The sequence below is a fragment of the Streptococcus sp. 27098_8_82 genome (assembly GCF_041431615.1).
Classification (GTDB): Bacteria; Bacillota; Bacilli; order Lactobacillales; family Streptococcaceae; genus Streptococcus; species Streptococcus sanguinis_K.
Map to the genome: position 1 here is coordinate 517,370 of NZ_JAPVYB010000002.1, position 57,209 is coordinate 574,578.

Genomic DNA, 57,209 nt, shown 5'->3' on the forward strand with positions numbered 1-57,209 from the left:
TGATCGAGCTCATCCATTTTCGTTACCAAACTAGTTGGTAGATCTTGTGTCGCTAACTTGACATTCACGGTTGTACTAGCTGAAAACATGAGGTTCATCAACCACATAATAAATACCGGCGCTACAAACATCATAGCCAAGGTTCGTTTGTCACGAAGTAATTCTTTGATAACTTTTTTAGCAATAGCAATGGTTCTCATCTTACTCTCCTTCTGCTTTCAAAAATACTTCTTCAATACTTGAAACATTGTAACTCTCTTTGAGATTCTTCGGTGTATCAAAAGCAATGATTTCTCCTCCTAAGAGTAAGCCTACCTTATCCGTCAACTCCGCTTCATCCATGACGTGAGTTGTCACCAAGATTCCTACTCCTTTGTCTCTTAGAGTGATTAACTCTTTCCAAATTTTCTTACGCAGAGAAGGATCAATCCCAACTGTTGGCTCATCTAAAATCAAGAGCTGAGGATTCCCCAGAAGTGCGATGGCCAGAGATAAACGTCGTTTCATTCCTCCAGAATAACCGAATACTGTTTTATTCAAATGCTCTGTCAAATCCACAACTTGAGCCACATGGGCAATTTCAACTGTCAGATCTCTTTTGGGTAGCCCTTTTAGCTGACCAAAAAATTCCAGATTTTCTTGACCTGACAAAGCCTCATATAATGCATCTGACTGGGCCATATAACCAATATCTCCTAAAATATGACGATTGGGCATAGTATGATCCAATACCAAAGCAACCCCTCCATCAGCTTTTTCCATCCCTAACATGGTCTTAATCATAGTTGATTTACCAGCACCAGACGGACCAATTAAGCCTATAATTTCTCCTGGCTGCAACTCAAAGCTGACATGATTCAAAACCATTTGACGACCAAAAGACTTATCCAAATCTTGTAAATGTAGCAATTTTTTCATATGCTTCCTCCTAGGTGAGTGTATACTCACTTTTTAAATCACAAGAGCTATTATAGTGAGTGTTCACTCACTTGTCAAGAAAAAAGTTGAAATTCTTTAAAAAAATAAAAACACCAGATGATATTATCTGATGCTTATAAAAAATATCTCTGATTTTAGGAGTGTTTCTGAATCTCTTCTCGATACTCCGATATCGTCTTTCCTGTCCACTTTTTAAAGGCTCGTGAGAAGGAAGATACTTCCGAATAACCAAGCAAATAGGCTACATCATCCGTTGTCATGTCAGGATTTTTGAAGTAACCAAAGGCTAGAATCTTCTGCACATTTTGCAATTCCTGGTTAAACTTGGTCCCTTCTGCCGTCAGATTTCGTTGCAAGGTTCGGCTGCTAATGCCAAGGGTCGCTGCAATATCCTCAATACCAAAGGCACCACTTGGGATGGCCTGGTAGAGTTTTTGCTGGACAAGTCCTGTGAAACTTTCACTCGTCGTAGCTTCTGCCAAACGCTCCTTAAGTTGGGGCTCTAGGTAGTCCAACATGACATTATTGGCTGTCAGGAATGGCTTCTTCAAATCTGACTTTTTAAAGACAACTTCATTGCCCTCCATTTGTTCGACGTGACAGCCAAATACCGTAAGACTCGCTTCTCCATAAGTATAAGGAGTGCCCACGTGTACGGGAACGATGTTTTCTCCCGCCCCTGTACGAATCAAATCCACCAATAAAAGCTGTTCATTGAGAACGGCGAAACAAGGCAAGTCAAGCTCTGGATAATCATAGCGATAGCTGACACGGACTAAATCCTCAGAGGTCTCAATGCTGACGATAATAGGACCTGTGATTTTCTTGTATTTGGCAAAATGCTCAATCGCTGCGAGGCCATTTTTCGATGAAAGAGCCGCAAAGAAAGGCGGCATAAACATCTGAATGTCCTTGATACGGCTCATGGCGATAATCTGCTCATCATTAGCGACTTTGTCAAAAGCCATCAAAAGATGGTAATAGTCCAGAGTTGAGAGATTCATCTCTTCCTTCCAGGTGGTATCTGGAAGATTAGCCAGTTCCAAAATCATATTCAGATCTAAGCCAATCAATTTCAAATTATCAATATATTGCTGACTGAGATTCAGACGCATAGGGTTTCTCCTTTTTCTCTTAAGAAGCCCGCTTCATGAGGGCATCAAACCAACGATCTGGCAAGATAGCATGCAAGAATACCAAAGGTTTAGCTCCCATACCTACTAAGTAGCGGGTTTTAGGGCGATGGCTGTTGACTGCTTTTGAAATAGCGTTTGAAATAACTTTAGGATTTGACATCATATTGCCAGAGTATTGTTTACGCATCCCTTCTGCTGCCTTGGTGGCTGCTACTTCATAAGCACCACCTTTAGCTGATTCGGCCAGTTTGTCAGCAGCGATGAAGCCCCAGTCCGTTTTAATACCGCCTGGTTCGATGATAGAGACATCAATGCCATAATCAGCCACTTCCATACGAAGACCATCTGAAAAAGCTTCGAGAGCATATTTGGTCGCATGATAACAAGCACCAAAGTAGGATGTCAAACGACCACCCATTGAGCCCACATTAATAATGCGACCTGATTTTTGGTTACGCATATAAGGAAGAACGAGTTGTGTCAAGCGAGCTAGACCAAAGATATTGACTTCGAACTGCATCTTAGCTTCTTCAATCGTTACATCTTCAACTGCACCATAGGATCCGTAACCAGCATTATTGACTAAGACATCGATACGATTTTCTTTCTTGATGATGAGATTGAGAGCTTCTTTAATGCTAACTTCATCTGTAATATCCAAACGAACTGGTGTCACGCCAAAGGCTTCAAGTGGTTTCATGGCATCCACACGGCGGGCAGCGCCATAGACAATATGACCTTCTTTAGCAAGTTGTTCAGCAGTTTGGTAGCCGATACCTGATGAAGCGCCTGTGACTAAGATAACTTTTTTGTTTGACATGTTTATTTCCTCTTTTGTTTCATTTGATTGATGAGGCTATTATACGATACAGGAAGCGACAAGTAAATGATAAATTATGACAACGGAATGACAATTTACGACATAAGCAAGAGTATTTCTTCTACTATATCATTTTTAACCGGTCAAATACTCGAATTGCAATATCTTGTAAAATTTTTAAAAAAATCATTGACATGGAACGCGTTCCACAGGATATACTTTAGAAAAACACCAAACGGAGGTTCATAATATGACAATCAAACGTATTTTTTGCGATATGGATGGAACGCTATTGAATAGCCAAGGCAGACTGACTGACAGTAATGCTAAACTTATTTCTCAGGCCAATCTTCCCTTCACCTTGGTTTCCGCACGTGCACCTATGGAAATGAAAGAGGCCATTAATAAATTAGAACTGAATGGCCCCCAGATTGGTTTCAATGGTGGATTGATTTATACCTACAAGCAAAATCAAATCAAGATCCTGCATCAGCAAGCTTTAGAAAGAAATGATTCCACTTATTTAGTCAACTTTATCAACCAGCATTTTCCTCACTTAAGTCAATCTTACTATGACTTAGAAAACTGGTATACCTATAAAATGGACAATGGAATCGACTATGAGCAACAATTGACCAGACTAGAGGCAACTATTATCGGGGAGGAGCAATACCTAAAAGTTCAAACAAGCATTTTTAAAATTATGCTCATCACTTTTGATGGAAACGAAATGAGAGCATTAAAAGCTAAACTCGAAGAATTAAATCTTCCAAATGTTTCTATACAGCAAGCTGGTGACTTCTATCTAGAAATTACTCACAAAAAAGCTAAAAAATCAGTTGGAATTGACTATATAATCAAAGAAGAAAAGCTACATAAAAAAGAACTAGTCGCCTTCGGCGATGGTCACAACGATCTCCCTATGTTTGAACGGGTTGGACTGAGTATTGCAATGGAAAATGCTAGTCAAGCAATCAAAGACAAAGTCAGTCTCATTACCAAAACTAACGATGAAGATGGCGTTGGCTATGGTATCCATCACTTTCTCCTGTAAGTACAAGCTTGCCAACAACTCCTATCATTTGGTATAGTGTATAAAGAAAGGGGGCACTATGGTTTCCATACGCGACATCGCCAAACAATCTGGCTATTCTATCTCAACTGTTTCTCGCTACATCAACAAATCAGGTTATGTCTCACAAGAAGCTGCCGAAACAATTTCAGCTATTATAAAAGAACTAGATTATAGCCCTAGTCAGATTGCTAGAGACTTAAGTGCCGGCCATACTCGAAAAATCGGTGTTGTAGTGCCTCATGTTCGGCATACCTACTTTACTGAATTGATAAAGGGGTTGCTAGACGCAGCCCTAGAGAGTCATTACCAGCTCCTATTTTTGCCATCAGACTACAGCATAGAAGCTGAGAAAGCCTATCTGGAACAGCTACGGAGCAATGCTTTTGATGCACTAATCTTTACTTCTCGGGCTATTGATATACAGACCATCGCTAGATACCGAAAATATGGCTCCATTGTTTGTCTGGAAGAAACAGACTTACCTGAGTTAATTTCTATCTCAGTGGATCGAAAACCTGGATATCAAGCTCTCTTTAAATGGATTCAGAAGCATAATCCCCAGAAAATAGCTTTGTTATTCTCTCGAAACAGTCCAATCAGTCCCACTTTTCGTGAAACCCTATCAGTCTTTGAGGAAATTTTCAAGGGCGTGGAGTATGTAACTTTTGGGGGATTAATGAGATATGAGGATGCAGGATGGATTTTTGAAAAGCTGTGTATGCAAAAAGGTTTAGACTGCATTGTTTCTAATAGCGATGACTTAGCAGTCGGACTACTAGAATTCTATAAAAAAGCTGGTATAGAACCGCCACTCATTGTCAGTCAAACCAGTCAGTTGTCCGGGAAACTGCTCAATATCCCCAGCATTGACAACTATTCTTACCAACTTGGCACACTTGCTTTTAAAGCGGCTATTGCAAAAAATTCCCAGTCAATCTGTTTGCCATCAAAATTTCTAATCAAAAGATAATAAAAGTGGTTTAGGCCACTTTTTTAGTTTTGCTAGTTTACTTGTATCTCTTGATACCCATTTTCTGTTATAATAAATTGTTAGAAATTAGCACGAAAGGTCTTACAATGACAAATCTCATCAAACACAAACGGGTGGAATTTAGCGAGCTTTTTTATGACTTGGTTTTTGTCTATGCGATTTCCAAAACAACTGCCCTCATCCATCATCTTCATCATGGGGTTCTATCCCCAGATGCTATCTTCGGCTTCCTGATGTCACTTCTAGTTCTGGTCAATTCTTGGATGATTCAGACCGTCTACACGAATCGTTACGGAAAGAATTCTCTTTTCAATATGGTCGTCATGTTCGTCAATATGGCCATGCTGCTCTTGATATCAAACATGATTACCAATGACTGGCAGTCCTATTTCCATACCTTCTGCTGGACGATTGGGACACTGACCTTGACCTTATTTTTCCAATATCTGGTTGAATATCTTCGAAAATCTACAAGCTCTGCCAATCGTAAAAGTATCAAAGGATTTCTTTGGATGACCGGTCTCAGAACCGTCCTAGTCTATCTGGCTGCTCTCTTACCAATTCATCTTGGGATTCATGTCTACATGACTGGGATTTTCCTGACCTTTATCATGCCCGTCCTATTGACTCGAAAAGTTTCCCATTTTCAAATCAACCTGCCCCACCTGATTGAACGCATTTCGCTTTTAGTTATCATCACTTTTGGTGAGATGATTATGGGACTAGCTGATTTCTTTACCCTTGAACATTTCTCCATCCATTCTATCCTTTACTTCATCATCATGGTGAACCTCTTTATGAACTACTTTGGTCAGTTTGACCATGCCATTGATGAGAAAGGGGAGAATAAAGGAATCTTCCTAATTTATAGCCACTATCCGATTTTTATCGGCTTAATTATGGTCACTGTGTCTATGAGTTTCTTGGTAAACCCTGAAGCCCATCACCTCTTTGCGACTAGCTTCTTCTATACTGGTATCGGGCTCTTCCAAGCTGCGGTCTTGTCAAATGGTCGCTTCAACAAGAGTTACCTCCGCTATAACAAGTCCTTTTATGGGTTCCAAGCAGGAATCTTCCTTCTCGGATTGGCCTTTTCATCCCTTTTTTCAGCCAGCCCAACCATCGTCATTGCTATCGCAACTCTGATGACCTTAGCAATGGAAATTCATTTTACTCATTTTTATATGAAACAGACTAAGAAATTCTCAAGACCTAATTGGGAATTGTTCTAACAAAAGACCTTGAGAGAATTTTCTCAAGGTCTTCTTTGTATTTGATAGCAATAGCATTTGTTGTCTAATGCAGACTTGATTGAAATCTCCTGCAAATGCAATAAACAAACTGATTATTTCACAACGATATTAACAAGTTTATTTGGTACGCTAATGACTTTTACAACTTCTTTGTCGGCGATTTCAGACTTGATTTTCTCATCTGCCAGGGCGATTTCCTGCAGTTCCTCTCGGCTCAGGTCCTTCGCTACGACTAACTTAGCACGAACTTTACCCTTGATTTGAACTACGATTTCAACCTCTGCCTCGACCAGCTTGCTTTCGTCATAAGTTGGCCAAGCTACATAGGAAATGCTCTGGTCTGTTTGAGCTACTACCTGCCAGAGTTCTTCAGCCAAGTGCGGTGCAAAAGGTGCCAGCAATTGGATAAAGCCTTTGGCATATTCGACATAGAGCTTTTCTTCCTTGTTGGCTGCATTGACAAAGATCATGAGCTGGGCAATGGCTGTGTTAAACTTGAGCTCCTCAATCTGCTCTGTGACAGACTTGACTGTTTCATGGTAGACCTTGTCTAAAGCTCCGCTATTTTCAGAGACAAGCTCCTTTGAGTTAAGAAGACGATAGACCCGATCCAGGAACTTGCGGCTGCCTTCTAACCCTTCCTCGCTCCAAGCGATAGACGCATCCAGCGGCCCCATGAACATTTCATAGACACGCAATGTATCGGCACCATATTGCTCCACTACATCGTCTGGGTTGACCACATTCTTCAGAGACTTAGACATCTTAGCAGGCGCCTGCTCCAGCTCTTCTCCAGTTTCGATGTTGAAGAAAGAACCATCGCGTTTTTCCACCTTGTCTGTCGCCACTAGAGCACCGCGACTATCACGGTAGCTAGTCCCCAGAATCATCCCTTGGTTAAAGAGTTTTTGGAAAGGCTCTTTGGTCGGAACCACTCCAATATCATAGAGGAACTTGTGCCAGAAACGAGCGTAGAGAAGATGGAGCACAGCATGCTCTGCACCACCGATGTAAATGTCTACTGGCAGCCAGGCCTTGAGCAAGTCTTCGTCTGCTAACTTCTCATTATTGTGCGGGTCGATGTAACGCAGGTAATACCAGCTGGAACCAGCCCATTGAGGCATGGTGTTGGTTTCACGGCGTCCTTTGACACCATCTTCCCGAGTCACTTCCAGCCAGTCAGTCAGATTGGCCAGAGGGCTTTCACCGGTACCAGAAGGGCGGATATCCTTGGTTACAGGCAGAACAAGTGGCAGTTCATTTTCAGGGACAGCAGTTGAAGTCCCATCTTCCCAATGAATGATTGGAATCGGCTCACCCCAGTAGCGCTGACGGCTAAAGAGCCAGTCGCGCAGACGATAGGTGACTTTTTCGTTTCCGACACCTTCTGCTTCCAGCCAAGCAACCATCTTTTCAATAGCGGCAGCCTTGTCTAAGCCATCTAGGAAGCCAGAGTTAATATGCGGACCGTCCTCTGTATAAGCAGCGTCAGCAACATTGCCCCCCTCTAAAACAGGAATAATCTCCAAATTAAATTGCTTAGCAAACTCCCAGTCGCGCTCGTCATGCGCAGGAACGGCCATGATAGCACCTGTTCCGTAGCTTGCAAGCACATAGTCGGCAATCCAGATTGGGATTTCCTTGCCATTGACAGGATTGATGGCATAAGCTCCTGTCCAGACACCAGTTTTATCCTTAGCCAAATCAGTCCGAGCAAGGTCAGATTTGAGACTGGCTGCGTGTTTGTAGTCTGCAACTGCTTGGGCTTGTTCTGCACTTGTAATGGCATCAACGAGAGCATGCTCCGGAGCCAAAACAGCATAGGTCGCACCAAAAAGGGTATCCGGACGAGTCGTAAAGACAGTGAAGTCCTTGTCTGTACCCTTAATCTTGAAGGTTACATTGGCACCGGTTGACTTACCAATCCAGTTGCGCTGCATATCCTTGATAGACTCAGGCCAATCCAGCTCCTCCAAGTCATTGAGCAGACGTTCTGCATAGGCTGTGATTTTCAGCATCCACTGACGCATAGGTTTACGAACGACTGGGTAGCCGCCGCGCTCAGATGTGCCGTCTGGCAGAACTTCCTCATTGGCAATAGCCGTTCCCAGCTCTTCCACCCAGTTTACTGGCACCTCAGCTTCATAAGCCAGGCCTTTTTCGTAAAGCTTGGTGAAAATCCACTGGGTCCACTTGTAATAATTAGGGTCAGTTGTATTGACCTCCCGGTCCCAGTCATAGGAGAAGCCAAGAGCGCTGATTTGACGCTTAAAGTTGGCAATGTTTTCCGCTGTAAAATCAGCTGGGTCATTGCCTGTATCCATGGCGTATTGCTCAGCCGGCAGACCAAAGGCATCCCAGCCCATAGGATGCAGGACATTATAGCCCTGAGCTCGCTTGTAGCGGCTGAGGATATCTGTCGCCGTGTAGCCCTCCGGATGCCCTACATGGAGCCCCGCTCCTGATGGGTAAGGAAACATGTCCAGCGCATAAAAGTTAGGCTTGTCCTTATCCGTACCTGTCTTAAATGTATGGTGCTCTGCCCAATATTTCTGCCACTTGGGTTCGATTTCTTTGTGATTATAATAAGCCATTCTTTTCTCCATTTTTTGTACTGTTTCTATTATACCATTTTCAAGGGATTTTGAAAGACGGAATTTCATAACTGCCAGACACATCAGCCAAAGGGACTCTCCACCAAAAAACAAGCCACGCTGTCAACCCTGCGGTTGGAAGGTGGCTTGTTTTGTATTTTGCTTTTATTTATCCAAATCCCTGACATATTGGTCGACTGCTAGGATGGCACCTGCAATGTCAGAAGCTGAAATCTCAAATGGCATCTGATGGATGGTTTCGCCCTCAATCGTCGCTTGCTGACCAACTTTGAGCAAATCTTCATAGCTGGCATTTTCTAAATGCATTTCTTTCAGAGTTGTCGGCATACCAATCTTTTGATAGAAGCGAATATATTTTTCCAATTCTTCTTTAGGTCGGTTTTCTAATAAGAGCTGGGTCAAAGTTCCATAGGCAACTTTTTCGCCGTGGGTCAAGTGATGAATATCGCCTGTAAGAGCTGTAAAGCCGTTGTGGATAGCATGGGCTGCCGCTAAACCGCCGCTCTCAAAGCCGACGCCGCTGAGAAGGGTATTGGCTTCAATGATATTTTCCAGAGCTGGGGTCACGACTTTCGCTTCGCAGGCTGCGATAGCCTGCAGGCCATCTGCAAACAGTGTTTCTTCACACTTCTTCGCAATTGCCACACCAGCTAAGCTCTGTCTTTGTCCCAGCATGGTAGTGCCATTTTTCTGCTGGACAGCACGCGCCTCTACCCAAGTCGCTAAACCATCTGCAATCCCAGAAGCCAGAAGCCGTTTTGGCGCTCCAGCAATCACTTTCGTATCCACCAAGACGAGTTCAGGGTTTTTACTATAGAAAATATACTTTTCAAAGGCGCCATCTTCTGTATAGATAACAGAAAGTGCTGAGGTTGGAGCATCTGTAGAGGCAATGGTTGGCGCAATGACCACAGGACATCCTAGTATGTCCGCAATGGCCTTCGCACTGTCAATGGTTTTTCCACCGCCTAGACCAATAACCAGGTCTGCTCCGTCTTTTTCAGCCAAAGCAACGACCCGTTCTATTTCAGCGTCAGAAGCTTCTCCGTTAAAAGCGACATGCAGCACATGAAAGCCATAACGTGTAAGGTAGTCATTGAATTTCTCCCCAACAATCTGGTAAACCACATCATCACAAAGCAAGACTGGATGGCTTCCTAATTGAAGAATCTGTTTCGCATTTTCAAACAGGGCATTTTCTCCCTGAATATAACGAGACGGGCTTGCAAAAATTCTCATAGAACACCTCTTTCATTTATTCATAAATAGAGCATTAAATATGCCTTTTAAATGTATTCCTGACTGTGAATTGCTGACCAGTCAGCAGCAAAGTCATCTACCGCCTTAGCGATAGACGGCATGGCAAAGGCTGCTGCAAAGATATCTGGTCCTGCTGTAATAGCTTGAGCCCCATCAGCAAAAGCACGATTGATTTGTCCAACATTCTTAAAGGAAGCTGCCAATATTTTGCTGGCGGAATGATCCCGCTCAATCGCCTGAGCCAACTGGCTGATGACAGCATCTGAATCAATATTGAGATTTTCCATGCGGTTATAGTAAGGAGCAAGATAGTCAGCCCCTGCTTCAATGGCTAATAGCCCTTGAAAGGTTGTATAAATGGCTGTCGCTGTAATCTTGTAACCTTCTGGTTTAAGAGTTTTGATAGCTGCCAGTCCAGCCGGTGTGACCGGAACTTTAATGTAGACAGCATCGCCGCATTTTTTTCGAATTTCAGCAGCATCTTTCAAGATTCCCTCATAATCCTTGGCAACAACCTGCACATGGATAGATGGACCTTCTCCTATGATTTCCCGAACAGCGCGAATCCGTTCGAAGAAGTCTATTTTTCCTTCTTTTTTTGCGATGGTCGGATTGGAAGTCACTCCCGCCAAAGGGAGGACTTCCGACCATTTTTTTATCTCCTCTAAATTTAAGGTATCAAGCATGAATTCCATAAATTGGACCTCTTTTACAATGTGTGCTCCGTACGTCCAATAATATCATCTTGCGTCGCCTTGGAAAGCACATTGAAGAAAGCAGAGTAGCCTGCAACGCGAACAATCAAATCGCGGTGTTTTTCAGGATGCTTCTGAGCATCAATCAAGGTTTCCCGAGAAACGACATTGTATTGGATATGATAGCCATGCAGACGGTTAAAGAATGTACGAAGCAAGGCAATAAGTTTCACTTTATCTTCTTCCTTAGACAGGGTCTGAGGATTGACTTTTTGATTGAGCAGAACGCCTCCTACGATTTCATCTGTCGGCAATTTGGAAACAGATTTTAATACAGAGGTCGGGCCATTCTTGTCCATATTGTGGGATGGAGAGCAGCCTTCAGCGAGCGGTGTTCCGGCATTGCGGCCATCTGGTGTCGCCAAAGTACCGCGACCTTGACCAACATTGGCTGAAATAGAAGATGTTCCTGAGTAGCGGATACCGCCAATTGGACCGCGGCCATAGCGGGTATTTGGATATTTAGCGATTTCATCCACATAAATATCGTAAGCATCTGTCACTAGCTTATCTGCGTAATCATCATCATTACCATATTTCGGTGCATCATGAATCAGCATCTCTTGAATTTCTTTACCACGCTCACCTGCATAGTCCGTTTCAAGTGCATGCCAGAGTTCAGCCGGAGTCAGCCTGCCTTCTTCAAAGACCAGCTTTTTGATAGCCGCCAGTGAGTCTGATAGATTGGCAATACCGACTTGAAGACCGGAAATATAGTCATAGACAGCTCCGCCCTCTTTCAAATGCTTACCGCGTCCGATACAGTCATCTGTCAAAGCTGAGCAGAGGATATCCGGCACTTCTCTTTCAAGAGACAGGTCGATAGAATTTTCCACGATAACACTCATGCGGGTCAAATGGCGCAAGGTCTTGTCCCAAGCCGTTTGCAGCTCAGCAAAGCTCTTCATATCTTTAAAGTGACCGAAGCTTGGCGCAAAGCGCTTGCCAGATGCTGGATCAATCCCATCGTTCATAGTAATCAGGAGCACCTTAGGGAAGTTCATATAGCTCATGCCTGTACAACGGTAGCCCCATTTACCAGGCACAGCAGTTTCCACACAGCCGATAGCACTGTAGTCGTAAGCATCTTCTTCTAAAACGCCTTTGGCGATAAAGGACGGAATGATGATTTCATCATTATTGAAAGCCGGCATACCGAAACCAAGCTTCATGACTTCGATACACTCATTCATAAAGCGAGCATCTAAGCCTGCATGATAGCGAACAGTCAGATTCGGCTGAGGAAGATGAGTTTGAGCTACAGATTTCAACACAAGGTAGGAAAGTGGGTTGACTGCATCTCTCTTATCTCTCGTTTGGCCACCGATTGTCACATTTTGATAAAGGGGACTGCCCGCAGATGAGAATGTGTGAGCCTGGCTGCGCACTTTATTAATGGTAATCGTCTTAATCCAGAGATTGGTTAAGCGTTCTACAATGCTAGCCTCTGTCTCACGACCAGCTTCCAAATCTGCCTTGACATAAGGATACATGTACTGGTCAAAGCGTCCATAAGAGAGTGAATGTCCGTTGGACTCGATCTGAAGGATACACTGGATAAACCAAACAGACTGAACAGCTTCAGCAAAGGTTGATGCTGGCTCGTATGGCACTTTAGAACAGATTCTAGCGATTTCTAAGAGCTCCTGACGGCGCTTAGGCTCTGCTTTTTCAGCCAGCTGATTGGCCAAAGCAACAAAACGCTCCGCATAAGCTTTCACAGCATCTACTACGATGAAAATGGAATCATAGAAGTGGTATTTGTCAAGACTAGCCGGATCGGTCAAATCCAAGGATTCCTTAGCTGCGCGAGCTTTTTCTTCAAAACCTTTCAGTCCATAGGCCAAGAGTTTTTGATAGTTGACCGCCAAGTGGGCGTCCCCAGAGTTCATCTTTCCTTCCATGCCAAAGAAGCCAGTTTCCATATAAACCTGAACTTCTTCTGGAAGTAGAGCCCCTGCTCGAGCACGGAGGTTATTGTTTTCCCAGAAAGGAGCAATACTGCGGAGCTGCTCTTTGGTTTCCTCTGTGATGTAGAAGACGTCTCCGTCCCGCTTCTCAAAAAGATCTAGTTCATTGAGTACAAACTCTAAAGTGTACTCTGGGAAAATAGGCGCATCTTTATTAGATGAAGCCTGATTGCCGACAATCATCGTTTCATCTTCGATATAAAGCGTCATATTTTCCAAAATCTCTTTGAGCATGTAAGCACGTTTCAACACATTTGGTTTTTCCTTATGCTTATCATAAGCCTTGGTAGCTAAGACAGCACGCTCTGCATCAATATAGGGCTTTTTATTTAAAACATCTTCCCGATATTTATTCATACGTTCTGTTAAGCTGCCAAAATAGTCTGTTTTTATTGTTGTTTTTTCTACTTCTTTTACTTGGATCATTTGGTCACGACCTTTCTTATGAAATTTAATTTATTTCTTTCGTAACTATTGTAACATGCAAAATCCTAGAATTCAATCATTTATAGGCGATTACTGAATTAAAGATTTTTTGCACATTTGTGCCATCTGAGCCAAGAAACTTTTGTGTTTTTATCCATCAAAATCAGATTATTCTTCATTTTTCAACTCGTTATTGTAGGCAATCTTATCCTGAAACTTCACAAATGGGAAATAGACAAAGGCGGACATGGCTAAGATGACAATTTGAATGACTGCCCCTTGCCAGCCAGCGACCATAAATCCAGAAATGATAGCCGGTGTACTCCAAGGCAAAGTCACACCTGCGAATGGTTGCATAAAGCCGACTGCAATCGCCATGTAGACAATCAAAGCAGCCAGAACCGGAACCAAAACAAAGGGCAGGAACATGACCGGATTCATCACAATCGGAAAACCAAAGACAACTGGCTCGTTGACATTAAAGATTGCCGGGAAAGCAGCAACTTTCCCCAGAGCCTTATACTGTTTGGACTTGGCAGCAAAGAGCATGGCTACGACCACTCCAAAAGTGATACCGGATCCCGATAAGATAAGAAAACTATCCAAAAATTGCTGGGTCACAATATGAGCGCCTTGACTGACAGACAACTTATCTGCAGCAAGCAGGGCCTTATTGGCATCTAGATTTGACAGTAGCAAAGCTGTTACGACACCATTGACAACAGACTGCCCATGAACGCCAAACCACCATAAGAAAGAAATGAAGAAAGCAATACCGATAGCTCCATACAGAGAGCCCGTCAGACCTTGCAAAGGCACCTGAATGACATCGTAAATCATCTCAATAAAGGTACCGCCACCAGTCGCTATCTTGGCAATAATGTAAACAACCATTGATAGCAAGAAAATAACGAAAGCTGGAATCATGGCTTCAAACTGCTTGGCAATCGCTTGCGGAACCTGCTCTGGCATTTTGATGACAATATGCTTTTGAATAAAAATCGTATAGATACTGCCAACTGCCAGACCAATGAGAATGGCTCCAATGATTCCTTGTCCGCCAAACCAGACCTTGGCAATCGCATCTGCAATCGCCTCACCCTTTTCTGGTATGTAGGAGGATTTCAAAAGGATAAAGAAAGAAGAAAGAGACAGCACCCCTGCCGGCAGAGGCTCTACACCGCTGTTCTTGGCATAAGAATAGCCGATTGAAAAACAAGAAATCAGCCCCATAATGGCAAAGGTTCCTGAATAAACCTGCATAAACGGTTCTGTCCAGTCAGCCCCAAACACACCAGCAATGGCTTGATTTAGACCTTCAAACGGCAATTGCCCTACAATCAAGAATAGACTTCCCACAACTGTAAGAGGCAAAATTGCCAACATACCGTCTTTTAAGGCGATAATCCCGCGCATATTGACAAACTTCATAATCGGCGCAATGATTTTTTGAGTATCCACTTTAGACATAACGAAGCTCCTTGATTTTAATGTTTATCCAACAAACTCAAAGCGAGGTTTAACACTTTTTCGCCATCTAGCATACCGTAATCAGCCATCGGAATAACTGCAATCGGAGTATGGCAGCTTTCGCAAATAGCTGTAGATTTGTCCAGAGTATAGGCTACCTGCGGGCCCAATAAAGCGACATCCAGATCCGCTGCATAATCAGCCAACTTAGCCTGAGAGTAAGCTTCAATCTCAGCTTCCATCCCTTTTTCAGCTGCAGCTATCTTCATATTGTTGACCAACATGCCTGTTGAAAAACCTGCCGCGCAAAATAAACCAATCTTAACCATCTTTTCATCCTCCTGATGATTCATTTTTTCCCTTGTAATTCTCTTCTCAAGTCGATGATTTCCTTGATGAGATTAATCTCCGTAATGCTGGTCATCAAATGATCTTGAGAATGAACAAACAGCGCTGTAATCTCTGTTTTCGTTCCTCCAGCTTCCTGAGCTAGGAACTTGGTCTGCAAGTTATGGGCCTCTAACAGCGCCTTATCTGCCAGCTCAATCTGCTCATCGCATTCTGAAAACTTACCATCTTTAGCTAGTGATAAAGCTTTATAAATATGCTGCTTGGCATCACCAGCGTCTAAGATAAGACCCATGATAATTTGATCTGCTACAATCATTTCCATATGTTACATTCGCTCCTATCTTTATAATTAACAAAAACCTGTTCTTTTGTTTGAAAGTGATTTATTTTTGTTTGTAACTAGAATGTATCACCTTTATCTCAGTCCGTCAATACATTATAGAACAAATTAGCTTATTTAAATTATTTTGCACATTTGTGCAGAATAAAAACTCCCCCCATAAAGGACAGTTCTGTACAGCTGTATTCATCTGCGATTCAAAGGCATTCTATTAGATTAATAACGATAAGCAGATTCGGCACAAAAAAAGAAGCAGCAGCTATTTGCTTCTACTTCCTCATATATGCTATTTTAAGAAACCGAAACTTATCTTTTTATACGGCCTTCTCAATTTCCTTTGCTATTTTACTTTTCCGCAATTTCCTCTGGAGGATGTATTTCAATAAAACAGCAAGATTCAGACTGTAGGATAATTGCCATTTAAAATAATTAATCCACTCGATGACAGCAAAAAACCAAATTGCTAAAAAGATTATGGATGTGGGAAATTCACTGTAATTTAACATAATTATCAGGGCCCCTACACCTAGTAAAATAAGGTCTAAGATCTTTAGTATTCTGTAAATCTTGCCTGTATATCTTTCAGCAAATCGTGGATTGGAAATCCTTTTTATCAAAATCCACCAGAAAACCGAGCCCTGTATCAAAATAAAACTCAGTACAAACAAGGAGAAAAAAATAGAAATTAAAGCTCCAGTAGTAAGAATCCATTTTTTGAGAAGGAAAAAATTCATCCAAAATACTAGCACAGCGACTAGCTCCCCTGTGGCTAAACTAGTCAATTTTCGTTTCATTGGCTTTTTCAAATCAAGAATCCACCTCCATACATAAGTGCTAATTCAGTATTAAAAAATAGGATTCCTAAATTTAGTTTTGGAAATCTCTTGCACCTGAGATGCCGCTACTATCAAGAAGTGAGGAAACTCCTTTCTCCGTCCAAGTCTAGCATTTTTAGAATCGTCGCTTCATCCGTAACCAAATGATTGACATAGCCAGCTCGCAACACCGCTAAGATAGCAGCAGATTTTTGACTGCCATAGGCAAAGGCCAAACTAAGCGGCACTTTTTTCAAATTTTCCAAAGAGATGGCAATCGTTCTATTTTGCAAATGCTGGTAGACCATCTCCCCTTTTTTATTAAAGAAGCGACAGCAGATTTCTCCGACAGCATCCTGACTCTCTAGAGCAAGAAAATCCTCTGAAGTCAGCATGTCCAGCCATTGACGATTTCTCGTGTCAACCTGCCCGCCAATACCAACCACAGCCACATCCAGCTCCTGCCAGCTGCTTTTCAGATCTTCAAAATATTTAGACGCCAATATTCCATTTGTCAGTTGCTCATTCTCCTGAATAATCGTGGAATTCATAAAACGGCAGTCCCCATGGTATTTTCCAGCCATGCTATAGATGAGGGTATTCACATGGTAGCGTGCATGGATATGACTGGGACCACCAGCCAAAGGAAAGAAATGGACATTTGTCAAATGCTTGCTGCTAGAGTGCTCTACTAAAAGGCTCAAGCTCTTGCCCCAAGAAAATCCCACTTTATCATTGTCTTTAATCAGGCTGCGCAGTATACCCGCAGCAGCTTGAGCCAACCTCTCTTCCAGGTCTGCTGGAGATTCATCTACTAAGTTACTGACAATTTCGATTCCCTTGAGCCCGTATTTTTCTTTTACATAGTTTTCCAAATGGAACAAGCGGGTATCGAAGTCTTCAATCTCAATCTTTACAATGCCCTCTTTTTTCGCTTCTGCCAGCATTCGGCTGATGGTGGTGCGATAAATCCCTGTCTCAGCCGCAATGTCAGACTGGCTTCTTTCTTCGATATAGTAGAGATAAGCAATTTTTGCCAATAGTTTTTTTCTTTCATTTTTCATCTTATCTCCTTCTCTGCTAGATCAGAGTCAGCTTGATATCGGCAGCTTTCAAGCGCTCAACAGCCTCTTTCGGAATCGCCTTGTCAGTCACCACTTGAGCAATCTGCTTGAAGCCAAATCTCTTAATCGTACCTTTTCTGGTAAACTTACTTGAGTCCGTCAAGACAATCATCCGGTCAGATGCCTCTGACATATACTGCACAACCTCACTCCGCATCAGATCCTTGCCTGTAAAGCCTAGATTTTCATCATAGCCATCTGTTCCGACAAAAGCATGTTCTACGTGGAAAAACCGAATCATTTCCTTGAGAAGAGGCCCTACTGTCACTTGAGAATCTTTCTGAAATTCTCCGCCCAGTAAGATAATTTTACAAGAATCAGTTTGTTTTATATAATCCGCAATAAAATAAGAATTGGTAATAATCTTGACATTCTTCTTCGTCCGGCAGATTTCCTCAGCTAGCAAGGCACAGGTCGAACCTGATTCAATCATAATGGTTTCATTATCCTGAACGATTTTTGCTGCTTCCTGGGCAATTCGGCGCTTGGTATCATAATGAAAGGAAAGCCTGACATTCAGATCATCGCCGCTATTTAAAACAGCATAGCCATGCTCTCTGCGCAACAGACCTTTGGTTTCCAGCTTATCCAAGTCCTTGCGAATCGTTACTTTGGACACTTTTAAGCGGTCAGACAAAGTATTGACATCGATTCGTTCAAATTCAGATACTAATTTAACAATTTCATCTAAACGTTCCATTCTATCACCTCTGCTATTATTGTAACAAAAGGCGCCTTAAAAATAAAATAAAAATAACTTTCATTCGTAATTGTTTTTCTTTCTAAAATAAGTTATAATGATTGTATCCAAAGGAGGCCTGAGTATGGAAACAACAAAAGGAATTATTTTCAACATCCAACATTTCAGTATTCATGATGGACCAGGGATTCGTACAACGGTTTTCCTCAAGGGCTGTCCTCTACGCTGCCCTTGGTGCTCTAATCCAGAATCACAGCAATTCAGACCCGAGCCTATGCTGGATGCTACTACCAAAAAAAGCATCACTATGGGGGAGGAAAGAAGTGTCGAGGAGATTATCAACGAAGTCCTAAAGGACAGAGATTTTTATGAAGAATCTGGCGGTGGCCTAACCTTATCTGGCGGAGAGATTTTCGCCCAGTTTGAATTTGCCAAGGCCATTCTCAAAGCGGCTAAGGAAAAAGGGATTCATACCGCTATCGAAACAACTGCCTTTGTAGAACATGAAAAATTCGTGGATCTCATCCAGTACGTTGATTTTATCTATACAGACCTGAAACATTATAACTCTGTCAACCACCGCAAGGTGACTGGAGTAAAAAACGAATTAATTGTTCAGAATATCCACTACGCCTTTACTCATCAAAAGACGATTGTTCTGCGCATTCCTGTCATTCCAGATTTTAATGACTCTTTAGAAGATGCAGAGCGGTTTGCGACTTTGTTTAATGAACTATCCATCAATCAAGTCCAGCTGTTGCCTTTCCATCAATTTGGCGAAAATAAATACAAATTACTCGGTCGAAAGTATGCCATGGAAGATGTCAAGGCCCTGCATCCTGAAGACTTATTTGAATACCAAGATGTCTTTTTGAAGCATGACATTAATTGTTATTTTTAGTCTTTAATTTTCAAACACTAAAAAAAAACAAGCCGCACTCTTAGCCCTGCGGTTGAAAGGTGGCTTGTTTTATTTATTCTCCAAATAGTTTGAGTTTGCTTTCAATTTCCTGATAGACCAGACTGGACTGCATACCGACGGCTGCAGCGCTGTCGCGACAATACTGGAGCAGGAAGGTGTAGTATTTGTAGTAGAAGCTCAGGTCATAGCCTAGCTTACCTAGAATAGCTAGCTGCTCCTCAAAACCTACAATCAGGTCTCGGAACCACTGCTCATTCCAAGTCATGGAGATGCTATTTGGACGCAAGCGATAGTAATAGAGCGGTTCATTGAGGTAGATAATCTTCTCTGACTGAAGGTAAAGCTTATAAGTCGTGAAGGCATCTTCAGCCACTCGGCCGACTGGATAGCGCACTGTATCAAAGAGCTTACGTTTATAGAGCTTGGCCCAGGCACAGAGAAAGACACCGTCTAGCATGCGCCGTCTAGGGTACTCCTCGATTATTTCTTCTCGCGTATAGAGGGTTTCAAAATGCTCTGTCGAATAGTAGAGGAAGGCTGAATCCTCAGCACGGAAACTACAGTGGTGACCAATGGCAATGTCCGCATCATACTCCTTGAGCTTTTCATAGAGGCGGGCAACATGCTGCTCAGGCAGCCAGTCATCCGAATCCACAAAAATCAAATAGTCTGCACTGGAGTGCTCAATCCCTGTGTTGCGGGCACCGGACAAACCTTGATTGTCCTGATAAATGAGACGAATCCTCGCATCCTGATCAGCTAGCTCTTGGCAAATCTGACCAGAAGCATCTGTTGAACCATCATTGACTAGAATAATTTCCAGATTTTTATAGGTCTGACGACAGACGCTGTTCACACATTCTGCTAAATACTGCTCAACATTGTAAACAGGGATGATAACACTGATTAATTCCTGAGACATGATAACTCCTATTCTTTTCCTGTCTTTTTATTATACATGATTTTTTAGGTTTGTGAGGTGTTTTTGGAAAATAAGTTTTTAAAGGGTAGTTTCCGTTTTTTAGACACATTTATAACCATTGTTTAATTATCTTGTTTTTACACTTATAAAAATCTTCCGTCCTTTATTTTGTGCTATACTCGAATTAGGGATTTTAAGGGAGATTAGGAAATGTTTGGATTCTTTTTCGTTGCATTTGTGGCTGTCTTTGGCATCGTCTTTTTTATCAGTTATAAGCTACTCGAAGACCGAGAAGATACGGACTCGGATTGGTCGTCCAGCCAAAGCCCAGAGCCTGACTATTTCCAGCAAACCCAGACTGCCCCTTGGGAACTCAAATACAACAAGGGAAAACAGGGAGAGTACCAGCTTGGTCAGGTCTTGAACCAACTCTATGGCTACAAAAAGATTTTGTACAATCTCTATATCTTCAAAGAAGATGGCACTACCATTGAGATTGATGCCCTGCTGATTCATCCATCTGGAATTTACATTTTTGAGTCCAAAAACTACAAGGGCTGGATTTTCGGCTCAGAAAATCAGCAATACTGGACTCAGGTTCTTTCTGGTGGCCGCGGAAAATCTTACAAGCATTCTTTTTTCAATCCCATTATTCAAAATAAAGTCCATCTCAGATGGCTCAGCTACTATCTCAACCAATACACGCCAAATCTATATTCCTATATCGTCTTTGGCAATGACTGTCAGCTTAAGGAAATCCATCTAAAGAGTGACAGGCATAAGGTTATTCAGACCTGGCAAGTGATTGGGGCAATCAACCAGCAGGCCTGCCAAAGTCAAGTCTGCCTGTCGCCCGAGCAGATTGACGACCTCTATCGTATGCTCCTGCCCCTGACTAAGCGAAAGCAGGTCATCAAAGAGCGCCATATTAACAGCATTGCTCAGAATAAACAACGTAGAGAAGCAGAAAAGATCTGCCCTCGCTGCCAGCATGGATTGGTGCTCCGTACAGCATCCAAAGGTTCTAGGGTTGGTCAGAAATTTTGGGGCTGCTCCAACTTCCCAAGATGCCGCTTTACTCAAAAATACCAAGAGCCTGTCTGCAGTCCGCTTGCCGAGCAGGTTGCGCAAGTACCTAATTTCGAACAGCCTGTCGTGCAAAACCTAAACCAAACACAAAGCAACAGCTAGAATCTGCTGTTGCTTTTTTGTAGATTATTTTTTTCTCTAGCTTGCAAAACTAAGATTTTTTCTTCAGGCCAAGGAAGCCAGCTCCCAGTCCTAAGAGCCCGAGTCCAAGCAGATTGGCCAATAGACTGCTTTGGCTGCCGGTCTTAGGCAGTTGTTTGGAAGAAGCTTGCTGAAGAGTTGGCTCTTGAGACGTTGCTTGAGGGTCCCTCTGGCCGCTTGCTTTGTAGGTCAGATTTTCCGCTTGGCTACCCTTTGGATCAGGCCTTGCAGGGGTTGGCTGCTGAGCTTGATTTTGGGCGACCTGCTCCATATCGGCCAGCGGCACGATACTCTTCATAAATACATCTTGTGAAATGGCCCTTTCTTCGACTGCATCTTGAATACCAGTGAGGCTGACAAAATAGTAACGAGCCCAATCCTTGGTCAGTCGCTGAATACCAGCCAGACCAGCTCCTGGATACCAGAGCGGCTTGCTCACTTCTTCAGCAAATTTCCAGTCACCGCCAACTTGAATACCAAGCTTGGCATCTGGGTCAGATTTTTCAGAAATACGAGCTTCTACGGAAACTAAAACAGCCCGAATGGTTTGAGGATTTGGAATATCACGGGCCTGATCAGAGCCCCAGTGGGCAACCCGATCCTGCTTAGGTAATACCTCAATAGCTGTTCCCCCGCCAGCCAAGGCTTCCTGCCGTGCATCTCCTACGTTGCTGGACATATTTCCCTTGAATTGAGAAACCCATTGAACTCCTTGAGGGTGATCCACAATTTTCTCCCAGACATTGGAGTCCTTCCGGAGCACGAAAGCCTGCATGTTACGAATATCCGCCCAAGCATTGCTGGCCTTATTGTCCGTCATTTCCATCACAACGCCCCAAGGATCAAATTCATTCATCCATTTGCCACGTTCCTTGTCAAAGACAGCCTTCGCTTCTTCGTCAGTCATCCCTTCGCCTTTATATGCAAGGTAGTACCAATCAGCCGCTGGGTCATAAGTCGGACGGCCGCCTAACACGACGGCTCCGCCATTAAATTGGCCAGGACCGCCATTAGGACCGCGCTTTTGACGCTCCCCATTTTCTTCAACGACATTTTCCTCCGACCAAACCCAGACATCCCCTTGATTGGCTCCCATCTGAGCAATGGCGCGCTGCTTCTGCTCATCGGACATGACCTGACTGGCTGGCAACTCGCTAGCGGCTGCAGCTGATTCGGCCTGATTTGCAGGAGCTGCTTGGGGTTCAGCTACAGCTGGATTTTCAGCCTCGGGGCTTGCTTGCGCTGCTGGAGAAGCCGGCGTTTCAGCTACTGCGGCAGGGGCAGGCGCAACATCTTCTGCTTCAACTCTTGAGACAGCTGTCAAAGCTGCTAAGGACAAGAGGGAAGCACATAGCAGCAAGCTGCTCCCATACTTAGCAGCAGAAGTAGATTTTGCTAGGGCTTGCCAAGAAAACTTATTATTCATATCATTCTCCTTTCATAAGGTGCAGAGTCGAGCTTAATCAATAAAGCAAGCAGACTAATTCACTGCTCTTAACCTTCATTGATTCTGAATAACAAATAATCTCCCTGCAAAAACAAGCTTAGGGCAGAGGATTCCCCGCGCTCTTGTAAATCTTATACCAATCAGCCCTAGAGAGTTCAATATCAAAAGCAGCCACCATTGAGCGAATTCGCTGTGGATTCATGGAGCCAACAATCGGCTGCATTTGTGCCGGATGACGCAAAATCCAAGCGAGAACTAAGGCTTCAAAAGAAACTTTATAGTCTGATGCAAAGGCATGCAGAGTTTCTGTAAGCTGAGCATATTTAGGATGCTCCATAAAAAGTCCCTGGTTCAAGTCGACCTGAAATGGTGACCAAGGCTGAATCGTGATATGATGCAATCGACAATAGTCCAGTACACTACCATCCCGAACGATTGCCAAAGGATTGAGCATATTGGCATTGAGCCCAGCGTCCAGCATCGGAGTATGGGCTGGACCAAACTGCAGTTGGTTGGCAATCAAGGGCTGCTCCACACTCTTCTGAAGCAGCTCCATTTGATAAGGGGTTTGATTGCTGACTCCGAAATAGCGGACCTTCCCAGCTTGGTGCAGCTGTGAGAAAGCTTCAGCCACCTCTTCCGGCTCCACAAGAGCATCTGGCCGGTGCAGGAGGAGCACATCCAGATAGTCTGTCTGCAAGCGCTCCAAGCTGCCTTCAACCGAGCTGATGATATAATCCTTAGAAAAGTCAAAATGGTAGTTGGTGTGAACATCCCGCAGTCCGCACTTGGACTGGATGAGAACTCGGTCCCGGGGAATCTTAGCCGAGCGAAGAGCCTGCGCAAACTTGGCTTCAGACTGGCCACCAGCATAAACATCTGAGTGGTCAAAGAAATTAATTCCCACTTCTAATGCTGTTTCAAGAACGGAAACGACCTCTTTAGTATCATGCTCTGCCAGTCGCATGCAACCCAAAATCAGCTGACTGGCTTCTTTCAGTTCATTCCCGACTGTCATATATTTCATCGCAACACCTCATTTCTTATAGACTGGATGGTCAAGCAAGGTCAACTCTTCAATCTTGACATTTTCAGTTTCAAAGACGATAAATTCATTCTTTTCCTTGAGCAGGCCAGACGGCACATAGAGATAGTGAATCGGTCCTTCATTCCAGTAGCGGCCTAGGTTGAAACCATTGACCGAAATACAGCCCTTCCCATACTTAGAGCAGTCGATGAAGGTATCAGCGATATCATCTAACTCTGCTTCAAAGCGATAGAAGGTCGGTGCTTTGACACTTTCAGGTGGAGCTGAGTAGCAGTCTAGCTTGGCCAGCATTTCCTGGTCAAACTTGAGCGCATAATGCTTCCAGCCCTTTCGAAACTGATGGTTAATCATGATACCGCCCTTGACTCCCTTAGATTGGCTGGGTGCGCCCAGCTTGTAACCATAGTTGACACGCCCCATATTTTCCACCAGCACATCAATCTGAATCCGCTCGGTATCAGCTGAGAAGAGCATCTCATCACCGATTTCTTCACGATACTGAGTAGCCAGGTGCTCCTGATTGACATAGAAATGGCAGCGGTCATGAGTCTCCAATGCCTTGAGCCTTTCCTCATGGTATTGATTTTTGATATCGGAACGGTAGAGGATATAGCCATGATTCTGCCCAATCTGCTCCATAGGCTGCGGATAATCCAGCAGAATTTCCTCTGTGATGTCCGCAGCCACATCCAGCAGATTTGCAGTCCCAAGTAGCGGAAAACTGCCATAGGCCTTGGCCTGTCGGCTAATAGGCTCCATCTGCTCAAGCTCTGGAAAGACCTCGTGGGTCACCCGCTGAACAGCGTAGTATTTCTCTGTTGGCTGCCCCCACTCAGTAATAGGTGCGTCAAAATCATAGGAGGTAATCTGTGGCAAATCCTTGGTCTTGCGGGCTGAACAGCCACTGATAAAGCCAAAATTGGTCCCACCTCTCAATAGGAAAAGGTTCATGCTGCCTAGCTGCAGCATTTCTTTGACATCCTGAGCCAAATCTTCTGCCTCTCGCCGAACGATTTCCTCGCTCCAGCGGCTGAACCAGCCATCCCAAAACTCAGTACACATAAGTGGCCATTTCTTGCCATAGCGCTCCATGAAAGCTCGTAGATTGTCTGTATTTTCCTTGGGTTGGGAGCCAAAATTCCCCGTCACAAAAATATCATCCTCAATCAAGGTCCCAGACTCCAAAGCCTCTATCCATGTCCCATCAGAGGTAAAGAGAGGAACCGTAACGCCACGTACCTTCATCATCTGCGCAATGCTGCGCATGTAGGCCTTGTCCTCGGCGTAAGAACCATATTCATTTTCCACCTGCATCATGAGGATAGGACCGCCTTGATCACTCTGATAGGGCAGAAGCTTGGGAAAGAGCCAGTCATAAAAATGACTGACCTTTTCCAGAAACAGCGGATGATTGACCCGCAGTCGCATCGAAGGATATCTCAAGAGCCAGGCCGGCAGGCCGCCAAAGTCAAACTCTGCACAGATGTAAGGCGTTGGCCGGACAATGAGATAAAGCCCCATCTCCTCAACCAACTTGAAGTATGCTTCAAAATCCAGCATGCCCTCTGCCTGAAACTGACCTTCTTGAGGCTCATGCAATGCCCAAGGAATATAGGTTTCTACCGTATTAAAGCCTAGAGCTTTGAGATTGTAAAGGGTATCTCGCCACTGGTCTGGATGAAGCCGGAAATACTGGATAGCCCCCGATAAAATCTTAAAAGGCTTGCCATCCAGGTAAAATTCTTCTTTAATTTCAAATTTTGCCATCTATCCAAGCTCCTCCTGTTTATCTGCCATCTTGACAAAGGGCAGATATATAGCGGTCGAAATAGCGATGTTAACTAGCGAAAGAATAATTGCCCGCCAGTCGAAGGCTGTCGCAAAGAAACCGTAGAGAATCGGCGGCATGACCCAAGTAACGTTTTGAGTAACCGGCGCAACCAAGCCCATAGAGGTTGCAAAGTAGGCTACTGTTACCATGACCATTGGCGTCAGTACGTATGGAATAAACATAATTGGATTCAAAACGATTGGCAGACCGTACATGACTGGCTCACCGATGTTGAAGACCATTGGGAAAATTCCTAACTTGGCCACTTCACGATAGTGCTTGTTCCGAGATTGCCAGAGAATGGCAATGGCAACTCCAATCGCATCAAACCAGACAAAAGCACCGAAAGAATTATCCGTCCACATGTAAGGAATCGCATGTCCAGCCTGATAAGCTTCCAGATTGGCCAGCATGGTCACACCAAAGAGACTGGCCATGACTGGTGCCAGCACATTACCGCCGTGCAGGCCGAAGAACCAGAAAATCTTATTGAGAAAGACAATGAGCAGTACAGCCCAGAAGCTTTGAGACAAGCTGAGAAGCGGTGCCTGCAAAATCTTGTAAATCCAGTCAATCAAGAGCTCGCCTGTCACCAGATTAAAGAGATAGGTCGCAATTCCCACGACATACATAGCAATCGCAGCCGGAATGATAGACAGGAATGGCTTCATGATAGCTGGCGGAACAGAATCTGGCAGTTTGATAGTCCAGTTACGATTCATGACCTTACAAAAGATGATAACAGATACAAAACCAATCAGAATAGCAGTAAAGTAACCACGCGCACTAATCTGGTCACCGGGAATGACACTGTTAATCGTCACAGACAAGTTACTGCCGTCAAGTTTTAGCTCTGGAAGTTTTGAAATCGCCTTGCTCAGCCCTGATGTTTTGCCAGCCAACTCAAAGGTTTTAGTAACTGATCCACCAATGGTAATGATATAGGAAGCAACAGCTACCAGACCGGCAGACACCTTATCAGTATTGTAAATCTTAGCGATATTGACCCCGAAGGTAAAGAGGAACAAGAGGGTAACGATAGGAATACTGCCCTTAAATACCAGCCAGTTAATATCAATCAGCCACTGGAAGGTAGATGAAATCCAGGTCCAGCCGAACTGTCCTGGCAAGTCAGATAGAAAGGCATTGACCATGAGGGCGAAAGAGCCCGTCATAATCACAGGCATGGTTCCAATAAAGGAATCCCGCAGGGCAACCAGAAATTTTTGGTTGCCGATTTTATTGGCAATAGGCATGAGACGCGCTTGCCATTTATCAACCAAACTACTCATCTGCATTTCTCCTATTCATCAAATTTTTTATGCAAATCAACAATCTCCTTTGCCAAATCAACAAAGGCGATACTGGTCATGAGATGATCCTGCCCATGTACCATAAATAAACTAAGTTCTGTCTTTTCTCCTTGTGCCTCCTTGGTCAGCATTTCAGCTTGAGCGTGATGGGCTTGCAGCAGGGCCTTCTGAGCCTGACTCAGCCTCTCCTGAGCTCGGTCAAAGTCCTGCTTTTTAGCTGCTGCAATGGCTTCAATAGCACAAGACTTGGCCTCTCCGCCATACATAATGAGGGTCATAGCGACCTCTAAGGAATCTTTATTTTCCATAGGAGTACCTACTTCATGAGCGACTCTGCCAGCTCCAGGACCTTATCCCCCTTCATCATTCCGTAGTCCGTCATAGGAATGACATCGACCGGAATGCCTTTTGAAGCTAATTTTTCCTGTAAATCCTCCAACAGATAGCGGACCTGAGGTCCCAGCAACAGGACATCAACCTTTTTCTCGCTTAGATAGTCTTCTGCTTCTGACACTGGCACCGCAAATATCGTCGCAGCCAAGCCGCGCTCCTCTGCAGCTTTCTGCATTTTATTGACCATGAGACTGGTGCTCATCCCAGCCGCACAGACTAACATAATTTGTTTTGTTTCCATCAGCATCCTCCTTTATGAATCTGACCTAGCCTGCAACGACGCTTGCTATTTATTTTCAATATATAAACAAAAATCCAAAAACAGAATATTTTTCACTATGTTATTAATATTCTATAAACATTATAACTATTTTTCTGTACTATGTCAACGCTTACATTTGAGATTTATAGCTTTTTTTGATAGTATAGCAGCAGAGGAAACAAGATGACACGAACTAGAAAACAAAACGAGCTAAGGGCAACTGTCCTGGATCAGCTCTATGCCAAACGACCGATTTCTCGGATTGATATTTCAAAAGAAACTCAAATCACACCAGCCACGACCGGCAGTATCATCAATGAACTAATCAAGGAAGGCTTGGTACTGGAGCTGGGTGAGCTCAATGATGAGAGCGTAGGCCGCAAGAAAACCCTGCTAGATATTGCACCTCATAGCCGCTACTATCTGGGCTTTGAGATTTCTGAAAAACAGCTGGCTATGGTCATCGCTGACAATACCGGTGAGATTGTAGAAAGCAGCATTCGGACTTATCAGGTTGAGGTGACAGGCGGCCCGTCTGACCAGGAAATTATCCGGCTGATTCAAGATTTTCTGAAAAAGAACAGCCAATACCCCATCTCAGCGATTGCCCTCGGGCTGCCGGGGCATGTGAATCTCTCTGAGAGTGATTTTATCATTTCTAAAAATCCCCACTGGGGACAGATTAACCTGCAGACTATTCAAGAAGCCTTTGACCTCCCTGTCTACTTTGCCAATAAATCCCACTGTTTGACAATGGCTGAACGCCTCTTTAGCTATCATCCTACAGACAGTAATTTTATCGTCTATCATGTCGCCAGAGGTATTCATTGCTCCTACATGTACAAGGGCAGCATTTACAGTCAGGAGAATTATCTTATCGGGGAGGTGGGGCATACCGTCATCAATCCTGAAGGCGAGCGCTGTCCTTGCGGCAAGCACGGCTGCCTGCAGGTTTATGCCAGCGAGAGTGCTCTGATTGATAAAGCAGCTATCCTGTATCGAGCTTCCCAGACCTCGCTCTTAAAGACCCTTGTAGAGGACGTCAATGACATTGATCTGACAAGTCTGATGACCGCCTATCGCTTAGGAGACTTGGGCAGCATTGAGTTGATTCATACTGCCTGCCGCTATCTGGCCATTTCCATTTCCAATCTCTGCCAGCTTATTGATAGCGAAAGGATTTATCTTGACGGCCAAATATTCTCCTATCCGGTTATTGCCGAGCAGGTTCTGGCTCAGTTAGAGCAGGAAGTACCTCTCTTCCCAAAGCAAAAGCAAGCAGAGATTGTCATTATTCCTTACTCTAAATACAGCATTGCCCGCTCTGCAGTCAGCCTCTGTGTCTATCATGAATTTTTAGATAAAAAAGGAAACCTATAAAGGCCGAGACATCAATCTCGGTCTTTTTTATAAAAAATAGAGACAGGCTTTCTAGGAGCTTACCCCTAAAAGTCTGTCTCATTTTACTATCTATTAATCGAACGTGAAATCATGGAAATGGTGTGGCGCTGTCCTCTGAGAGCCTTGCTCATGGCAAAGATATTTTCAACCGGAGCCAGACAGCCGTAGCCTGAATCTCCAATATGCTGGATATCTACACCACAGATTTTGTTGCGGATAGCCATTTGCTTGACAATATCCTCATCAGCACTCTCCTGACTGGTACCGATCGCACTCATAACCAGAGCCCCCTTTTGATGAGCCAGTCGGACAATCTGCTTCAAGTCCTGTTCATCAAAACCCGGCACACTGCCGACTGCCGGTGCTAGGACAATATCAACACCAGCTTCGATAAATTGAGCGATTGCTTCCAGGTCTGCTACCGGCTCATCCACACCCGAAGCATGCATTTTGCCTGCAATCAGGAGGCCTGAAAAATTCTCCTTGACCACTCGAATGGTGTCAATAATGGCTTGATTGGTGACACCAGTCCCCGGATTACCCGTCAGGCAGATAAAGTCAACGCCCAACTCTTCTGCTCGCTGAATGGTCGCTAGACTAGCCTGACGCCCCTCATTGATAATCAGGCGTTCTCCTGCCATCTGGGCCTGACTGTCCACCGGCTCTAGATTGATACCGATAGGACGGCCAACCAAGCGGTGAAGTTCCTGAACAAAATCTTCCTTGGCGTCCAGACCAGCTACAAAAGGCTGGAAGATATCAATCCCATTCAGCAAAATCAAGTCAGCACCAAAAGACCGAGCAATCTCTGCATTGGTCACATCACCGATATAAGATTCTTTAAAAGCCACGTTTTCAGACAGGATAACGCGGCCCTCACTGGCCTTGATGCTCTGTTTCAGCTCCGGCGCAGTCATACTTAAAATTTCTGAAGCATTTGAACTAATGAATCGTTTTACCATAAGAATATCTCTTTTCTTTATTATTCATTAATAAACACTTTGAAATCTATTCTATTTGGATATTTTGTTTGTTTTTTGTTATCAACTACAGTATAGCACAAGGTCATAGAAATGTAAACGCTTTATATTTTCTTTGACAAAATAGCCTGCTTTCACAAACAAAAGCAGACTATTGAAATGCACTCGATTATTTTTGATTTGAGCAAGATTTGATAAGTACTCTTATCTCTGCATCACCAGATGACCACCCGCTCTTCTGGGCTCCGCCACATGCCGTCTCCCTCTTTCACATCAAAGGTTGTAAAGAAGTCTTCAAAGTTTGGCAGCTGCACATTAGTCCGAAGCTTGGCCGGCGCATGGACATCGACGCTTGCCAGGAGCTTCATATATTCCTCTCGGCCCTTCATCCGCCAGATGCGGGCAAAGTTGGTAAAGAATTCCTCAGCAGAGAAATCAGCTTCTTTCTTGGCCGCTTCTAGGGCTGCTGCAATGCCACCCAGATCAGCCACGTTTTCTGAAACAGTCAGCTTGCCATTGACCTTAGCACCATAGGAATCTTGACCTTCAAACTGGTCAATGACCTTTTGAGTCCGTTCGGTGAAGGCTTGGTAGTCGTGCTCTGTCCACCAATTATTAAGACTGCCATTTTCATCAAAGGAAGCGCCATTGGTATCGAAAGCATGAGAAATCTCATGGGCAATGACCGCTCCGATACCACCGTAATTGGCTGACGAGGATTGGTGCAGGTCATAGAAAGGCGCCTGCAGGATAGCCGCTGGAAAGACAATCAGGTTTTTCTGCGGATTATAGTAGGCATTAACCATATGGGCCGGCATTCCCCATTCCTTGTAATCTACTGGTTGATTCCACTTGCTCCAGCTATAAGCAATATCAATCTGGCTCAGCTTCTGAGCATTTTCAAAGAGAGTCAGCTTTTCATCCACAACCTTGAGGGAATAGCGCTCAGGCAGCTCGTCCGGATAGCCAATATAAGGCTTGATGGCATTGAGTTTGACAATAGCCTTGTCCCGAGTTTCTGGTGTCAGCCAGTCATTCTGGGCCAGGCGGTTTTTGTAAACTTCAATCATCGTCGCCACTTTCTGCTCCACATCAGCCTTGGCTTCTGGTGAGAACTTTTGACCAGCATACCAAAGACCGACAGCTTGATTAAAGGGACCTTGGGCCAAATAAAATGCTGCTTTTTTCTTGTCCTGAGCCTGAGGTGTCCCAGATAGAGCACGATGATAAGCTCCTGCCAAGACACGGATATCATCCGTTAGATAAGGGGTTGTATTGCGGACTGCAGAGAGAATCAGCAGAGCATGGAGTTTGTCCCAGTTTGCGACTGTATAGATATCCTTAGCTGCTTTCCAGAAGCGTTCCTCAGGAACAATAACTTGGTCGGGTTCTTGACCGATCAACTTGGTGAAAATATCCGCCAAAGGCAACTCCGGCACCAAGGCTTTGAAATCTTCCCACTTATAAGGATGGTAGAGCTTAGCATACTCAGAGCTTTCTTCACTAGACAGAACATACTGAGCAAAAACAGCATCCAACTCCAAGACCTTGTCCAGAAGATCCTTGATTTCCTCTTCCGCAAAGTCAAATGTTGCCAGCAAATCTTCCTGTGTCTTACGCCATTTTGCAAGGAGATCCGCCTTCTGCGGATGGTCCTCAGCATAGTAGGTCGTGTCTGGCAAAATGGTTCCCGGTCCGTCTGCCCAGAGAACATTGATTCGGGCATCCATAAAGTCAGGCGCCACACCAAAGGGGAAATAAGTCGGCTTGCCAGCCAGCTCAAAATCAGCAATCTTAGAAGCATAGTCTTCAAAAGACGCTAGGTTGCGAATCTCATCAATGTAAGCACGCGCAGGCTCAATCCCTGCCGCTTCCCGCTTGTCATAATCCGCTGCTAGGCGATGGTAAGCAATAAAGTTCTGCAGAATTGCATTTTCTGGCACTCCATCGCCAGCCAACCATTTGTCAGTCGTGGCTAGCATAAGATCTTCAATCTCATCTGCCAAATCCATGAAGCCGCCCGTCACTGGCTTATCATCAGGAATAACCGCCGTCTTGGCCAACTCACCATTAACCGCATCATAGAAATCATCTTGTAGTCGTGTCATCTTCTTCTCACTTTCATGCTTTTGATATAACCTTATCAAAATCCACTTCTTTTTTCAAACATTTCTTATATTAATTTTAAAAATTTACTAAAAATTAACTTGACTTAATTTTTGTTTTAATGTATATTAAAACCATAGAGGTGTATGAGATGATTACGATTAAAGATTTGACTGTCAGCTATCAGGATACGCTGGCTCTTGAGCCCCTTTCATTAACCATTAAGGAGCCAACCATTACTGGGATTATTGGTCCTAACGGAGCCGGAAAATCCACCCTGCTCAAGGGCATGCTAGGGATTATTGACCACCAAGGCCAGACTCTGCTGGATCAAAAGCCGCTGCAAAACTCTCTCCAGAGGGTCGCCTACGTAGAGCAAAAGATTAATATTGATTATCATTTTCCTATCAAAGTCAAAGAGTGTGTCTCTTTGGGGCTTTACCCTCAGCTCAAGATTTTTCAGGGGCTAAAGAGTTCCCATTGGAACAAGGTGGCTGAGGCATTGAAAATTGTCGGTTTAGAAGACTTGGCAGAGCGTCAGATTAGCCAGCTGTCCGGCGGGCAATTTCAGCGGGTCTTGATTGCTCGCTGCTTGGTTCAAGAAGCGGATTGTATCTTTTTGGACGAGCCCTTCGTCGGGATTGACTCTGTCAGCGAAGAGATTATCATGTCTACCCTGCGCAGTCTCAAAGCCGCAGGCAAGATTATCCTGATTGTCCATCATGACCTGAGTAAGGTGGTTGATTATTTTGATCGGGTCATCCTGCTCAATCGTAAGCTGATTGCCTTCGGTCCTACCGAGACCAGCTTTACCAAGGACAATATGAAAAAGACTTACGGCTCCCAGCTCTTTATGAATGGAGGTGCCTAGGATGATTTTAGAATTTTTCCAAGGGCTGCGGGACTTTCACTTCCTGCAAAATGCCCTCATCACAGCCATCGTCATTGGGATTGTTGCTGGAGCTGTCGGCTGCTTTATCATTCTGCGCGGCATGTCACTCATGGGGGATGCTATCTCTCATGCGGTTCTGCCCGGTGTGGCCCTGTCCTACATTTTAGGGATTAATTTCTTTATCGGAGCCATCACCTTCGGACTTTTGGCCTCGATTATTATCACCTACATCAAGGGCAATTCCATTATCAAAAGCGATACAGCCATTGGGATTACCTTTTCTTCCTTCCTAGCTCTGGGTGTGATCCTGATTGGCGTTGCCAATAGCTCCACTGACCTCTTTCATATTCTCTTTGGGAATATTTTGGCCGTACAGGACATTGATATGTGGATTAGTATTGGAGTCGGAATAGCTGTGCTCTTAATCATCACCCTCTTTTTCAAACAGCTATTGATTACCTCCTTTGATCCCTTGCTGGCTCAAGCAATGGGCATGCCGGTCAGCTTCTACCACTATCTGCTGATGATTCTCTTGACCTTGGTCTCTGTGACAGCTATGCAGAGCGTGGGAACCATTCTGATTGTCGCTCTCTTGATAACACCGGCAGCAACGGCCTACCTCTATGCCAACAGTCTGAAAACTATGATTCTGCTGTCCTCGGGTTTGGGAGCTCTGGCTTCTGTGCTGGGACTCTTTATCGGCTATAGCTTTAATGTCGCTGCAGGATCCAGCATTGTCCTGACCTCGGCCCTCATCTTTCTCATCTCTTTCTTTATTGCCCCTAAGCAACGCTATTTAAAACTTAAAAACCAACCTAAACTAAAATAAAATTTAATGGAGGAATCCCATGAAAAAATTAGGTTTTTTATCCCTGCTTTTGCTAGCAGTCTGCACTCTCTTTGCCTGCTCCGATCAGAAGAACGCGTCCAGTGACTCGTCCAAGCTCAAGGTTGTTGCGACCAACTCAATTATCGCTGATATTACCAAAAATATAGCTGGCGATAAGATTGATCTGCACAGCATTGTACCAGTCGGCAAAGATCCCCATGAATATGAGCCCCTGCCTGAAGATGTCAAAAAGACTTCTCAAGCGGATCTCATCTTCTACAACGGTATCAATCTGGAAACTGGCGGTAATGCTTGGTTTACCAAGTTGGTCAAAAATGCCAATAAGGAAGAAAACAAGGACTACTATGCTGTCAGCGATGGCGTTGACGTCATTTACCTTGAAGGTCAAAGTGAAAAGGGTAAGGAAGACCCCCATGCTTGGCTCAACTTGGAAAACGGCATTATCTATGCGCAAAACATTGCCAAGCGTTTGATTGAAAAAGACCCTGACAATAAGGCCACTTACGAGAAAAATCTCAAAGCTTATGTGGAAAAATTGACTGCTTTGGACAAGGAAGCCAAGGAGAAATTCAACAATATTCCAGAGGAAAAGAAATTGATTGTGACCAGTGAAGGCTGCTTCAAGTACTTCTCTAAGGCCTACAATGTGCCATCAGCCTACATCTGGGAAATCAACACCGAAGAAGAAGGAACTCCAGACCAAATCAAGAGCTTAGTTGAAAAACTACGCGAGACCAAAGTGCCGTCTCTCTTTGTCGAATCAAGTGTGGACGACCGTCCGATGAAGACTGTTTCTAAAGACACTAACATCCCAATCCACGCTAAAATCTTCACTGACTCAATCGCTGAAAAGGGAGAAGAAGGCGACAGCTACTATAGCATGATGAAATACAATCTGGATAAAATTTCTGAAGGATTGGCCAAATAATGATAAAAGGTTAGGAAGACAAAATCCTAACCTCTTTATTTTTGGAGAAGGAGCTTCACATAGAGTCGATTTCAAATTTCCAGTCAAATTATTCGAAAAAAATCATTATTCGCTGTACAATGAAGCTATCAAACATGAATGGAGACTTCCTATGACAACTTTTCTCGGAAATCCTGTAACCTTTACTGGAAAGCAACTGCAAGTCGGCGACACTGCCCACGATTTTAGCTTGACAGCAACTGATCTTTCAAAGAAAACTATGGCTGACTTTGCTGGCAAAAAGAAAGTCCTGAGCATCATCCCATCTATCGATACTGGTGTCTGCTCAACTCAGACTCGTCGTTTCAACCAAGAGCTCTCTGACTTGGATAATACCGTTGTTATCACGGTTTCAGTTGATTTGCCTTTTGCACAAGGCAAGTGGTGTGCTGCTGAAGGCATTGAGAATGCTGTCATGCTCTCTGACTACTTCGACCATTCTTTCGGCCATGACTATGCTGTCCTCATCAATGAATGGCACCTTTTGGCTCGTGCAGTTCTTGTCTTAGACGAAAACAACACTGTGACCTACGCTGAATATGTCGACAATATCAATACCGAGCCTGACTATGATGCGGCGATTGCAGCAGTTAAGAGTTTATAAGAGATAGAAATACGGACCTGCTAGTCCGTATTTTTTTGTGCGAAAAACTTCTGCCAAAACTGACGGAACCAAGCCCAGGAACGCAAGAGGATGGATGGCCGATTCAGCAATTTCTTGAACCGAGCAATCTCTGCCTTTACCTGTTTCTGAGCACTCCGCCCCTTTCGAGCATAAGGGCTCTTAGCCGAACGATAGCCCAGCGGACCACGATTATTCTGAGGTGACTTGAACTTACGACCGCCATTTTCAATGGCAAGCCTTCGAAAGTGAGGATCCCAGACTGCAGGCGTTTTGACATCGTAGCGAGTATGAGAAGCCTGATTGACCGGACGATTGCGCTCACCATAGTTAAAGCTGGCGCCATTCACAATACCATTTTGGCTAGCCCCCTCTGGATCGATGATATTGAGAAAACAATCTGCCTGATCCAGAATAAACTCTGTATGAAAATCAATCAGGATTTTTATATTGGCCTGACTCGCTTGACCATCCGGATAGATAGCTTGACTAGACATCTTATCAATATAGGCTTTATTATGCAAGCGAGAGGATTCTTGAAAGTTATAAGGCAGCGCTGGAAAAGCCTTTAGATAGGAGGCCAAGGCTTCTGCATCTGTCATACCAGTCTGACGGTAGTAATCTCTGACCCACTGGGCCTGCTGGCAGGAAATGACATAGCGAAACTGATGTAGCTGCCTTTTGAGCTTTTGATTGCCATCCCTTTGGCTAAAATCATCTGCTGGAAAAGCCTGGCGCAAGGTGCTTGAAAAAATCTTCCAAAAGCGATCATGTGGTGTTAGGTTTGGAGCAATCCGAGCCAGTAAAAGATCTGTCTCTGCCTTGTTTCCGCTCAGCTCCTCAGGCATATTAACAAGATTCATAGCCAAAACCAGCAGCTCCTGAGCTCCTAACCTGCTGATTTGAGTCTCCTCAGCCTGCCAGAGCTCTTGAAAGAAGGGACTGCCAAAAAGTTGAGCCTCCTGCAGGTAATCTCTTTCTTCTGTCAATGTTTTCCCTTGCTCGTTATTTAACCCTGTAAAAACTTGTTCCAACGCTGCCTGAGACCAACCGATTGATTGCAATTGCTGAAAGAGCTGCTCTTTCCCTTCTTTCGGATACATGGCTCCCCTCCTTTCTTGTAGCTATAATAGTTCAAAACTGTAGAGATTACAATAAAAAATCTAATCTACATAGAACAATTAGATTTTATCACAAACTCACATGATAGCAAAGAACAAAATATGAACCCTTGGAGTGCTAACAATAAAGATGTTCTTAACAAATTACTCAATAAATAAAGAGAAGACCAAACTGGTCCTCTCTCAGTATGAGTTTTGTTTAAATGAGCTGTTCCAACTTTGATTTTGCTACAATTCATCTAGAATTCGATTTTATCAATAAATGCTCTTAAGCTTTACGACGTTTTGCAAAAGCCAGTCCCAGCATAGAGAGCAATCCCAATCCTGCAAGCGCTAGAGAAGATTCAGCAGATCCTGTTTTTGGAAGAGCTGCTGGAGCCTGATAGGTCTGAACTGGTTTCTTTCCGTTCTTCACTCCTGTTGTAGTGACTTTCAGAACCTTTCGCTCATTCTTAGAAACGAGGTTGGTTGGGTCGTCTGTCTCAAGGGCTGCAAGAGCTGCTTTCAAAGCTTCAAGTTTGGCATTTTCGACTCTATAGGTTTCTTCCTTACTTGCCAAGTTTGCTTTAGCATCATTGAGAGACGCTTCTGCTTCTTTTAGAAGAGCAGGGGCGTTTTGCAAGCGAGTAACATAGTCTTTAGCAGCTTGAACAGCACGTTGAGCCTCTTCCAGAGCTGTAGCCGCAGCAGTTGCCTTTTCTTGAGCGGTCGCTGTAGCTGCTTTCAATTCGGCAAGCTTGGCATTAGCTCCCTCAGCTGTTTTTTGCGCACTTGCTTGGGCTGCTTCTTTTTCTTTCAAGCTTGCTTGAGCTTTATCTAAAACCGCAAGTTTAGCCTTGGTTTCTTCAGAAGCCGAATTCTTGCTATTTTCGAGTTCAGCTTGGTAAGTACGTTCCGCCTTGGCCAACTTGTCCTTAGCAGTTTTCACAACCTCACGCAGTAATGGGGCTTTCTCCTGCTTGTTCTGAGCATTTGTTAGCGTACGTTGAGCAGCGTCCAACTTAGCTTGCGAAGCCGCCAAATCTTTACGAGCAGCGTCTGCCTCTTGATTATTGGCATTTGGATTGATTAAGGCTGGTGTTATTTTGGAAGGGTCCTGAATATCACCGTCATTATTCGCGAAGAGAAGGAAGTTAATTCGGTTAATAATGCCGTTGTTGCTAAAGTTAACAGCTACATAATCTCCCTTTTTCTGCCTATCTAGGCTGCCAACTATTTTTTGAGCATAGATTGTTGTTCTAATGGGGTCTCTAAAGCTATCTCCAAGGTCAAATAATTGGAATTTAATATTGTCATAGATAGTCTTCTTCAAATAATCAACGGACACTTTTTCTTGACTGGCCAACGTAGGATAAAAACCAAGCTCATTTAAACCAGTAACTCTATATCCAAACTGATCAAGCCCAAATTTAGCAACCACATCTTTTGGAACATTCACTTGTGAAGTTATAGGATCTTTTGCTTGGGCTCTATATTTTTGCTCACGGGCTGCTTGGCTTAGGGCCGCCGCATAATCCATACTATTTTGCGTTAATGTTACAGGAGCATTGCCTACTTGCTTACGGATTTGGTTGATTAAATCTTGAGCATAGTAGTTAATTTCCAAAAGGATCTCTTTAGGAATATCATTAATATCTACTATACGTTGAGCATCCTTTTGACTGCTAATGAAGTTATTACTTGATTTTAGAATCGCTGCTTCTTTTGCAAGCATTTCTTTCGCTTCAGGAGTTAACTGGCCCGATCCTTTTTTATCAATAGTTCTTGCTGCCCTGATGTAATCTTGCGATAGGGTAAAGGTATTGTGTACTTGGTCCTGGGAAGAAAGTTTCGCTTCTTTTTCCTTGATTTCTGCTTGAGCTGCTTTGATATCTGCCTGGGCTTGATCAATCACTGCTTGGCGTTTCGCATCTTCAGCTTCAGCTGTCTTCAACTGATCTTCGTAAGAAGCTAAGTGGTTTTTAGCCTTGTCAAGCTCATCCTTTGCCTTCGTTACCTTTTCACTCACCAGTTTGCTATCCACAGCTTTTTGGGCTGCATTCACAGCATCCTGAGCAGCTTGAGTCTCGTTTTGTGCCTTAGCTGCTTGAGCTTGAGCATCCTGAGCTACAGCTGCCTGTGTGTTTTCTACTTTTTTAGCTGTATCAAGAGCTGCTTGGGCTTGCTTGGCCGCGTTTTCTGCTGGAGCAACTTTCTTCTCAGCTTCTGTCACAGCTGCTTGAGCTTCGGCAATTTTTTGTGCACTTGTATCAGCATTATCTTTCTTAGCTGTTTCAACCTTAGTCTCAGCTGCCGCAACCTGTTCTTTGGCTTGGTCAACAGCCGCTTGGGCTTGATTAACCTGCTCAGTTTGCTGTTTAAGAGCTTCTGGGCTTGCAGATAGAGCCTTATCTTGGTTTGCAGGGGCATTTGCATCCACTGGAGTTGTATCTGCAGCTACAGTGTGAGCAATGCCAGTACTAGCAAGAACTGCTGCACCTAGAATGACATGTTTTGGGATTTTTTTCATGGTTTTCCTCCTGATATGTTAATAGTATAATGAGGAAAGCTTTGTTTGTCAAACTATTTACATGTTTTTTTGAGAACTTTTATCGCAAATATGTCCAAAAATAGAATCTCGTCTCAATCGCTTCCAAAAAAACTGTGTGTCTAGCTATAATTGTATAATGAATTTTACGCTTACTGACCTTGCCAAGGATAAAGTCTTAACAGATTACAAACATATTAGTCATAGAATGCAGAAAACCGCCCGTCAAGCAACGAGCGGTCTTCTTATTCTCGAATTTCTTATCCTTCGATGGCAATAAAGGGGGATCCTTCTGTATTATCCGTCGGATCTACGCTCTTGACTCCAAAGAGATAGTCTACTGGATACCAGCCATTATTAGCTGCATTATAAGGGTCACGGACATAGGTTTTTCCATTGTCATAGCCTTTAAGAACCAGCTCATGAGTTACTGGATAATGGGCAAAGATGCTAGTACCAACGGCACCTAGGACATGATGCCCCTGCGAAAGCACTTCTTTGACTGCGGAAGCTGTAAACAGGGTCTCAGTCGTCAAATCCCAGTGCTGGGCAGCTCGGACAATACCACGGCTGCTAGTACCAAATCCACCTTTATTAAATTCATTGGTATGGTTATATAGGTAATCCGCAACAGTTGTCGGAAGCACTTCTGTCCCAGTAATCCCAGAAATAACCATGGCTAGCGTTGTCGGCACGCATCCTGTCGCATCCACGCTGTAAGGACCATACTTCCTGCCACCCCAGCGACCATCACAATGAAGAAAATCTAAACATCAAAGAAAGGCTTAGACACTGTATTCTTGCAGCGATTTTTGTTATACTAATGATAGAAAGTTCAGCGAGGATGCAAGATGACCCCAAATAAAGAAGACTATCTCAAGTGTATCTATGAGATTGGCAGCCGCCACAAAAAAATCACCAATAAAGAAATCGCCCAGCTCATGCAGGTTTCACCTCCAGCTGTGACGGAAATGATGAAAAAAATGCTGGCGGAAGAACTTCTGGTCAAGGATAAAAAAGCCGGCTACCTGCTGACTGATTTGGGGCTAAGGCTAGTTTCTGACCTCTACCGCAAGCACCGGCTGATTGAAGTCTTTCTGGTCAACCATCTCGGCTACTCGACTGATGAAATCCATGAGGAAGCCGAAGTCCTAGAGCATACTGTTTCTGAGCGCTTCGTTGAGCGTCTAGATGCCATGCTCCAGTACCCCAAGACCTGTCCTCACGGAGGCACTATCCCAGCCAAGGGTGAGCTTCTGGACGAAGAAAACCAACTGACTCTGGAAGAGGCCTCTGCCCCTGGCGACTATATCATCAAACGGGTGCATGACGACTTTGACTTGCTCAAATACTTGGAAAAATACAACCTGCAAATCGGCCAAACCATCACTTTCATCCAATACGATTCTTTCGCTCAGGCCTATCTTCTTAAGACAGAAACTCAAGAAATCCAAATCAATCCTATGATTGCCCAGCAGATTTATGTGGAAAAACTATAAACAGAACCCAGTTCGGACTTTTTAGTCTAAACTGGGTTTTTATTGACAAAAATAAGATGTCGGAATATAATAAGTATACTTATAAAAATCTAGAGGGAAAGCTAATGGAAAAATCGCAGTTTAACTCCATCTACAAGGATGAATACAAAAAATCAACCGGTCTGCTCTTTATCCGCGCCTACCATAAGTGGCATGGGCTGATAAAAAACAAACTGAGAACGATTGATTTGACCCATCCCCAGTTTGTCGTTCTGACCACTCTTGCTGCACTCCTGTGTCAGCAAGAATGGGTTAGTCAGACCGATATTGCCCAATTTTCTGACATGGATGTTATGACCGTATCCCAAATCATCCGCCTCTTGGTCAAGAAAGGTTTGATCATGCGGGAAGTCCATCCCAAGGACAGCCGTGCCAACATCATACTCCTAACGGATACGGGGCTGCAAAAGGTTAACCAAGCCCTTCCTCTGGTAGAAGGTATTGATCAGGCGTTCTTTGGAAAATTAGGAAATAATACAGAAACATTAAACCAACTCTTAATCAAACTGGAGGCAGAAAATGACTAGATTTTGGATTGGTGTCGTATCAAAAGAACATGTACTAAGAGGTGTAGAAGGTGGATTTTGCCAAGTCTGCCATGGTAAGAAAGCACCGCTGAACCGAATGAAAAAGGGGGACTATCTTCTGTACTACAGCCCCAAGTATCAGCTGAATAGTCAGGAAAAACTGCAGGCCTTTACAGCAGTTGGCAAGATTCTAGATGACACAGCTTACCAAGTAAAGATGTTTGAAGGCTTCGTCCCATTTCGGCGAGATGTCAGCTACTACCAGCCTGTCAAAGACTGCCCCATTGACCAAGTCCGACAACATCCTCAGTGGCGCCAATATGCTTCTCAGATAAGATATGGACATTTCGAAGTTTCGAAAGACTTCTTCCTTTATGTTTTTGAGCAAATGAAATTAGACAGCACTGCAAATCAGTAAAAGCAGCTTCGTTTGACTTACACCTAAACCTTGCTCACCTGTCATTAAATCTAAAGTTCCGATTCTCAAGGAAAATCGGAACTTTTTGATTTTAAGTGAAATTATCGATTTATTAAATCAGCATAAAAGCTGATAAACTACCCGTAATCACATTTACTAAAGCATGTATGATCCAGCTGGCTAAAATGGAGCCATCAGATTTCTTTTCATTGACAAAGCCCATATAGGCCGCGATACCACCCGTACACAAAATGATGAGCAGGGTTTGCTGCCAAGAGAGCACTGTTATAAACATCAAGCCATGGAGCAGACCAAAAAGAGCAGCTTGTATGGTGTTGGCCACTACAAAGGATAAGCGGCTAGCCAATCTCTTTAAAAGAAAACCTCTGAATAACAGTTCTTCCGACAGAGAAGTTTGAAAAATACCATAAATCAGAACAGCTGGCAAGGCTTGGAAGCCGAGGCCTGAGAAATTCGAAGTCGCTGTATCTAGATTTTTTACAGCAGGATATACTAGCAAAAACGAAAGAAGCAAGAAAGATAGCGAACCCAACAAAATCCACAGCCAGATCTTTCGGCTGCCAGCATCTTTTAGTGGTTTTAAGCCAAGCCATTCTAAAAATGGACTTTTTCTTCTAGCACTTATCAACCACCAAACAAAAGGAAGAAAAGCAAACAAAGCAATTTGAATCAGAGCATTCAGCATCTGTTGAACTAGATTTTCCATGATAAGAGACTCCTTTCTTTTCTTTAATATGATTATACAAGACAAACTTCAAGAATTTATAAAGTAATTCTAAAATATTTCTAAAGAATGAAAGAAATCATAAACATAAACAATCAAGGATTATCGCCACTTCCACTTGTTTGCTATGCTCATCATTTTTGGACTAAATGATGCTCAAAAACTCTTTAAAGATCTATCTCAAAAATCTAAGAAAAGTTGCAGATAAAAATAAGGCGTTGAGTTTAAAAAATAGAAAACTGACAATGCATTAAAGAAAGAAAAAAGTCCTAAAATTTTATCACACAAAGTCAAATTTTCAGCCTATCTATCCTAGATGATTTTCTTTTTAGTCAAATACTCCCAGCTCCTGCTTATCCACTTCATCCCCCTCGGAGTCTCAATTTTTCAAGCTCAGTACCATGCCAAAAGCTGTTTTTCCCTTCTTGCCAACACGCTTACATTTTGCTAAAATGATGTCAAAAATCAGTAAGGAAAAATTATGCCACAAGAACTTTTTAAAGAATTTGCCCAGCTAGATCAAGTGGAAGCTATTGTTCTCGGTGGCTCTCGTACTGGACAGCATTTTGACAAAGACTCAGACTATGATGTTTATATCTACTTAACAGATTCTATTGCTCCCCTGACTCGACGCGATATCCTCAGCAAGTACTGCTCCTACATGGAAATCGGCAATCAGTTTTGGGAACTAGAGGATGACTGTGTGCTGAAGAGCGACATCGAAATTGAGCTCATTTACCGTACACTGGACAGCTTTGATAAAGACCTGCAGACTGTGGTCCTAGACCACCAAGCTCAGAATGCCTACACCACCTGTATGTGGCACAATCTGCTCCACAGCAAAATCATCTACGACCGAAATGGTCGCTACGAGGCACTTCAAAACAAGTACAGACTGCCTTATCCAGCTGAACTTAAAAAGAATATTATTAAGAAGCAGCTCCTCCTACTCGATCAAGCCATGCCAGCTTTCTCCAAACAAATAGAAAAAGCGCTCAAGCGTCAAGACCTGCTCAGTATCAATCACCGCAGCAGTGAATTTTTTGCTTCCTATTTTGACTTGCTCTTCGCCCTAAACGAACAGACTCACCCTGGAGAAAAGAGAATGCTGGAGTTTGCAAAAACCAACTGCACTCTATTACCTCAGCATTTTGAAGAAAATATATATACCTATTTTCAAAAACTCTACACTGAGCCCGCTGAAGCCATAAAGCTTATCAATCAGCTAGTGACGACCATCAAACAAATCATTCCTCAAGAAATGATTGATGGCTTTTAGTAATGTTGTCGGAAACTATACACTCATTGCTACAGAAGTAAAAAAAATTAGGAGTTTGAACATTAGTGTTCAAACTCCTTTTCATGCTTCTTATCAGCGATTTTTCGTATCGAGAATAATGGTCACTGGACCATCATTAACTAGTTCTACCTGCATGTCTGCTCCAAAAATCCCCGTCCGAGTCGGCACCTCTTGCTGCAAGGCAAGATTGAAGGCATCATAAAAATTGCTAGCCATCTCTGGCGGAGCAGCCTTGACAAAGGCTGGCCGATTACCCTTTTTGGTATCTGCATGCAGAGTGAATTGAGAAATCGATAAAATCTCTCCGTCAATGTCCTTGATAGACAGGTTCATCTTGCCCTCAGCATCGGAAAAAATCCGCATATTGACAATTTTCCTGACTGCATAATCCATATCCTCCTGACTATCGTCAGGGCCTACACCGACTAAGAGCAGAAGACCTTGTCCAATACTGCTGCGCAGCTGTTGGTCAATGCTGACCTGAGCACGTTTCACGCGCTGAATCACTATTTTCATATTTTTTCCTTTGATTTAAGCAAGTCACCAAGGGTAACTTACAGCTAGATAATGATTTCCGAAATGGATCAACCATTGGTCCGCTTGACCGAGTAGACCTCCGGCACGCTCTTGATCTTATCCACCACCGTCGTCAGCATAGACAGATTAGCAATACCAAAAGAAACGTGGATATTAGCAAATTTCATATCCTTGGTCGGCTGAGCATTTACCGTTGAAATATTTTTGGTGGTATTAGACAGAACCTGCAACACATCGTTGAGGAGACCAGACCGGTTGAGACCGTATATATCAATGTGAGCCGTGTACTCTTTGGTCGTGTTATTGTCTTCCCATTCCACATCAATCAGCCGCTGCTCGTAATTTTCCTGGGCCTTGAGATTCATGCAGTCCTGCCGGTGAATGGCTACACCACGTCCTTTGGTAATATAGCCAACAATATCATCACCCGGTACAGGGTTACAGCATTTGGCAATCCGGATGAGGAGACCAGACGCCCCCTGAATAACCACACCGCCTTCGTGCTTAACCTTGAGGGTGTCTTTTTTGTTTTCGACCTTGACCTCACCGCCCTTGACCAATTCCTCCGCTTCTGCTCTGGCCTTGGCTCGCTCTTCCTCACGACGCTCTTTTTCTGTCAAACGATTGAAAATACTAATGGCACCAATCTCACCGAAGCCAATCGCCGCAAAAAGCGCCTCTTCAGTCTTATAACTTGTCTTCTGCAGCACTTCTTCCATGTGCTTCTTATCCATGTACTTATTAGCTACATAGCCATGCTCCTGAAATTGAGCCTGCAAGAGCTCCCGGCCTTTGGAGATAGACAGCTCCTTGTCTTGATTTTTAAAGAACTGACGGATTTTATTTCTGGCCTTGCTGGTCTTGACAATATTGAGCCAGTCGCGGCTCGGTCCGAAGGAGTTAGCATTGGTGATGATTTCCACCTGATCCCCTGTCCTAAGCTTGGTTGTCAGAGGAACCATGCGGCCATTGACCTTGGCTCCTGTGGCTTTCTCACCGACCTTAGTGTGGATCTCATAGGCAAAGTCAATGGGACCCGAGTCCTTAGGCAGAGAGCGCACTGCTCCATCCGGTGTGAATACGTAAATTTCCTCAGCTAGATAGCTCTCCTTGACCGAGTCAACGAAATCCTTGGCATCGTTAGACTGGTCCTGCAGCTCCATCAGCTCTTTAATCCAGTTCATCCCGATGGCTGATTCTCTGCTGTCTACCTGTCCCTTGACACCTTTCTTGTAAGCCCAATGAGCCGCAACCCCATACTCAGCGACCTCATGCATTTCCTTGGTCCGAATCTGAAACTCAATCGGACCTTTGGGGCCATAAACGGTCGTATGGATAGACTGGTAACCATTGGCCTTGCGGTTGGCAATATAATCCTTGAACCGCCCCGGCATCGGCCGCCAAAGCTCATGAATGTAGCCCAGCATGGCATAAACATCACTTTGAGTATCCAAGATGCAGCGAATGGCAATCAGATCATAAATCTCATCAAAACGCTTCTTCTTGTCCTGCATCTTGCGATAGATCGAGTAGATATGCTTGGGCCGGCCATAAATCTTACCATGCAGATTGCGCTCGCCAGCATAGGTCTCAATCTTCTGAACCACCTCTTCTACCAGTTCTTCACGCTCCCGACGCTTCTCCTTCATCATGTGGGAAATTTTGTAAAATTCCACTTCATTGAGATAACGGAAGGACAAATCTTCCAGCTCCCACTTGACACTGGAAATTCCCAGGCGATGAGCCAAGGGTGCGTAGATTTCCATTGTTTCTCGGGAAATCCGCTCCTGCTTATCCTTGCGCAGATGCTTCAGCGTCCGCATATTGTGGAGACGGTCTGCCAATTTGACCAAAATAACCCGAATATCCTCCGACATGGCCATCAGCATCTTGCGATGGTTTTCCGCCAACTGCTCCTCGTGGGATTTGTACTTGACCTTGCCCAGCTTGGTAACCCCATCCACAATCACGCGCACATCCGTCCCAAACTCTCTTTCCAAATCATCCAACGTCGCACGGGTATCCTCAACCACATCATGCAGAAAGCCGCAGGCAACCGTTACCGCATCTAGCTTGAGCGTGGCCAAAATTCCTGCCACCTGAATAGGATGCACAATATAAGGCTCACCTGACCTGCGAAACTGCCCACTGTGACAGTCAATCGCATAGATCAAAGCTTTCTGTATAAAGGCCACATCCTCCGCAGCCAGATATTTTCTCGTAAGGGCCAATACCTGATCGCCCGTCAAATTCACTTCTTTTGGCATCTCGTCTCTCCAATTCCTGCCTACTATTTTATCACTTTTAACCCAATATGAAAACCTAGAAGACGGTTCATATAAAAACCCGCCTTAAACGGGCGGGAGTTATCCGATGCGAGGCTGGTAAAAACAAAGCCTTACTTATTATCCTGCAATTCCTGAATACCACTTCTCTTTTGCTGGGCACTTTCTTTGACTTGATTAGAAAATTGACCGACCAAAACTTGATTTAAGCCACCTATAATCTGACCCACAGATCGATCCCAGTCTGTCGCAATAGTAGAGACGTTTTTTTTGACATCATCTCTTTCCTTCTGAACTTCCGCCAATGCTGCCTTACCTAATGTCTTAATCGTCCCTAAAGCCAAAGTTTTAAGGTAAGCGTCTATATCAAGTTTAGCAGCTATTTTACTTTTCCCCATAGATATCTCTCCTTATATGAGCTAATTCTTCATCATATTTATCTGACTTTTTACGAAATCGTTTATCCAAAAGTGAACATTCCTCTTCAACCCCTTCGCGCTCTCTACGGTATTCTATCTCAAGATTATCTTGTGCTTGAAAAACTTTATCATAAAATTCATGGATAAGCTGAGCGCCTTCTGTAGAACGTCTCAAGCAAGCAACTGTATAATCTTCCATATCTTGTATTTGCTGCCTTGCAGAATGATAGAGGTCATCCGTTTCAGCCATCACTTCTTCGAAATTTCGCTTCTCATCTAAATATTTATCATACTCTGCATTATAGCGTTCTTGAGTACTCCTGAGCCGTTCATAAAGCTTATCCTTCTTATTCTCTATATGTTGCCCCATCTTTTGTACTCCCTAGCAAGCCCCTCATCCTTTTTCACTAATTCTTGAATTCCATTAAGAAGTTTAGAACTTAGTCCATCAAATTCTTCTTTAGTCTTGACGGCTTTGTTCCGCATATCTTTCAGCTCAGTTATGATGCTAGTTTCAACGGTATCCTTTGTAGCTCCTACTTGAGCAAGAGCATCTATCACCTCTGCTTCACTTAACAGTCTAGAGACATTCGGCATCGCCTGAGCTTGAGCTAACAGAGCATCCCACCTTCCACTGACTTTAGATACACCATAATCACAAAAAGCCATAATTGCTTCAGTCGAAATAGCTGCCAAGTTTTGCAAACTGGATGCAAAAGTCGTAGCTTGCTCACTATCTAGGTAAATCATTTCAGTTCTAGTATAACCAGCAGCAACCATTTTCTGATAGCGTTCACTCAATGCTTTTTTCTTAATATCAAGCTGCTCCATAGCTTGCTTGGCGCGGGCAAGGCGGTAATCCTGAAGATCTGACTCTCTCACATTTAAATGACCTGAGTCATATTCATAACCACCCCACATATGTTGAGTGCCTATATTTTTTCGATCCTTACTATTAATATTAACAACAGTTCCAACAGCTCCTTCACTTCCCTTTTCTGGATAACCAATAGTAACTATATCTTTTCGATCTATATAATTAAAAATTTTATACTTAATTTTATCAACTTGTCGTCTCTCCTTATCAGTTAAAATATAATAAGTATTTGGTCCCTCATAGAGATAGGCACCGTCAATTCGCTGTAAATAACTGTCTTCAAGACTCGCCAAGGCAACCTGTCCATCCATCGATCCCAGAGAGTGAGCATAGAGACTAACCCGAGCATTAGGATATTTATCCATTATTTCTTTCAACCTATCTCCAGCTAGTGCTAACTGTTTAGGCTTCGACCCTCTTATTCCTGCCCATTGCCCCATCCAAATCTTCGCTGCCATTTGAGCATCTGTTATTCCCCAATCATTCAAAGTTCCTGTCATATTATGCTTCGGATCAACAAGTGAACCCTCAAATAGCACCGTGATTTCCTTAACATCTTCTGGAGAATCAGATTCTGACATCCATCTATCTGTCAACACATAGCCATCCAAACCAACTTCATTATCCTTGACCCTTTTCATCTGTGTTGGAAATACAGATAAATCTCCCACCTCAATCTTCTTGCCTAAAATATCAGAAACATAGCCAACAGTAATCTCAGAACCATCACTTGATTTTATCTTGGCGCGCTCACCATGTGATAAATCTTTGTACTCTAGCCGTGCAATTTCATTTCTTTCTTGTTCATTATAATTAATCATTAATATCACTCACTTAATAATGCTTGCAAACCTGCTGATTCAGTCATACCATCCGTACGAATTTTCCCATTCTCTCCATCCATTTGAAGACCAGTCTTTCCAACCATACTTATACTATCATTAATGATAATATTAAACATAATTCCTCCCATCGGATTATGCTTAATGGAGCTATCATCAATTTTATAAGAGCGAATCTTCCCTTTGTCTGTTAACGCATTAGGATCTTTTCTTTTTAAATCTTCTTCAAGCAGCTTCCGCACTTCCTCACTATGGACAATTCTTGTCATTTCATTCTGAAATTCTTGATTTTTGTGAGCCATGTACATTCCTCCTCCTAGACAAACAGCCACAAACAAACTGACTATAATTAGTATAATTTTATGCTTTTTCTTCATGGGACACCCCCTATTATTCTTATAATCTATTATATAACATAGGTTTTACAATTTCAATTAAAGCCAGAGATTATCGCTATAACTAGAATAGTGAATCACTTGTCATCACTCCCCTACCAAAGCTTGCAAACCTGCTGATTCATCCATACCAACTGAACTTAGTTGCTTACTTCCGCCATCTTTTTGAATTCCCATTTTCCCAACCATACTTATACTATCATTGACGATAATATCAAACATAATACCTCCCATTGGATTATGACGAATACTCGCATCATCTATTTTATAAGAACGGATTTTCCCTTTCTCCGTTAAAGCATTTGGATCAATTGCTTTTAATTCCTCCACAATCAACTCCCTTACTTCCTCACTATGAACAATCCTGAACATTTCATTTTGAAATTCTTGATTTTTGTGAGCTAGGTAGAGACCTACTCCTATGCAAGCAGCCACAAACAAGCTAACAACTGATAAGACAATTTTATGTTTTTTCTTCATATATTCACCTCTAAATAAAGAAATCTCCTTATGACTCTTTGGCCATCACTCCTCTAGCAACTTCTGAAGACCTTTTGACCTATCCATACCAACAGTTCGTATCTCCTCATTCTCTCCATATTTTCTAAGGCCTGTTGACCCAACAATATCAGGGTCATCATTAATGATAATATCAAACATAATGCCTCCCATTGGATTATGACGAATGCTTCTATCATCAATTTTATAGGATTGAATTTTCCCCTTATCCGTTAAAGCATGAGAATCTAATTTTTTTAATTTCTTTTCTATTAGATTCTTCACTTCCTTACTATGGACAATTCTGAACATTTGCTTTTGAAATTCTTGATTTTTATGAGCTAGGCAGAGGCCCACTCCCAGCAATATCAATACACTTAGGCCAATAAGCCCCATAATCCTATTTCTTCTCTTAAACATATAAACATTCCTCAAGCTTTGCCAGTTTCATTATATAATATATTTTCCCAAAAGCAAAAACCCGCCTTAAACGGGCGGGTTGTGGTGAAGAAAGTGATGAACTTCTTCTTTGATAAATTGACAATAAGCGTAGACAAGGTAGCAAGTAGATGCCACACCTAAAAGGGCGACAAACAACTCAAATAAGGCAGACACAGTCATGGCGAACCTCCTCTCCTTATCAAGCAAAATGCAGATACGCTTCCCAGCTTAGGCAGTCTGATTTTTTCCGTTTTATTTTCCTTTCCGACTTACCCAAGTGAGCTCATCACTATTATACCAAAATACGAAAGCGGATACAAGGCGGTGAGGCAGTTGCTCCTAATAATGATTTTATCAAAATAGATAACATGCTAAATTTGAAGTATCAAAAGTAGAAATACCAATGTTAGCAAATTTTTTCCACCATCTTAATCTCCTTTTAATTTGACACGGTTTCTCTAAATGAATAAGTATTATCATATTTGACAGTTACTGAATAATAGTAATAATCGTCGTTTCGGTTTGAGCTTCCAAAACCTAAAGTTGCCTGTTCTCTTTCGTTTTTGTGAAAATACTGATTGATAGTTTGATTTTGAATCGAATAATCAATATCAAACGCCCCGTTGTTGCCATTATAACTTTTGGATTTCATAGATAAAGAAGATAGAAAAGACTGATTAATCGTTAACTTTTGAAATAAGAATCCATCAAAAGGCCATAATTCTTTCGCTTTCTCCTTATCAGAAAAGATAAATTTCCCATCTATACAATCCACCCTTATTGTTTCTTCTGGCTTTTCAGTAATATCATCAGAAGCCCGTGTCTTGGTTAACACTCCAGAAATTGTGTGATTGCTACTATCCCCTTGTAAAGACATTTCGATAAGATAAGTCCCACGTTTGATATACACTTGCTCTACTTTAAACCCATCCGGAAATTGCTTAAACAAATCAAATAGATTTTCAGTTGGATAGACGCGACTCACTTCCGCTACCTTATTCTCAATCCAATCTCGGCTGCCCCTCTTTTCTCCACATCCTATTAATCCTATCATGACTCCCCCTAAAAGTAATATTTTGAGAAAAATCCGCTTTTTCATGATATTCTCCTTGATTATTATGCTTAACAAAGTAACTTATTTCAGTCACTGTATAGTGTACCATAATTTTTTAAAGTTCTATTTTATTCTACCTCCATCTAATCATTCGCTTATCTGCTAATGTCTTCATTCAGTATTTTCAAACCAATATTAGAAAGAATGAAAGCTCTAAACTGGAAATTCCTTCTTGATGAGAGCGCTTTAATATAGTATAATATAAGTCTGAAATTCATTTTAACAAAGGAGATATTATGTCTAAATCATCCCTTCAAAAAACGGTTGTGCTTTTGAGTGCAGCGGCTCTTGCGGCAGCTGTAAATGCTGTTCAGGCTGATGAGAATGCTCCAGCAGTCACTGCTAATCCTGCCCCAGTAGAAAGCAGCGCAGCGGAAGCAAAACCAACGACTGCTGCAAATCCTACTGAAGCTACTGCGACAACAGAGAGCACGGATCCTAGCTCTGCTATTTCCCCAGAAAATGCCAGCGGAAACGCTGATGCTCTGATGGCTATGGCTCGCAATGTCGCGGCTACTGAGGATACTAAACCCGTGGAGGGACAGACTGTCGATGTTCGTATCTTGGCAACGACCGACCTCCATACCAACTTGGTCAACTACGACTACTATCAGGACAAGCCGGTGGAGACCTTAGGACTGGCTAAAACAGCCGTGCTAATCGAGAAGGCCAAGAAAGAAAATCCGAACGTCCTCTTAGTTGACAATGGCGATACCATCCAAGGAACGCCGCTTGGAACCTACAAGGCCATTGTGAATCCTGTGGAGAAGGGCGAGCAGCACCCTATGTATGCTGCTCTACAGGCTCTGGGCTTTGAAGCTGGTACGCTAGGCAATCATGAGTTCAACTACGGCCTGGACTATCTGAACCGCGTGATTGAGACAGCTGGCTTGCCTATTGTCAATGCCAATGTGCTGGATCCAGCGACTGGCAAATTCATCTATCAGCCTTACAAAATCATCGAAAAGACCTTTACGGATACTCAGGGACGCTTGACGACCGTCAAGATTGGTGTGACTGGGATTGTACCGCCGCAGATTCTCAACTGGGATAAGGCAAACCTAGAAGGAAAAGTGGTCGTTCGCGATTCTGTTGAGGCCATTCGAGACATCATTCCTGAGATGCGCAAGGCTGGTGCAGACATCACTTTGGTGCTTTCTCACTCCGGTATCGGAGATGACAAGTATGAAAAAGGCGAGGAAAATGAAGGCTATCAAATCGCCAGCCTGCCAGGTGTGGATGCTGTTGTAACAGGCCACTCCCACGCCGAATTCCCAAGCGGTAATGGAACTGGATTCTACGAAAAATACCCTGGCGTAGACGGTGTCAACGGTAAAATCAACGGCACTCCAGTAACCATGGCTGGAAAATACGGCGACCATCTGGGCGTCATCGACCTCAAACTAAATTATACCGATGGCAAATGGAAAGTCACTGACAGCAAAGGATCCATCCGCAAGGTGGATACCAAGTCTAATGTAGCCGATCAGCGCGTCATTGACATTGCCAAAGAATCCCATCAAGGGACTATCAACTATGTCCGCCAGCAAGTCGGTACTACGACTGCACCGATTACAAGCTACTTCGCTCTAGTCAAGGACGATCCATCCGTTCAGATCGTCAATAATGCTCAGCTTTGGTATGCTAAGCAAGAGCTGGCTGGCACGCCTGAAGCCAACCTTCCTATCCTGTCTGCAGCAGCTCCTTTCAAGGCAGGAACTCGTGGGGATGCAACGGCCTACACAGACATTCCAGCTGGTCCTATTGCCATCAAGAACGTAGCAGACCTCTATCTCTACGATAATGTAACTGCCATCCTCAAGGTCAACGGTGCCCAGCTCAAAGAATGGTTGGAAATGTCAGCTGGCCAATTCAACACCATTGACCCAAATAATAACCAACCGCAAAATCTGGTCAATACTGACTACCGGACTTATAACTTTGATGTTATCGACGGTGTTACCTATGAGTTTGACATTACCCAGCCTAACAAATACGACCGCGAAGGCAAACTGGCCAACCCAAATGCCAGTCGGGTCCGCAACCTGAAATACCAAGGCAAGGAGATTGACCCAAATCAGGAATTTATCGTCGTGACCAACAACTACCGGTCTAACGGTAACTTCCCTGGTGTTCGAGAAGCCAGCCTCAACCGTCTGCTCAATCTGGAAAACCGCCAAGCTATCATCAACTATATCTTAGCTGTCAAAAATATCAATCCAAGTGCAGATCAAAACTGGCATTTCGCTGATACCATCAAGGGACTGGATCTGCGCTTCCTGACAGCTGATAAGGCCAAGAACTTGATTGGTACAGACGGAGACATCGTCTATCTAGCAGCTTCTGCCCAAGAAGGATTCGGCGAATACAAATTCGTCTACGTCGCACCAAAAACTGAACCGGTTCCTATTGAGCAACCAAGCTCTCCGATTATCGCAGTCGAAGCAGCCAACCTGCAGCATAGTAGAGTAGACTTCCCTGTCTTGACTGCTGTTGACCCTAGCACAAACAAGCAAGCGTCCCATAGACAGGCAGGAGCAGAAAGCCTCCCAGCAACCGGAGAAAAGACGTCCTCGCTCGGACTCTTGGGACTTGTCATGACCGGACTTGCAGGAATCTTCGCCTTCAAAAAACGGGAAAGACAATAATAATTAAAAAATCAGCAGCCAAAACGGCTGCTGATTTTGCTTTTTAAAGACTGTCATTGCTCAATTCCAGCAAAACACTGACTGCGGTCAAGGCATAAAGCGGAGCGGTTTCAGCCCGCAGGATACGTGGACCTAGACCTGCTGACACAGCGCCTGCTTGGCCGAAGGCTACTATTTCCTCTGGCGATAGACCGCCCTCCGGTCCGAAGATAAAGAGGACTTTTGCGCCGACTTCCAAGCCTGACAGAGCTCGGACTAGTGCTGCAGATTCTCCTTCTTTGGCCGATTCTTCATAGGCTACAACGATTGTGTCAAATTGAGCCAGCTGATTCAAAAAATCTGATTTTTTTTCAAAAAGCCGAACTTCTGGAATCAGATTGCGCTTGCTCTGCTCTGCTGCTCCTTGAGCAATTTTCTCCAGTTTTTCACTCTTTTTAGCTAGCTTTTTGCCATCCCACTTGGCCACCGACCAGTCCGCTGGGAAAGCCCAGATAGCACTGGCTCCTAGCTCCGTTGCCTTTTGAGTGATAAATTCCAACTTATCACCTTTGGGAAAACCCGAAGCAATGGTCACTTGAACCGGCAGCTCGGTATTGTCCGCTAGCTCTTCCAAGATTTCCAAGCTCTGCTGGCCGGGGTCTAACACCCGGGCCAGCCGTTTCACGCCATCATCAAAGACCAGTGTGACTTGGTCGCTTGCTTTGAGCCGCATGACTGAAAACATGTGTTTGGCCGTGTCCTTATCCGTGACCGCCAGAGGAGACTGAGGATTTCCTTTTATAAAATACTGCTGCATCTAACCACCTATCACGCCTGAAATGTCCTGCGTTTTCTTAAAGACACAGGCATTCCATTCGCCCTGAATCATATGCGTTTCCAGGAAAAAACCTGCTGCTTCTGCTGACTCGCGCACCATTTCCCACTTCTCAGAAATGATTCCACTCATAATCAGATAGCCCTCATCCTTGACCAGACGGTAGGCATCCTCTGTCAGATGGATGAGAATATCGGCCAAAATGTTGGCAACAATGACATCCGCCGCAATTTCTACGCCTCGGAGAAGATCACCTGGTGCCACATGGATGTTCTCCATACCTGGATTGAGCTCAATATTTTCCTGAGCCACGCGCACTGCCACCTCGTCCAAATCATAGGCGTAGATGTCCTTAGCGCCTAAGAGTGAGCTGGCAATGGAGAGAACGCCGCTGCCCGTGCCTACATCCAACACCGTTTCACCGCCCCGCAGGACCTGCTCCAGCGCAAAGAGGCTCATCTTGGTCGTCGGGTGAGTGCCCGTACCGAAGGCCATGCCAGGATCCAGCGTGATAATCTTCTCACCAGCTGTCGCCTCATACTCCGTCCATGACGGCACAATAGTCAAGTCGTGGGTGATCCGAGCCGGCTCAAAGTACTTCTTCCAGTTGTCCGCCCAGTCTTCCTCAGCCAGTTCCTGCCGAGTCAGCTGAATATTTCCCGTCTCCAAGCCGAAGCCATCCAGCTCAGCCAGACGCTCATTGGCCTGAGCCGCAACAGCCTCTATATCCACCGAATCCGGGTAGTAGCCGGTAATCTTGACCCGATCGCTCTGCTCCACTTCTGGAAAAAGCTCACCATACTGGTCAACCTGCCCCAGATAATCTGCGCTGTCATCGATAGCCACGCCCTGACTGCCCAGCTCAATCAGAATATTAGAGGTTGCTTCTTCCGCCTCACGCTTCACTTCAATCGTTAATTCCTGCCAAGTGTCCATTATTAAATACCAGGCCCGTAAAACACAGAGCCAAAATAGGAAATTCTCTGATGACGCTTGCGTCTATGAGAACCTTATCTTTTTGGCACAATGTTTAGGGCAGATTCAGTTTAAAAATTTAACTGAACAATCCTTTCTTTGTTTATTTCATTGTCTTCGTCATGTAGACCATATCCATGCCCTCTTTTTCGGGCTCAGTATGGGTCTGATGATAGCCATTTTTCTCATAAAAAGCCACCATGCCTTTATCCTGGAAAACCGTACACAAATCCCATCTGATAACGGTGGAGAATTTCTCCTCAATCAGACCAAGGCCTTCAGAACCATATCCTTTATTCTGGTACTCTGGCAAAATCGCTACGGTTCCAATCCAGCCTGCTGTCTGTTCGTCATTTGTATTCAAGCGAATAAAGCCAAGAATCTTCTCGTCGTCTTTGACAAAATAATAAAAACTATTGGGCCGCTCAACCAGCTTCCAGCGAATCCGCTCTCGCTCCTCCAGATAGGGGTCGTATTGATCCTGATATTTTTCATAAACGGCCTTAAAACTCGCTCGCTGAATGGCAATAATGGTCTCTAAATCCTCAGCTCCCGCCCGCTCAATATGAATCATGCTCGCACCTCCAAATAATCTCTCAACCTGTCCTGTAGCTGCGGAATAACCTTTTTATCTGCTAAAAACTGGCGAATATCCATCATCTGATAAGCCTGCCCCTCATCGCCAAAGACGATGCTGGCACATTCTTCCTGAGTGATGGTTCCCACCATAAAAATCGAGGTTTTGGCTGGATCAAGCATGCCTTGATATTCCTTAGCCCAGACAATAGCTACTTCTTCAAGCTTCAAACCAAGCTCTTCGAAAACTTCTCTTTGAACACATTCAAAGGGGGTCTCCTCGTTCTCTCGGCCACCGCCTGGCAGCTCCCACATATTGGGCCAAGGAATAGTTGAAATATCGTCTCGCAAGATAGTCAGTAGCTTATCATCACAGAGCAAGGCAATCTTGCAGCCAGAAAACTCCATCTGTTTGTGCAGCAAATCTAGTCCTTCTTCATCTGCCATCAGCTCCTCCTAATACCTCGGATAAGGATAAAAGGTCGTCTCAGTCAAGTCAGCTCTGCCATTTTCAAAAGCCTCAGCATTCCAAGCCATCTCAAACTCTGCCGCCTCTGAATCTGCTAAAAAGTCCATGAGCGCATCAAGGCCGGACTCAGCTGTTTGGGTTAGGAAATCCACGAAATAAGCTAGAAACTCCCGTGACAGCCCCTTTTTAGGCTCATAGGGCAGGGTAACCAGATAGTCCTCGGCCTCAAAACGATACTTGACAGGATTATAGAAAAGCACGGCTTCCTCAAAGTAAATATCTTCAGCCGAGGCATTGCCCTCAGCATCAACCGTCTCAATACCGCCTGGATTTTGCACCTCAAGGAGAAAGGCCACTTCCACTGCGTGATTCTTCTTGTCCCAGTTTATCTCATAGTCAAAAGGAAAGCTCTTCCCCATTTCCTCGTCCAATATCTCCAAAAAACCGTACTTAGCCATGATTTCCTCTTTTCATTGTGATAAAATATTACTATCTACAATAGTAACACAAAAAGCTAAGAAAAACACTTGCAGAAAGGAAATCTTATGCCAGAAAACCTCGCCCTGCGCATGCGGCCGACCGATATTGATCAGATCATCGGCCAGCAGCATCTGGTCGGACCAGGAAAAATCATCCGCCGCATGGTTGAAGCCAACCGCATGTCCTCGATGATTCTCTACGGACCACCCGGCATCGGCAAGACCTCTATCGCCTCGGCTATTGCCGGCACAACTAAATACGCCTTTCGGACCTTTAACGCCACCGTAGATAGCAAGAAGCGCCTGCAAGAGATCGCTGAAGAAGCCAAATTTTCCGGCGGACTGGTTCTCCTGCTGGATGAGATTCACCGCTTGGACAAGACCAAGCAAGACTTCCTGCTACCGCTATTAGAAAGCGGTCTGGTCATCATGATTGGA

At 43.8% G+C, this 57,209-nt stretch carries 58 protein-coding genes (2 of these 58 running past the window's edge); 16 read left to right on the forward strand and 42 right to left on the reverse strand.

Going from position 1 to position 57,209, the window contains the following annotated elements:
• From O3627_RS05815 to O3627_RS05830, 4 genes are all read right to left on the reverse strand, one after another.
• Positions 1-200 carry the beginning of an ABC transporter permease gene (locus tag O3627_RS05815; protein ID WP_125382104.1) on the reverse strand. It extends 883 nt beyond the left edge of the window, so only the first 200 of its 1,083 coding nucleotides appear in the window; the start codon lies at positions 198-200; its stop codon lies off the left edge, out of view.
• A 1-nt stretch (position 201) separates the two neighbouring features.
• The gene (locus tag O3627_RS05820) at positions 202-918 is read right to left on the reverse strand and encodes an ABC transporter ATP-binding protein (RefSeq protein WP_125382105.1); all 717 of its coding nucleotides are present in this window, start codon (positions 916-918) and stop codon (positions 202-204) included.
• A 155-nt stretch (positions 919-1,073) separates the two neighbouring features.
• Entirely contained in the window at positions 1,074-2,054 is a 981-nt protein-coding gene (locus O3627_RS05825) for an AraC family transcriptional regulator (RefSeq protein WP_343092059.1), read from the reverse strand.
• Between the two features lie 19 nt (positions 2,055-2,073).
• Positions 2,074-2,895 carry an oxidoreductase gene (locus tag O3627_RS05830; RefSeq protein WP_185756100.1) on the reverse strand — a complete coding sequence of 274 codons (822 nt, stop codon included), beginning with the start codon at positions 2,893-2,895 and terminating at the stop codon, positions 2,074-2,076.
• A 250-nt stretch (positions 2,896-3,145) separates the two neighbouring features.
• Between O3627_RS05830 and O3627_RS05835 the strand changes: the two genes are divergently transcribed.
• From O3627_RS05835 to O3627_RS05845, 3 genes are all read left to right on the forward strand, one after another.
• Positions 3,146-3,949, forward strand: a complete 804-nt coding sequence (locus tag O3627_RS05835; RefSeq protein WP_125382110.1) for a Cof-type HAD-IIB family hydrolase — start codon at positions 3,146-3,148, stop codon at positions 3,947-3,949.
• A 58-nt stretch (positions 3,950-4,007) separates the two neighbouring features.
• Positions 4,008-4,940 (forward strand): LacI family DNA-binding transcriptional regulator, encoded by a 933-nt coding sequence (locus O3627_RS05840; protein WP_125382111.1) that lies wholly within the window; start codon positions 4,008-4,010, stop codon positions 4,938-4,940.
• A gap of 107 nt (positions 4,941-5,047) precedes the next feature.
• Positions 5,048-6,193: a low temperature requirement protein A gene (locus O3627_RS05845; RefSeq protein WP_125382113.1), complete on the forward strand. Its 1,146-nt coding sequence runs from the start codon at positions 5,048-5,050 to the stop codon at positions 6,191-6,193.
• 113 nt (positions 6,194-6,306) lie between these two features.
• Here the strand turns inward: O3627_RS05845 and leuS are convergent, their stop codons facing one another.
• The 10 genes from leuS to O3627_RS05895 form a co-directional block, all read right to left on the reverse strand.
• Positions 6,307-8,808, reverse strand: a complete 2,502-nt coding sequence (gene leuS / locus O3627_RS05850) for a leucine--tRNA ligase (protein ID WP_142998779.1) — start codon at positions 8,806-8,808, stop codon at positions 6,307-6,309.
• A 165-nt stretch (positions 8,809-8,973) separates the two neighbouring features.
• Positions 8,974-10,068: a glycerol dehydrogenase gene (locus tag O3627_RS05855; RefSeq protein WP_125382117.1), complete on the reverse strand. Its 1,095-nt coding sequence runs from the start codon at positions 10,066-10,068 to the stop codon at positions 8,974-8,976.
• Between the two features lie 47 nt (positions 10,069-10,115).
• A complete protein-coding gene (locus tag O3627_RS05860; protein WP_049539551.1) occupies positions 10,116-10,784 on the reverse strand; it encodes a fructose-6-phosphate aldolase in 669 nt (222 codons plus the stop codon).
• Between the two features lie 14 nt (positions 10,785-10,798).
• A complete protein-coding gene (locus tag O3627_RS05865; protein ID WP_049539554.1) occupies positions 10,799-13,240 on the reverse strand; it encodes a glycyl radical protein in 2,442 nt (813 codons plus the stop codon).
• Positions 13,241-13,408: 168 nt separating this feature from the next.
• On the reverse strand, positions 13,409-14,710 hold the full coding sequence (locus tag O3627_RS05870) for a PTS sugar transporter subunit IIC (RefSeq protein ID WP_002911151.1): 1,302 nt from the start codon (positions 14,708-14,710) through the stop codon (positions 13,409-13,411).
• Positions 14,711-14,727: 17 nt separating this feature from the next.
• Positions 14,728-15,039 (reverse strand): PTS sugar transporter subunit IIB, encoded by a 312-nt coding sequence (locus O3627_RS05875; protein ID WP_343092061.1) that lies wholly within the window; start codon positions 15,037-15,039, stop codon positions 14,728-14,730.
• 20 nt (positions 15,040-15,059) lie between these two features.
• On the reverse strand, positions 15,060-15,383 hold the full coding sequence (locus O3627_RS05880; RefSeq protein WP_343092062.1) for a PTS lactose/cellobiose transporter subunit IIA: 324 nt from the start codon (positions 15,381-15,383) through the stop codon (positions 15,060-15,062).
• Between the two features lie 332 nt (positions 15,384-15,715).
• Complete coding sequence (locus O3627_RS05885; RefSeq protein ID WP_343092063.1) at positions 15,716-16,207, reverse strand: hypothetical protein; 492 nt, start codon at positions 16,205-16,207, stop codon at positions 15,716-15,718.
• Positions 16,208-16,308: 101 nt separating this feature from the next.
• Entirely contained in the window at positions 16,309-17,280 is a 972-nt protein-coding gene (locus O3627_RS05890; protein ID WP_343092064.1) for a sugar-binding transcriptional regulator, read from the reverse strand.
• Between the two features lie 16 nt (positions 17,281-17,296).
• On the reverse strand, positions 17,297-18,040 hold the full coding sequence (locus O3627_RS05895; RefSeq protein WP_125336325.1) for a DeoR/GlpR family DNA-binding transcription regulator: 744 nt from the start codon (positions 18,038-18,040) through the stop codon (positions 17,297-17,299).
• Positions 18,041-18,164: 124 nt separating this feature from the next.
• On the opposite strand from O3627_RS05895, the gene O3627_RS05900 reads away from it, so the two are divergent.
• Positions 18,165-18,941, forward strand: coding sequence for a glycyl-radical enzyme activating protein (locus O3627_RS05900; protein ID WP_032913016.1), 777 nt, complete (start codon positions 18,165-18,167; stop codon positions 18,939-18,941).
• 73 nt (positions 18,942-19,014) lie between these two features.
• Here O3627_RS05900 and O3627_RS05905 read toward each other — a convergent pair whose 3' ends face one another.
• Positions 19,015-19,884, reverse strand: a complete 870-nt coding sequence (locus O3627_RS05905) for a glycosyltransferase family 2 protein (protein WP_125408759.1) — start codon at positions 19,882-19,884, stop codon at positions 19,015-19,017.
• A gap of 210 nt (positions 19,885-20,094) precedes the next feature.
• Between O3627_RS05905 and O3627_RS05910 the strand changes: the two genes are divergently transcribed.
• Entirely contained in the window at positions 20,095-21,075 is a 981-nt protein-coding gene (locus tag O3627_RS05910; protein WP_371621313.1) for an NERD domain-containing protein, read from the forward strand.
• Between the two features lie 49 nt (positions 21,076-21,124).
• Here O3627_RS05910 and O3627_RS05915 read toward each other — a convergent pair whose 3' ends face one another.
• The 6 genes from O3627_RS05915 to O3627_RS05940 form a co-directional block, all read right to left on the reverse strand.
• Positions 21,125-22,540 carry an LPXTG cell wall anchor domain-containing protein gene (locus O3627_RS05915; protein WP_371621314.1) on the reverse strand — a complete coding sequence of 472 codons (1,416 nt, stop codon included), beginning with the start codon at positions 22,538-22,540 and terminating at the stop codon, positions 21,125-21,127.
• A gap of 118 nt (positions 22,541-22,658) precedes the next feature.
• On the reverse strand, positions 22,659-23,588 hold the full coding sequence (locus O3627_RS05920) for an aldo/keto reductase family oxidoreductase (protein ID WP_125382124.1): 930 nt from the start codon (positions 23,586-23,588) through the stop codon (positions 22,659-22,661).
• A 9-nt stretch (positions 23,589-23,597) separates the two neighbouring features.
• Positions 23,598-25,376 carry a beta-galactosidase family protein gene (locus tag O3627_RS05925; RefSeq protein ID WP_223314771.1) on the reverse strand — a complete coding sequence of 593 codons (1,779 nt, stop codon included), beginning with the start codon at positions 25,374-25,376 and terminating at the stop codon, positions 23,598-23,600.
• Positions 25,377-26,738 (reverse strand): PTS sugar transporter subunit IIC, encoded by a 1,362-nt coding sequence (locus O3627_RS05930; RefSeq protein ID WP_125382126.1) that lies wholly within the window; start codon positions 26,736-26,738, stop codon positions 25,377-25,379.
• 5 nt (positions 26,739-26,743) lie between these two features.
• Positions 26,744-27,061, reverse strand: coding sequence for a PTS lactose/cellobiose transporter subunit IIA (locus O3627_RS05935; protein ID WP_002914454.1), 318 nt, complete (start codon positions 27,059-27,061; stop codon positions 26,744-26,746).
• 8 nt (positions 27,062-27,069) lie between these two features.
• A complete protein-coding gene (locus tag O3627_RS05940) occupies positions 27,070-27,387 on the reverse strand; it encodes a PTS sugar transporter subunit IIB (protein ID WP_011836400.1) in 318 nt (105 codons plus the stop codon).
• A 204-nt stretch (positions 27,388-27,591) separates the two neighbouring features.
• Between O3627_RS05940 and O3627_RS05945 the strand changes: the two genes are divergently transcribed.
• Entirely contained in the window at positions 27,592-28,788 is a 1,197-nt protein-coding gene (locus tag O3627_RS05945) for an ROK family protein (protein ID WP_125382128.1), read from the forward strand.
• An 86-nt stretch (positions 28,789-28,874) separates the two neighbouring features.
• On the opposite strand, the gene O3627_RS05950 is transcribed toward O3627_RS05945, so the two are convergent.
• Positions 28,875-29,771 (reverse strand): PEP phosphonomutase, encoded by an 897-nt coding sequence (locus O3627_RS05950; protein WP_002907378.1) that lies wholly within the window; start codon positions 29,769-29,771, stop codon positions 28,875-28,877.
• Positions 29,772-30,004: 233 nt separating this feature from the next.
• Positions 30,005-31,897: a M13 family metallopeptidase gene (locus O3627_RS05955; RefSeq protein WP_371621315.1), complete on the reverse strand. Its 1,893-nt coding sequence runs from the start codon at positions 31,895-31,897 to the stop codon at positions 30,005-30,007.
• Positions 31,898-32,046: 149 nt separating this feature from the next.
• Here O3627_RS05955 and O3627_RS05960 point away from each other — a divergent pair, with 149 nt between their 5' ends.
• From O3627_RS05960 to tpx, 4 genes are all read left to right on the forward strand, one after another.
• On the forward strand, positions 32,047-32,766 hold the full coding sequence (locus O3627_RS05960; protein WP_032913328.1) for a metal ABC transporter ATP-binding protein: 720 nt from the start codon (positions 32,047-32,049) through the stop codon (positions 32,764-32,766).
• 1 nt (position 32,767) lies between these two features.
• On the forward strand, positions 32,768-33,616 hold the full coding sequence (locus tag O3627_RS05965) for a metal ABC transporter permease (protein ID WP_009659779.1): 849 nt from the start codon (positions 32,768-32,770) through the stop codon (positions 33,614-33,616).
• 19 nt (positions 33,617-33,635) lie between these two features.
• Complete coding sequence (gene ssaB, locus O3627_RS05970; RefSeq protein ID WP_125338169.1) at positions 33,636-34,565, forward strand: metal ABC transporter substrate-binding lipoprotein/adhesin SsaB; 930 nt, start codon at positions 33,636-33,638, stop codon at positions 34,563-34,565.
• A gap of 151 nt (positions 34,566-34,716) precedes the next feature.
• Entirely contained in the window at positions 34,717-35,208 is a 492-nt protein-coding gene (tpx, locus tag O3627_RS05975; RefSeq protein WP_002910774.1) for a thiol peroxidase, read from the forward strand.
• Between the two features lie 20 nt (positions 35,209-35,228).
• On the opposite strand, the gene O3627_RS05980 is transcribed toward tpx, so the two are convergent.
• The 3 genes from O3627_RS05980 to O3627_RS05990 form a co-directional block, all read right to left on the reverse strand.
• Positions 35,229-36,329, reverse strand: coding sequence for a DUF3114 domain-containing protein (locus O3627_RS05980; protein WP_002910777.1), 1,101 nt, complete (start codon positions 36,327-36,329; stop codon positions 35,229-35,231).
• Between the two features lie 286 nt (positions 36,330-36,615).
• Complete coding sequence (locus tag O3627_RS05985; RefSeq protein ID WP_002910778.1) at positions 36,616-38,856, reverse strand: SEC10/PgrA surface exclusion domain-containing protein; 2,241 nt, start codon at positions 38,854-38,856, stop codon at positions 36,616-36,618.
• Between the two features lie 278 nt (positions 38,857-39,134).
• Entirely contained in the window at positions 39,135-39,587 is a 453-nt protein-coding gene (locus O3627_RS05990) for a C39 family peptidase (RefSeq protein WP_032912548.1), read from the reverse strand.
• 138 nt (positions 39,588-39,725) lie between these two features.
• Between O3627_RS05990 and O3627_RS05995 the strand changes: the two genes are divergently transcribed.
• The 3 genes from O3627_RS05995 (at position 39,726) to O3627_RS06005 (ending at position 41,357) form a co-directional block, all read left to right on the forward strand.
• Positions 39,726-40,373 (forward strand): metal-dependent transcriptional regulator, encoded by a 648-nt coding sequence (locus tag O3627_RS05995; RefSeq protein ID WP_002896686.1) that lies wholly within the window; start codon positions 39,726-39,728, stop codon positions 40,371-40,373.
• A gap of 104 nt (positions 40,374-40,477) precedes the next feature.
• Positions 40,478-40,939, forward strand: coding sequence for a MarR family winged helix-turn-helix transcriptional regulator (locus O3627_RS06000; RefSeq protein ID WP_125382131.1), 462 nt, complete (start codon positions 40,478-40,480; stop codon positions 40,937-40,939).
• Positions 40,932-41,357: an EVE domain-containing protein gene (locus O3627_RS06005; RefSeq protein ID WP_125382133.1), complete on the forward strand. Its 426-nt coding sequence runs from the start codon at positions 40,932-40,934 to the stop codon at positions 41,355-41,357. The genes O3627_RS06000 and O3627_RS06005 overlap by 8 nt, the downstream gene beginning before the upstream one ends.
• A 112-nt stretch (positions 41,358-41,469) precedes the next feature.
• Here the strand turns inward: O3627_RS06005 and O3627_RS06010 are convergent, their stop codons facing one another.
• A complete protein-coding gene (locus O3627_RS06010) occupies positions 41,470-42,084 on the reverse strand; it encodes a CPBP family intramembrane glutamic endopeptidase (RefSeq protein WP_125382134.1) in 615 nt (204 codons plus the stop codon).
• A 499-nt stretch (positions 42,085-42,583) separates the two neighbouring features.
• On the opposite strand from O3627_RS06010, the gene O3627_RS06015 reads away from it, so the two are divergent.
• The gene (locus O3627_RS06015) at positions 42,584-43,381 is read left to right on the forward strand and encodes a DUF4037 domain-containing protein (protein ID WP_125382136.1); all 798 of its coding nucleotides are present in this window, start codon (positions 42,584-42,586) and stop codon (positions 43,379-43,381) included.
• A gap of 93 nt (positions 43,382-43,474) precedes the next feature.
• On the opposite strand, the gene dtd is transcribed toward O3627_RS06015, so the two are convergent.
• The 10 genes from dtd to O3627_RS06065 form a co-directional block, all read right to left on the reverse strand.
• On the reverse strand, positions 43,475-43,918 hold the full coding sequence (gene dtd / locus O3627_RS06020) for a D-aminoacyl-tRNA deacylase (protein ID WP_002910787.1): 444 nt from the start codon (positions 43,916-43,918) through the stop codon (positions 43,475-43,477).
• Positions 43,919-43,986: 68 nt separating this feature from the next.
• On the reverse strand, positions 43,987-46,206 hold the full coding sequence (locus O3627_RS06025; RefSeq protein ID WP_002910788.1) for a bifunctional (p)ppGpp synthetase/guanosine-3',5'-bis(diphosphate) 3'-pyrophosphohydrolase: 2,220 nt from the start codon (positions 46,204-46,206) through the stop codon (positions 43,987-43,989).
• A gap of 131 nt (positions 46,207-46,337) precedes the next feature.
• Positions 46,338-46,622 carry a hypothetical protein gene (locus O3627_RS06030; RefSeq protein ID WP_002918247.1) on the reverse strand — a complete coding sequence of 95 codons (285 nt, stop codon included), beginning with the start codon at positions 46,620-46,622 and terminating at the stop codon, positions 46,338-46,340.
• Positions 46,609-47,013, reverse strand: a complete 405-nt coding sequence (locus O3627_RS06035; RefSeq protein ID WP_023916748.1) for a hypothetical protein — start codon at positions 47,011-47,013, stop codon at positions 46,609-46,611. Before O3627_RS06035 ends, O3627_RS06030 begins: the two co-directional genes overlap by 14 nt.
• On the reverse strand, positions 46,998-48,341 hold the full coding sequence (locus O3627_RS06040) for a hypothetical protein (RefSeq protein WP_049553218.1): 1,344 nt from the start codon (positions 48,339-48,341) through the stop codon (positions 46,998-47,000). The genes O3627_RS06035 and O3627_RS06040 overlap by 16 nt, the downstream gene beginning before the upstream one ends.
• A 5-nt stretch (positions 48,342-48,346) precedes the next feature.
• On the reverse strand, positions 48,347-48,739 hold the full coding sequence (locus O3627_RS06045) for a DUF1310 family protein (protein WP_125382137.1): 393 nt from the start codon (positions 48,737-48,739) through the stop codon (positions 48,347-48,349).
• A 105-nt stretch (positions 48,740-48,844) separates the two neighbouring features.
• Positions 48,845-49,237 (reverse strand): DUF1310 family protein, encoded by a 393-nt coding sequence (locus O3627_RS06050; RefSeq protein ID WP_125382139.1) that lies wholly within the window; start codon positions 49,235-49,237, stop codon positions 48,845-48,847.
• A 45-nt stretch (positions 49,238-49,282) separates the two neighbouring features.
• Positions 49,283-49,675, reverse strand: a complete 393-nt coding sequence (locus tag O3627_RS06055) for a DUF1310 family protein (protein WP_125382140.1) — start codon at positions 49,673-49,675, stop codon at positions 49,283-49,285.
• A 66-nt stretch (positions 49,676-49,741) separates the two neighbouring features.
• Positions 49,742-49,876, reverse strand: coding sequence for a hypothetical protein (locus O3627_RS06060; RefSeq protein ID WP_260425631.1), 135 nt, complete (start codon positions 49,874-49,876; stop codon positions 49,742-49,744).
• Positions 49,877-50,135: 259 nt separating this feature from the next.
• On the reverse strand, positions 50,136-50,795 hold the full coding sequence (locus O3627_RS06065) for a hypothetical protein (RefSeq protein ID WP_371621316.1): 660 nt from the start codon (positions 50,793-50,795) through the stop codon (positions 50,136-50,138).
• 251 nt (positions 50,796-51,046) lie between these two features.
• Between O3627_RS06065 and O3627_RS06070 the strand changes: the two genes are divergently transcribed.
• On the forward strand, positions 51,047-53,458 hold the full coding sequence (locus O3627_RS06070) for a bifunctional 2',3'-cyclic-nucleotide 2'-phosphodiesterase/3'-nucleotidase (protein WP_125382142.1): 2,412 nt from the start codon (positions 51,047-51,049) through the stop codon (positions 53,456-53,458).
• Between the two features lie 43 nt (positions 53,459-53,501).
• Here O3627_RS06070 and O3627_RS06075 read toward each other — a convergent pair whose 3' ends face one another.
• The 5 genes from O3627_RS06075 to O3627_RS06095 all read right to left on the reverse strand — a co-directional run bounded on the left by O3627_RS06075 (position 53,502) and on the right by O3627_RS06095 (position 56,750).
• Positions 53,502-54,254, reverse strand: coding sequence for a 16S rRNA (uracil(1498)-N(3))-methyltransferase (locus O3627_RS06075; protein WP_125382143.1), 753 nt, complete (start codon positions 54,252-54,254; stop codon positions 53,502-53,504).
• Positions 54,255-55,208 (reverse strand): 50S ribosomal protein L11 methyltransferase, encoded by a 954-nt coding sequence (prmA, locus tag O3627_RS06080; protein ID WP_002916179.1) that lies wholly within the window; start codon positions 55,206-55,208, stop codon positions 54,255-54,257. It lies immediately after the preceding gene.
• Positions 55,209-55,350: 142 nt separating this feature from the next.
• A complete protein-coding gene (locus tag O3627_RS06085; RefSeq protein ID WP_002916180.1) occupies positions 55,351-55,821 on the reverse strand; it encodes a GNAT family N-acetyltransferase in 471 nt (156 codons plus the stop codon).
• Entirely contained in the window at positions 55,818-56,270 is a 453-nt protein-coding gene (locus O3627_RS06090) for an NUDIX hydrolase (RefSeq protein WP_002916181.1), read from the reverse strand. The genes O3627_RS06085 and O3627_RS06090 overlap by 4 nt, the downstream gene beginning before the upstream one ends.
• A 9-nt stretch (positions 56,271-56,279) precedes the next feature.
• A complete protein-coding gene (locus O3627_RS06095) occupies positions 56,280-56,750 on the reverse strand; it encodes a DUF3013 family protein (protein WP_002916182.1) in 471 nt (156 codons plus the stop codon).
• 87 nt (positions 56,751-56,837) lie between these two features.
• Between O3627_RS06095 and O3627_RS06100 the strand changes: the two genes are divergently transcribed.
• Positions 56,838-57,209: the beginning of a replication-associated recombination protein A gene (locus O3627_RS06100; RefSeq protein WP_125382145.1), read on the forward strand. 897 nt of this gene lie beyond the right edge of the window; the window shows 372 of its 1,269 coding nt (coding positions 1-372); its start codon is at positions 56,838-56,840; the stop codon falls past the right edge of the window.

What these genes read in the sequence shown, in the direction of transcription:
- O3627_RS05945 (WP_125382128.1), top strand. Translation starts at nt 27,592, where the DNA reads ATGACACGAACTAGAAAACAAAACGAGCTAAGGGCAACTGTCCTGGAT.
- O3627_RS05900 (WP_032913016.1), top strand. Translation starts at nt 18,165, where the DNA reads ATGGAAACAACAAAAGGAATTATTTTCAACATCCAACATTTCAGTATT.
- O3627_RS06085 (WP_002916180.1), bottom strand. Translation starts at nt 55,821, where the DNA reads ATGATTCATATTGAGCGGGCGGGAGCTGAGGATTTAGAGACCATTATT.
- O3627_RS06075 (WP_125382143.1), bottom strand. Translation starts at nt 54,254, where the DNA reads ATGCAGCAGTATTTTATAAAAGGAAATCCTCAGTCTCCTCTGGCGGTC.
- O3627_RS05855 (WP_125382117.1), bottom strand. Translation starts at nt 10,068, where the DNA reads ATGAGAATTTTTGCAAGCCCGTCTCGTTATATTCAGGGAGAAAATGCC.
- O3627_RS05930 (WP_125382126.1), bottom strand. Translation starts at nt 26,738, where the DNA reads ATGCAGATGAGTAGTTTGGTTGATAAATGGCAAGCGCGTCTCATGCCT.
- O3627_RS05890 (WP_343092064.1), bottom strand. Translation starts at nt 17,280, where the DNA reads ATGAAAAATGAAAGAAAAAAACTATTGGCAAAAATTGCTTATCTCTAC.
- O3627_RS06000 (WP_125382131.1), top strand. Translation starts at nt 40,478, where the DNA reads ATGGAAAAATCGCAGTTTAACTCCATCTACAAGGATGAATACAAAAAA.
- ssaB (WP_125338169.1), top strand. Translation starts at nt 33,636, where the DNA reads ATGAAAAAATTAGGTTTTTTATCCCTGCTTTTGCTAGCAGTCTGCACT.
- O3627_RS05935 (WP_002914454.1), bottom strand. Translation starts at nt 27,061, where the DNA reads ATGGAAAATAAAGATTCCTTAGAGGTCGCTATGACCCTCATTATGTAT.
- O3627_RS06060 (WP_260425631.1), bottom strand. Translation starts at nt 49,876, where the DNA reads ATGACTGTGTCTGCCTTATTTGAGTTGTTTGTCGCCCTTTTAGGTGTG.
- O3627_RS05840 (WP_125382111.1), top strand. Translation starts at nt 4,008, where the DNA reads ATGGTTTCCATACGCGACATCGCCAAACAATCTGGCTATTCTATCTCA.
- O3627_RS06015 (WP_125382136.1), top strand. Translation starts at nt 42,584, where the DNA reads ATGCCACAAGAACTTTTTAAAGAATTTGCCCAGCTAGATCAAGTGGAA.
- O3627_RS05955 (WP_371621315.1), bottom strand. Translation starts at nt 31,897, where the DNA reads ATGACACGACTACAAGATGATTTCTATGATGCGGTTAATGGTGAGTTG.
- O3627_RS06055 (WP_125382140.1), bottom strand. Translation starts at nt 49,675, where the DNA reads ATGTTTAAGAGAAGAAATAGGATTATGGGGCTTATTGGCCTAAGTGTA.
- O3627_RS06005 (WP_125382133.1), top strand. Translation starts at nt 40,932, where the DNA reads ATGACTAGATTTTGGATTGGTGTCGTATCAAAAGAACATGTACTAAGA.
- O3627_RS06070 (WP_125382142.1), top strand. Translation starts at nt 51,047, where the DNA reads ATGTCTAAATCATCCCTTCAAAAAACGGTTGTGCTTTTGAGTGCAGCG.
- O3627_RS05965 (WP_009659779.1), top strand. Translation starts at nt 32,768, where the DNA reads ATGATTTTAGAATTTTTCCAAGGGCTGCGGGACTTTCACTTCCTGCAA.
- tpx (WP_002910774.1), top strand. Translation starts at nt 34,717, where the DNA reads ATGACAACTTTTCTCGGAAATCCTGTAACCTTTACTGGAAAGCAACTG.
- leuS (WP_142998779.1), bottom strand. Translation starts at nt 8,808, where the DNA reads ATGGCTTATTATAATCACAAAGAAATCGAACCCAAGTGGCAGAAATAT.
- O3627_RS05920 (WP_125382124.1), bottom strand. Translation starts at nt 23,588, where the DNA reads ATGAAATATATGACAGTCGGGAATGAACTGAAAGAAGCCAGTCAGCTG.
- O3627_RS06010 (WP_125382134.1), bottom strand. Translation starts at nt 42,084, where the DNA reads ATGGAAAATCTAGTTCAACAGATGCTGAATGCTCTGATTCAAATTGCT.
- O3627_RS05940 (WP_011836400.1), bottom strand. Translation starts at nt 27,387, where the DNA reads ATGGAAACAAAACAAATTATGTTAGTCTGTGCGGCTGGGATGAGCACC.
- O3627_RS05860 (WP_049539551.1), bottom strand. Translation starts at nt 10,784, where the DNA reads ATGGAATTCATGCTTGATACCTTAAATTTAGAGGAGATAAAAAAATGG.
- O3627_RS06050 (WP_125382139.1), bottom strand. Translation starts at nt 49,237, where the DNA reads ATGAAGAAAAAACATAAAATTGTCTTATCAGTTGTTAGCTTGTTTGTG.
- O3627_RS05865 (WP_049539554.1), bottom strand. Translation starts at nt 13,240, where the DNA reads ATGATCCAAGTAAAAGAAGTAGAAAAAACAACAATAAAAACAGACTAT.
- O3627_RS06035 (WP_023916748.1), bottom strand. Translation starts at nt 47,013, where the DNA reads ATGGGGCAACATATAGAGAATAAGAAGGATAAGCTTTATGAACGGCTC.
- O3627_RS06040 (WP_049553218.1), bottom strand. Translation starts at nt 48,341, where the DNA reads ATGATTAATTATAATGAACAAGAAAGAAATGAAATTGCACGGCTAGAG.
- O3627_RS05830 (WP_185756100.1), bottom strand. Translation starts at nt 2,895, where the DNA reads ATGTCAAACAAAAAAGTTATCTTAGTCACAGGCGCTTCATCAGGTATC.
- dtd (WP_002910787.1), bottom strand. Translation starts at nt 43,918, where the DNA reads ATGAAAATAGTGATTCAGCGCGTGAAACGTGCTCAGGTCAGCATTGAC.
- O3627_RS06045 (WP_125382137.1), bottom strand. Translation starts at nt 48,739, where the DNA reads ATGAAGAAAAAGCATAAAATTATACTAATTATAGTCAGTTTGTTTGTG.
- O3627_RS05905 (WP_125408759.1), bottom strand. Translation starts at nt 19,884, where the DNA reads ATGTCTCAGGAATTAATCAGTGTTATCATCCCTGTTTACAATGTTGAG.
- O3627_RS06025 (WP_002910788.1), bottom strand. Translation starts at nt 46,206, where the DNA reads ATGCCAAAAGAAGTGAATTTGACGGGCGATCAGGTATTGGCCCTTACG.
- O3627_RS05960 (WP_032913328.1), top strand. Translation starts at nt 32,047, where the DNA reads ATGATTACGATTAAAGATTTGACTGTCAGCTATCAGGATACGCTGGCT.
- O3627_RS05880 (WP_343092062.1), bottom strand. Translation starts at nt 15,383, where the DNA reads ATGGAAATGATTGTAGCAGATCAAATTATCATGGGTCTTATCTTAGAC.
- O3627_RS05950 (WP_002907378.1), bottom strand. Translation starts at nt 29,771, where the DNA reads ATGGTAAAACGATTCATTAGTTCAAATGCTTCAGAAATTTTAAGTATG.
- O3627_RS06065 (WP_371621316.1), bottom strand. Translation starts at nt 50,795, where the DNA reads ATGAAAAAGCGGATTTTTCTCAAAATATTACTTTTAGGGGGAGTCATG.
- O3627_RS05915 (WP_371621314.1), bottom strand. Translation starts at nt 22,540, where the DNA reads ATGAATAATAAGTTTTCTTGGCAAGCCCTAGCAAAATCTACTTCTGCT.
- prmA (WP_002916179.1), bottom strand. Translation starts at nt 55,208, where the DNA reads ATGGACACTTGGCAGGAATTAACGATTGAAGTGAAGCGTGAGGCGGAA.
- O3627_RS05925 (WP_223314771.1), bottom strand. Translation starts at nt 25,376, where the DNA reads ATGGCAAAATTTGAAATTAAAGAAGAATTTTACCTGGATGGCAAGCCT.
- O3627_RS05995 (WP_002896686.1), top strand. Translation starts at nt 39,726, where the DNA reads ATGACCCCAAATAAAGAAGACTATCTCAAGTGTATCTATGAGATTGGC.
- O3627_RS05875 (WP_343092061.1), bottom strand. Translation starts at nt 15,039, where the DNA reads ATGGTTAAGATTGGTTTATTTTGCGCGGCAGGTTTTTCAACAGGCATG.
- O3627_RS05820 (WP_125382105.1), bottom strand. Translation starts at nt 918, where the DNA reads ATGAAAAAATTGCTACATTTACAAGATTTGGATAAGTCTTTTGGTCGT.
- O3627_RS05845 (WP_125382113.1), top strand. Translation starts at nt 5,048, where the DNA reads ATGACAAATCTCATCAAACACAAACGGGTGGAATTTAGCGAGCTTTTT.
- O3627_RS06090 (WP_002916181.1), bottom strand. Translation starts at nt 56,270, where the DNA reads ATGGCAGATGAAGAAGGACTAGATTTGCTGCACAAACAGATGGAGTTT.
- O3627_RS06095 (WP_002916182.1), bottom strand. Translation starts at nt 56,750, where the DNA reads ATGGCTAAGTACGGTTTTTTGGAGATATTGGACGAGGAAATGGGGAAG.
- O3627_RS06030 (WP_002918247.1), bottom strand. Translation starts at nt 46,622, where the DNA reads ATGGGGAAAAGTAAAATAGCTGCTAAACTTGATATAGACGCTTACCTT.
- O3627_RS05895 (WP_125336325.1), bottom strand. Translation starts at nt 18,040, where the DNA reads ATGGAACGTTTAGATGAAATTGTTAAATTAGTATCTGAATTTGAACGA.
- O3627_RS05985 (WP_002910778.1), bottom strand. Translation starts at nt 38,856, where the DNA reads ATGAAAAAAATCCCAAAACATGTCATTCTAGGTGCAGCAGTTCTTGCT.
- O3627_RS05980 (WP_002910777.1), bottom strand. Translation starts at nt 36,329, where the DNA reads ATGTATCCGAAAGAAGGGAAAGAGCAGCTCTTTCAGCAATTGCAATCA.
- O3627_RS05825 (WP_343092059.1), bottom strand. Translation starts at nt 2,054, where the DNA reads ATGCGTCTGAATCTCAGTCAGCAATATATTGATAATTTGAAATTGATT.
- O3627_RS05870 (WP_002911151.1), bottom strand. Translation starts at nt 14,710, where the DNA reads ATGTCTAAAGTGGATACTCAAAAAATCATTGCGCCGATTATGAAGTTT.
- O3627_RS05910 (WP_371621313.1), top strand. Translation starts at nt 20,095, where the DNA reads ATGTTTGGATTCTTTTTCGTTGCATTTGTGGCTGTCTTTGGCATCGTC.
- O3627_RS05835 (WP_125382110.1), top strand. Translation starts at nt 3,146, where the DNA reads ATGACAATCAAACGTATTTTTTGCGATATGGATGGAACGCTATTGAAT.